Here is a 54,710-nt window from a genome sequence, read left to right on the forward strand (position 1 = left end):
CCGGTCGGCGACTACGAGGCGTGGCCCGGGGCGATCAAGCTCTTCATGGCCGAGGCCAGGGAGCGGGCCTGGGTGCCCGCGGTGATGGGCTGCAGCGAGCTGGGCGGCGAGATCTGGACCCGGGAGGCGGGCCTGGACGCGATCGAGCTCGGCGACGAGGCGATCGTCGACGCCACCACCTTCTCGCTCTCCGGCCGGGCGATGCGCAACGTCCGGCAGATGGTCAAGCGGATCGAGCGCAACGGCTACTCCTGCCAGGTCCGCCGGGTCGGGGACCTCAGCCAGGAGGAGAAGCACCGGATCGCCGACGCCGCCGCCCGCTGGCGCGGCACCGACACCGAGCGCGGCTTCTCGATGGCGCTCGGCCGGTTCGGCGACCCGGGCGACGACGACTGCGTGGTGGTCACCGCCCACAAGGCGCCCGAGGAGGGCGAGAGCGGCGACGACCTGAAGGCGGTGCTGCACTTCGTCCCGTGGGGTGCCGACGGCATCTCGCTGGAACTGATGCGGCGTGACCGGGCGGCCGATCCGGGGCTGAACGAGCTGCTGATCGTGGCGGCCCTGCAGGCCGTGCCGGCGCTCGGGGTGCGGCGGGTCTCGCTGAACTTCGCGATGTTCCGCTCGGCGCTCGCGCGCGGGGAGCGGATCGGGGCGGGGCCGGTGCTGCGGGCCTGGCGGGGGCTGCTGGTGTTCTCCTCGCGGTGGTTCCAGATCGAGTCGCTGTACAAGTTCAACGCGAAGTTCCAGCCGGAGTGGGAGCCGCGGTTCCTGGTGTATCCGCAGACCAGGGATCTGCCGCGGATCGGCTTCGCCGCGATGCAGGCGGAGGCGTTCATCACGCTGGGGATGCCGAGGTTCGGGCGCAAGCGGCAGCGGCTTGGGCTGATGCCGGAGGCTGCGGCGCTGCCGAAGGCGGCCTAGGGAGGGGGCTCGGGCGCTGCGCTGTAGGCGGGCGCTCGGGCATCTACGGTCCAGGGGCTCGGGGCTGCGCACTTTTGGCAGGCGCTCAGCGGTCGACTACCCAGGGGCTCGGGGAACTGCGAGGAGGTCTGGCGTTCGGGTCACTGCGAAAGTGCCTGACCACCCACGCGGCGATCACCTTGAACGAGGCCGGCGTCGCAGTTCCCCGAGCCCCTGACCGTAGAGCTGAAGCACCTGCCAAAAGGGTCGGCGGCGCCCGCGCGGCGGAGCCGCACATAATGGCCGGATGAGCAACCTGCCCGGGCTTCCGCGTCTTGATCGCTGCGCTGTGATGGGGGTGGTCAACGTGACCCCCGACTCGTTCTCGGACGGGGGGTTGTGGCTGGACCCGGCGGCAGCCGTGGCGCACGGGCTGGCGTTGACGGAGCGGGGTGCCGACCTGGTCGACGTGGGTGGGGAGTCGACCCGGCCGGGGGCGCGGCGGGTGACGGAGCAGGAGGAGCTGCGGCGGGTGATCCCGGTGGTCCGGGAGCTTGCGGCGGCGGGGGTGGTGGTGTCGGTGGACACCATGCGGGCGGCGGTGGCCGAGCAGGCGGTGGCGGTCGGGGCCCGGTTGGTGAACGACGTGTCGGGCGGGCTGGCCGATCCGGGGATGGCGGCGGTGGTGGCGGCCACCGGGGCGCCGTTCGTGGTGATGCACTGGCGCGGGCAGTCCGCGGACATGGACAGGCTGGCGGTCTATCAGGACGTGGTGACCGATGTGGTGGCCGAGCTGAAGGACCGGATGGCGGCGTTGACCGCGGCGGGGGTGAGGGAGGATCAGCTGGTGCTCGATCCGGGTCTGGGCTTCGCCAAGACCGAGGAGCACAACTGGGCCCTGCTCGGCCGGCTGGCCGAGCTGACCGCGCTCGGGCGGCCCGTCCTGGTGGCCGCTTCGCGCAAGCGGTTCCTGGGTACGCTGCTCGCCAACCCGGGAACCGGGGAGCCGCGCCCGGCCAGGGAGCGGGACGACGCCACCGCGGCCGTCTCGGTGCTGTCGGCCAGGGCGGGTGCGTGGGCGGTCCGGGTGCACGACGTGGCCGGCACCGCCGACGCCGTACGAGTGGTGGCGGCCTGGGAACGGGCGGCACGAAGGGGGCGGTGAGATGGGCCCCGGAGGGGATGCTGGCTTGGCACTGCGGAGGAAGCATGGCGGGTGACGGCAGGTCGACCGATGACCGGGCGACGGCGGCGGCGTTGGACCGCGATGCCGTCCTGGCAGCCAACCAGGCGCTCTACGAGGCGCTGGAGAACGGGGACCTGGAGGGCGTCGAGGCCGCCTGGCTGGGCCCCGGTGAGGCGGACGACAAGACCGGGGCGGTCTGCGTGCACCCCGGCTGGCCGGTGCTGCGCGGCCGGGCCCAGGTGACCCGTTCGTACATGTTGATCATGATGAACACGGAGTACATCCAGTTCTTCCTGACCGATGTGGAGTGCGAAGTGCAGGGCGATGTGGCCCTGGTCACCTGTACCGAGAACATTCTGTCCGGCGGGGAGGCCGAGGAGGACGGTGAGCTCGGCCCGCTGGTGGGTGGGAAGGTGGTCTCCACCAATCTGTTCCGCCGGACCCCGACCGGCTGGAAGCTCTGGTCGCACCACGGTTCACCCGTGCTGACCAGCGGTGACGACGAGGAAGAGGACTGACGCCCGACCAGGGCGGCGGGGAATCCGGCCGTGGCCGGAAGTGTTGTCGCGACGTGCACCGGATGTTCACGTCAATGGCCGTTCCGGCGCGCGTGGCGCCGCGCGGTGCCGGGTAGGACGGTCGGGGTTCGTCGTCGCCCGCAGGTAGATTCGAAGGTCGCGGGCGACGAGGCCCGGTGCCCCGCCCTGCGCGGGGCCTGTTCACAGGGGAGAAGTGAGTTGCTGGACCGCGTCACACTGCGGGGCCTCCGCGCCCGGGGTCACCACGGCGTCTTCGAGCGCGAGCGGATCGAGGGCCAGACCTTCGTGGTCGACCTGGTGCTGTACCTGGACACCCGCCCGGCGGCCTCCGGCGACGACCTGACCCGTACCGCGCACTACGGCGTGGTGGCCGAGGAGGTCACCGCGATCATCTCCGGCGAGCCGGTCGACCTGATCGAGACGCTGGCCCAGCGGATCGCCGACCAGTGCCTGAAGCACGCCGCCGTCGAGGAGGTCGAGGTCACCGTGCACAAGCCGGACGCCCCGATCACCGTCCCGTTCGACGACGTCACGATCACCATCCACCGGGGCCGCGCGTGACGTCCGTGCCCCGTCCCGCCCCCGAAGCCGCAGAGGGATCTTGATGAGCACCAGCGACCCGACCGCCTCGCCGACCACGTTCGACCTGGAACGCCGGGTGGACACCGCCGACTCGACCCTGCACAACCCGCGCAGCGCGGTAGTCGCCCTCGGCAGCAACCTGGGCAACCGCCTGGAGACCCTGCAGGGCGCGGTGGACGCGTTGGAGGACACCCCCGGGGTGCGGATCACCGCCGTCTCCGCGGTGTTCGAGACCGAGGCGCTGGGCGGCCCGGACGAGCAGCCCACCTACTTCAACGCCGTCGTGGTGCTGCGCACCACGCTGCCGCCGCACTCCCTGCTGGAGCGCGCCAACGCGGTCGAGGACGCCTTCGGCCGGGTCCGCACCGTCCGGTGGGGCCCGCGCACCCTGGACGTCGACATCCTGGCGTACGAGGGCGTCACCAGCGACGAGCCGGAGCTGCTGCTGCCGCACCCCCGGGCGCACGAGCGGGCCTTCGTGCTCGCCCCGTGGCAGGACGCCGACCCGGACGGCGAGCTGCCGGGCCTGGGTCGGGTGGCCGACCTGCTCAAGGAGATCGCCGACCTGCCCGGTCAGAGCGTCCGGCGCCGGGAGGACATCCAGCTCCGGCTGCCCGAGTGAGATCCGCCGATCGCCGGCGGGTCCAGGAACTTCCCGATCCGGTCGGCCGTCCGACCGGGTGAGCGCCGGTACGGTGGGCTGACCAGCCGTCAGGATCTCGCACCGCCCGTTCACCCGCCGGGAAGGACCTCCGTGAAGCCGCTCCGCCTCCGCCTGCTGCTCGCCATCGCCGCCGTGGCGACGGCGCTCGCCTGGGCCGGTGCCCGGCTGTGGGACTCGCTGGGCCACCTGCCCGGCGTGCCCGCGGCCGCCCCGATCGTGCTCGCGGCCGTCGCGGTCGTCCTGCTGGCCACCGCGATCTCGCTCCGGTCCCGGCTCAAGGCGGTCCGCGAGCGGCAGCCCGGGGCCAAGGGCGTGGACCCGCTGGGCGCCGCCCGGGCGGTGGTGCTGGCCCAGGCCAGTGCCCTGGTCTCGGCGCTGATGACCGGCGTGTACGCGGGCACCGGCATCCACCTGCTGAGCCAGCTGGACAACCCGGCCCGCTCCTCGCAGGCGATCACCGCCGGCTTCGCCGTGCTGGCCGGGGCCGCGGTGGTCGCCGCCGCGCTCTGGCTGCAGCACGTCTGCCGGCTCCCGGAGGACCACGAGGGGCCGACCGGCCCGGCCCCCTCGCCGCGCTGACGGGGCGTCGGGAAGCGGTCACCGGCGGTGGCCGTGACGGACTGTCAAGAGCGGAAAACGAACCCAGGCTGACAGCGCCCCAATTCGCACGCTAGTTTCTTTGGCATGTCTCGCGGACGCCACCGGCACTCCTCCCTCCTCGGCCGCTCTGTGCCGCCGATCGCCATCGGCGTACTCGTCGTCGCCGCCCTCGGTGCACTCGCGGCCAGTCCGGACACCCTCGTGGTGCGTTCGGTCGGGATCGCGGCGGTGCTCGCCGCGGTCGGGGTCGGCGTGGTGCTGCGCCAGCGCGACCGCACCGCCCGGGTGGCCGCCGAGCTGGCCGCCACCCGCCGGAAGCGGTCCGAGGAGCGCTTCGAGGAGCAGCTCGCCGAGGCCGAGTACGCCGCCGAGGTGGCCGAGGAGCGGGCCACCCGGTTCGGCCGCCGGCTGACGGCGGAGAAGTCCCGGTTGGCCAAGGCCGAGACCGAGATCGCCCGGCTGCTCCGGGAGCGGGCCGTGAGCGTGGCCGAGCAGGCCCTCAAGGAGGCCGAGGCGCACCAGCGGGCGCTGGCCGCCGCCCGGCCCAAGTACCCCGCCTCCCCGGCCGCCTACGTCCGCGCGGCGTCCGTCCTGCGGCAGCTGGAGCAGGAGGCCGACCGGGCCGAGGCCCGGCGGGAGAGCGACCAGCGGGCCGCCGTGGTGCTCCGCCCGGCCGCGCTGCCGGAGACCGTCCCGACGGTCCGTCAGCTCGGTGCCGCGCCGGAGCGTCCGGTGCTGTCCGCGCCGGGGGCCTCGGCCGAGTCCGTGGTCGCGGTCCGGCAGCGGGCCAGGCCCGCCTCCCGGGTGCCGAACTTCAGCTTCTTCGGCCGCAGCGGTGCGGCCGGTGCCGCCGCCGTCCGGGCGGCCGCCCCGGCGCCCGCCGTGGGCAGCGTGACCGAGCTGGGCGCCCAGGGCGACCTGGCCGACGTGCTCGGCGACGAGGCGCTCGCCGAGAGCGCCCGCTACGCCGCCCGGCAGCAGCCCGCCGAGCAGCCGGTGGCCGCTCCGGAGCCGGACGAGCAGCACGCCAGGCCCGAGGTGGTCGACCTGACCCCGCACGACGACACCGAGATCATCCAGGTCGCCCAGCTCCGGGCCGAGCTGGGCTGACCCGGGCACGACCGAGGGGCGCGGGGAGTGATCCCCGCGCCCCTCGGTCGTGCCGGATCGTCAGATGCTGACGCCGAAGTCCTGGGCGATCCCCGCCAGGCCGGAGGCGTAGCCCTGGCCGATGGCGCGGAACTTCCACTCGGCGCCGTTGCGGTACAGCTCGCCGAAGATCATGGCGGTCTCGGTGGCCGCGTCCTCGGAGAGGTCGTAGCGGGCGATCTCCGCCTCGCCGGCCTGGTTCAGCACCCGGATGTAGGCGTTCCGGACCTGGCCGAAGCTCTGGCCGCGGGTGGTGGCGTCGTAGATCGACACCGGGAAGGTGATCCGGGCCGCCTCGGCCGGCAGGCCGGCCAGGTTGACCTTGATGACCTCGTCGTCGCCGGCACCCTCACCGGACCGGTTGTCGCCGGTGTGCACCACGGTGCCGCCGGGAGCGCTGGTGTTGTTGAAGAAGACGAAGTGCTCGTTGGTCAGCACCTTGCCCTCCGCGTTCAGCACGATGGCGCTGGCGTCCAGGTCGAACTCGGCACCGGTGGTGGTGCGTACGTCCCACCCGAGGCCCACGTTGACCGCGGTGAGGCCGGGGGCCTCCTTGGTGAGCGAGACGTTGCCGCCCTTGGAGAGGCTCACTGGCATGGTGTGGTGTCCCTTCGTCGCTTTTGTCGGAAGAACGCGAGCGGCGGGGCCGGTGGTTCCTGCCGCGGCCGCCAATTTCTCATGCCGGGACCCCGGAGGGGGCTCAGACCCGGGGAAACCTCCCCTGGACCGTCCAGATGTTCGGGTTGTCGGCCAGTCCTTCGTGCAGGTCGAACAGGTCGGCCAGGACGTCCTGGAGGAAGTCCCGGGCCTCCCGCCGCAGATCGGCGTGCCGGACCACCGCGATCGGCTCGTCCGGCAGCCAGGTCGCGCTGATCTCGACCAGACCGAACCGGCGGGCGAACCGGAGCAGCTCGGTGTTCTGGGTGAAGTCCAGGTCGTACGTCTGCACCGTGGCGGAGCGGCTGCCGCGCCGGTCCTGGTCGAGGTGCTCGACGGTGTCGCAGAGCGCCCAGGCGAAGTCCAGCACCGGCACCCATCCCCAGCCTGTGGACAACTCCGCGCCGTCCGCATCCAGGTAGACGTCGCCGCAGAACAGGTCGTGCCGCAGGCTGCGGACCGGTGCGGTCCGGTAGTCCGTCTGCGGAGGGTCGGGGAAACGGTTGGAGAGGGCGTAGCCGAGCTCGATCACACCGCCCATCCTCCCAGGCGTAAACCTGGTGACCGCGCCGCAGCGGCGGGAGATGATGGACGCATGCCCGAGCCCATCCGCGTCCGGGGATCGGTGGTCGTCCCCGACGCCGAGCTCGTCTGGCGCTTCTCCCGTTCCTCCGGCCCCGGTGGCCAGCACGTCAACACCTCCGACACCCAGGTCGAGCTCCGCTACGACCTGGCGGCCTCGACCGCGCTGCCGCAGGTCTGGAAGGACCGTGCCCTCGAACGGCTCGCCACCCGCCTGGTGGACGGCCGGATCCTGGTGGTCCGGGCCTCCGAGCACCGGTCCCAGTGGCGCAACCGCGAGGTGGCCGCGGCCCGGCTCGCCGCCCTGCTCGGCGAGGCCACCGCCCCGCCGCCCAAGACCCGCCGCAAGACCAAGCCCACCCGCGGCATGATCGAACGCCGTCTCTCCAACAAGCGGCACCGCTCCGACCTCAAGCAGGGCCGCAGCCGGCCTGCCTCGGACTAGCTCGACTTTTGGCAGGTGCTCGGCCCGCTACGGAGTCAGGAGCTCGGGGCACCTGCTCGGCCAGGCACCGCCCAGGGGCTCGGGGAACTGCGACGCCGACCCTGCCAAGGTGATCCGTCCGTGCGGGGCAGGCACGTTCGCCGTGATGCCCGCCGGCCACGAACCGTCGCGGTTCCCCGAGCCCCTGACTTCCGAAGCGTGTGCCCGAGGATCAGGCGAGGTGGCGGTAGCCGCCGCGGTGGTAGAGCAGGGGAGCCGCGCCGGGGGCGGTGACGGTGGCGGCGAGGACGTGGCCGAGGAGCAGGACGTGGTCGCCGGCCGGGATGCGTTGGACGGTGCGGCACTCGACCGTGGCGAGCGCCCCGTCGATCAGCGGCGCCCCGGTGTGCGCGCCCCGGTGGTGCGCGGTGTCGGCGAACAGCAGCCGGTCGCTCAGCCGCCCCTTCATGGCGAACCGGGAGGCCACCGCCTGGTGGTTCTCGCCGAGCAGCGAGACGGCCCAGAGCTCGGACCGGGTCAGCACCTCGTCCATCCGGGAGTCCTCGCGGACCGAGACCAGCACCAGCGGCGGCTCCAGCGAGACCGAGAGGAACGAGGTCGCCGTCATGCCGGCGTCCTCCTCGTCCTCGGGGTCGTGGACGGTGACCAGCGCGACGCCGGAGGCGAGCTGGCCGAGGGCCGCGCGGAACTCCTCGGGAGTGGCGGCCGGGCTGGTGGTGGAGGACTGCGGGGACGTCTGCACGTACCGCACGGTAGTCGTCCGGCCGGGCGGGCGGCATCGGGCCGTGGTCGTAGGACTGCTGGGCCGGAAGGCTGAACCGGCGGCGACCCTGGCGGCCCGGGCCGTGGACGACCGGAACCGCCAATGGTCGTGATTGTCCGGAGATGTCATCTCCATGGCGGGTGAGCTGCGGTTTCGGTCATGTGCATTGTGTGATTTGGGTCACAAGTGGTGACCTATTGTTGACCGAGCGTGCCGAACGTTGTGCTCCCTGTGATTCAGTTCTTCTGGCAATCGGACGATAACCATCAAGAACTATCCGAAGCAGCCGGGGAGCCCCCGCATGGAAGCCGAGTCGGAGCCCTATGTCCGCCTCGCGACCCTCCGCACCTTGCACCGGGTCGTGGCGGACCTCAACGCTGCCCGCAGCCTGGCCGGGACCTTGCAGGCCGTGGTCGAGGGTGCCGTGCACGGGCTCGGCTTCGACGCCGCGGCGGTCAGCCTGGTGCGGCCGGACGGCGACCTGGTGGTGGCGGCGGTCTGGGAGCTCGAGGAGAGCGCCTTCGGCGGCCCCGCGGTGCTGCTCGGCCAGGTCGGCTCGCGGGAGTCCTGGGAGCGGATGCTGAGCGTCAGCGACCACTGGGGCACGCTGCGCTTCCTGCCGTACGACCGTGGCTGGGCGATCGGCACCGACATCCCGAGCTGGACCGGGGACGGCCCGCTGCCGGTGTACACCAACGACTGGCACCCGGCCGACGTGCTGCTGGCCCCGATGTACAGCGCCGGCGGAGACCTGCTCGGGGTGCTGTCGGTGGACCGCCCGCGCAGCGGCAAGCGGCCCGGCGCGTGGACCAGGGAGGCGCTGGAGATGTTCTCGCTCCAGGCGTCGATCGCCATCGGGAACGCCCGGCTACGCGCGGAGATGCAGCGGGCGCTGGCCCGGCTGGAGAAGGAGCAGCAGGCGCTCCGGGCCAGCGAGGAGAGTTTCCGGCAGGCGTTCGAGTACGCCCCCAGCGGGATGGCCATCACCGAGCTGCACGGGGCCGGCACCGGCCAGCTGACCCGGGTCAACGACGCCCTCTGCCGGCTGCTGGGCCGCCCGCGGGCCACCCTGCGGCAGCAGCGGTTCGCCGACCTGGTGCACCCCGACGACCTGGAGCTGCTGAACCGGACCAGCGCCGAGGGCGGCCGGGCCGAGCTGCGGCTGTCCCGCCGGGACGGCGGCTACCAGTGGGTCTGCCTGCGCAACTCGGTGGTGGCCGACGCGGCCGAGGGCCCGAGCTTCCTGCTCACCCACGTCGAGGACATCGAGGAACGCAAGCGGCACGAGTTCCAGCTTGCCCACCGGGCCAGCCACGACGCCCTCACCGGGCTGCCGAACAGCGCCGAGCTGCGCACCCGGCTCGGCCGCCGGCTGTGCGCCCAGGCGCCCGGCGCACCCGCCGTGCACCCGGAGCAGGAGCGGCACGACACAGAGCCCGCGTACGCCGGTCAGGCGGCCTCGTACGGGGCGCACGGCGCCTTCGACGGCCAGGGGGGCCAGATCGCGCTGCCGCACGGCTACGGGACCCCTGACGGCTTCGGCCGGTCGCCCTATCCCGACCGGGAGCAGTTCGGCCGCCCCCGGGAGTGCACCGAGGTGCCGGCCGACCACGTGCACGCGGTGATCCCGGCCGAGCTGCCGGGCGGGAGCGAGCTGTGGGGCGGTTCGATCAGGCCGGGCATGGCCGAGAAGGGGCTCGCGGTGATCTTCTGCGATCTGGACGGTTTCAAGTCGATCAACGACCGATTCGGCCACAAGGCCGGCGACGGGGTGCTGATCGAGGTGGCCAGACGGCTCCAGCAGGTGGTCCGCGAGGGTGACACGGTGGCCCGGCTCGGCGGTGACGAGTTCGTGGTGCTGGCCGACGGGATCGGCCGCGAGGAGGCCAAGGACCTGGCCGGACGGCTGCGCAACGCGATCATCCCGCCGATGCGGATCGACAACCGGACCACCCGGGTCGGGGTCAGTCTCGGCATCGGCTGGGCGGGCTGCGGGATGAGCATCGAGGAGGTGCTGCACGTGGCCGACGAGCGGATGTACGACGAGAAGCGGGCCCGCGGCGGCCCGGCCCGGGGCGCGCGGGGCGAGCGTTCGCACCGGCGCGCGGGGTGAACCTCTCCGTACGGCTTCTCCACCGGTCCTCCTGATTGCGTGGGCCGCGAACCGACTTTCCGCCCCGTCGCGCTCGGCAGGTAGGGTTCGCCTGGTACGAGCGTTCATCTGCCCGTACGGCGTTCGGCCGCCGTACGGAGTGCTGCGATGGGGAGTTGACCACCGTGACGACGGCCGGCAGTAACGGAGCGCCCGAGGACGCGGCGAAGGAAGACCCGTTCGCGTACCTCTACCGTCCGGCGGACGGCGAGGAAGTGGCCAGCAGGCCCCGCGACTCCTCCTACTCCCGCCCGGTCGAGGTCGGCCGCGCGCAGTACGGCCAGCAGCCCGCGCAGCCGCCGACCCTCCCGGGCCCAACGCGGCAGGTCACCGCCCAGATCCCGCAGCCGTCGGCGCCCCGGTACGCCGAGCACTCCCGCCCGCAGCCGGGCGAGCAGCAGCCGGCCGGGCGCAGCAAGGGCGTGGTGATCGGCGCCGTCGCGGTGGTCGCCGCGATCGCGATCGGCGCCGGGGTGGCCCTCTCGATGGGCGACGGCGGTAAGAAGGACGACAAGGCCGCCGGCGGCAGCAGCGCCCCGGTCAAGCCCTCGACCGCGTCCTCTGCGTCCGCCTCGCCCTCCGCGAGCGCCACCCCGGACGGCAGGCCGGTCGCGGACGCGAGCGCACTGAAGGGCCAGAACGCCCCCTCGGGCAACAGCGTGAAGGGCGCCAAGTCGGCGGACGGCAGCTACCTGACGCTGACCGCGGGCTCCTCGGTGACCTGGACGTTCACGGCCCCGAGCGCGGGCGCGTACAAGTTCTGGCTGCACTTCAACAACACCGGCCAGAACTTCAACGCGGCGGTCGCGGTCAACGGCAAGGACCGGGACGGCGGCATCACCGTGAAGAACTACTCCGGCGCCGGGGTGGACCCGGCCCAGGCCTGGTACAGCACCAACATATGGCCGGAGCTGCAGGCCGGGACGAACACCGTGACGGTGAGCATCCCGGCCGGGAGCAGCAACAGCATCCTGGTCGACCAGGTCGCCCTCACCCCGATGACCGTCAACGAGTACCCGAGTTGACCCCCGGCTCCGCCGACCTTTCGGCACGTGGGGTGCACCATCAGGGGCTCGGGGAACTGCGACGCCGGCCTCGTTCGAGGTGATCGCCGCGTGGGTGGTCAGGGACTTTCGCAGTGAGCCGAGCGCCAGATCTCCTCGCAGTTCCCCGAGCCCCTGACCGTAGCTGCCCGGGCGCCTGCCTAGAGTGCGGCGCGGTGGGCCCGGCCGACCACGTGGGAGAGGCGGGCGACCGTTTCGGCCATCGCGGACCGGGCCGGGGCGAGGTACGTGCGCGGGTCGGTGAGGCCCGGCTCCTCGGCGAGGCGTTGGCGGACCACCGGGGTGAACGCGGTGTTGAGCGCGGTGCCGATGTTGACCTTGACCAGCCCGGCCGCGATCCCGGCCGACAGTTCCTCGTCGGCCACCCCGGAGCTGCCGTGCAGCACCAGCGGGACGGGCACCGCCTCGGCCAGACGGCGGATCAGCTCGTGGTCGAGCAGGGCCGTCCGGGTGGTCATCGCGTGGGAGCTGCCGACCGCCACCGCGAGCGCGTCCACCCCGGTCTCCGCGACGTAGCGGGCCGCCTCGGCCGGGTCGGTCCGGGCGCCGGGGGCGTGCGGGGAGAGCGGCGGCTCGCCGTCCTTGCCGCCGACCCGGCCGAGCTCGGCCTCCAGGTGCAGGCCGTGCCGGTGCGCCCAGTCGGCGGCCTCGGCGGTGCGCTTGACGTTCTCGTCGTGCGGCAGCGCGGAGGCGTCGTACATCGCCGAGCTGAACCCGGCGGCGGCACTGGCCCGCAGCAGGTCGAAGTCCTCGACGTGGTCGAGGTGCAGCGAGACCGGCACCTTGGCGGCGGCCGCGAGTTCGGTGCAGGCCCGGGCCAGCGGGAGCAGCCGGCCGCCGTGGTAGGCGACGGCGTTCTGACTGACCTGCAGCACCACCGGGCTGCCGGTGAGTTCGGCCCCGGAGACGATCGCCTCGGCGTGCTCCAGGGTGATCACGTTGAAGGCGGGCAGGCCGCGGCCGGCCGCGACGGCGGAGGCGAGCAGGTCGGCGGTACGGGCAACGGGCATGGGTGTCCCCCAGGGAGAGGTGGGCAGCGGGACGCAGAACCGCTGCTCACCTCCCCGGTGGGACGGGGTGTCAGGCCGCGTGGGCCTTGGCGAGACGGTCCGCGCCGACGATCCACTCGCCGCGGCGCATCACCGCGACGAGATCGTGGGTCTCGGAGTCGAGCACGACGAGGTCGGCGTTCTTGCCGACCTCCAGGGAACCGATCGAGTCGGACAGGCCGAGCAGCCTGGCCGGCACGGTGGACAGCGAGGTGACGGCCTGGTTGAGCGAGAGGCCGTTGACGGTGACGGAGCGCTTGAAGGCGACGTCCAGGGTCAGGGTGGAGCCAGCGATGGAGCCGCCCTCGACCAGCCTGGCGATGCCGTTCTCGACCCGGACCTGGAGCGGGCCGAGCGGGTAGAGCCCGTCGCCCATCCCGGCCGCGCCCATCGCGTCGGTGATCAGCGCGACCCGCTCGGCACCCGCGGTGCCGTAGGCGAGGTCGAGCACCGACGGGTGCAGGTGCACGCCGTCGTTGATCAGCTCGACGGTGACCCGCTCGTCCTCCAGCAGGGCGACGATCGGGCCGGGCGCGCGGTGCTGGATGCCCGGCATCGCGTTGAACAGGTGGGTGGCCACGGTGGCCCCGGCCTCGACGGCCTCCAGGGTCTTCGCGTAGTCGGAGTCGGTGTGCCCGACGGCCGCGATCACCCCGAGCTCGGCGAGCATCCGGACCGACTCCAGACCACCCGTCAGCTCCGGTGCCAGGGTGAACATCTTGGCGGTGCCGCGAGCGGCGTCCACCAGCTTGCGCACCAGCGCCGGGTCCGGGTCGCGGAGCAGGTCCGGGCGGTGCGCGCCGCACCGGTTGTGCGAGATGAACGGGCCCTCGAAGTGGACGCCCGCCAGCACGCCGTCCTCGACCAGCTCGGAGAGGACGGCCGCCTGGTGGCAGAGCTCGTCGATCTCCCCGGTGACGGTGGAGGCGATCGTGGTGGTGGTGCCGTGCGCCAGGTGGGTCCGGGCGACGGTGAGGGCCTCCTCGGCGATGCCGGAGGCGTAGCTGCCGCCGCCACCACCGTGCACATGGAGGTCCACGAAGCCGGGGACGACGGTGTAACCGGTCAGGTCGACGTCACCAGGCTCCGTCTCGCCGCCGAGGCCCGCGATCCGCGAACCCTCGACGGCCAGCCGGCCGTTCTCGACGACACCACCCGGCAGGACCAGTCGGGCGCCGGCCAGTGCAGTTCGGTCCGCGGTCACGCGGTCACCTCCATGGAGAGCAGATCCCAGGCGAGCAGGCCCGCGCCCAGGGATGCGGCGGTGTCTCTGAGCATGGCGGGTACGACCTTCGGGGGCATCTGGAAGGTCAGCCGCTCGGACACCGCTGCGCGCAATGGTGTGAAGAGCGTGTCACCGGCTTCGGCCAGCCCACCGCCGATGATCACCGTCGACGGGTCGAGCAGGCTCTGGGCCAGCACGATCCCGTCGGCGAGTGCCTCGACGGCGTTCCGCCAGACGGCCAGGGCGCGTTCGTCCCCGGCGTCGACGGCGGTGGCGCAGGCCGCCGCGTCGGCGTCCGGGTCACCGCTCGCCTCGGCCCAGGCCCGGGAGACCGCGGAGGCCGAGGCCAGCGTCTCCAGGCAGCCGCGGGCACCGCAGCCGCACAGCGGGCCGCCGGGGCGGACCACCACGTGGCCGATCTCGCCGCCGTAGCCGTGCGCGCCCGCCTCGATCGACCCACCGATGCCGATGGCCCCGGCGATGCCGGTGCCGAGCGCGATGAAGAGGAAGCGGTCCACGCCCGCCCCGGCACCGATCCGCCCCTCGGCCAGCCCGCCGGAGCGGACGTCGTGGCCGAGGGCGACCGGCAGGCCGCCGAGGCGCTCGCCGAGCAGCTTGCGCATCGGGAGGTCCCGCCAGCCGAGGTTGGCGGAGAAGACCGCGATCCCGTTCTTCTCGTCGATCGTCCCCGGCACGGCGACGCCGGCGGCGAGGGGGCCGCTGCCGAAGCGGGCGAGCCCCTCGGCCGCCAGTTCGGCGGCGAAGTCGAGGATGGTGGCGACGACGGCATCGGTGCCGTGCTCCCGCCCGGTCGGTCGGCGTGCCTCGAACAGCACGGAGCCGTCCTGGGCGAGCAACGCGGCCTTCATGCCGGTTCCGCCTACATCGAGTGCGATGACGTGCTTCACGGGGGACAGTTTCCCTTGACCAAGTCGGAGAGGTCTAGTCCAGTTGCGCGATTGGTCTGGTCCAGCGAGGTGAGGTTTGTCGCCTTTAAGGATGGCTTAAGGGTGTTTGGGTGGCGATAGGCAATCTGCTTTACCTAATCCCGAACGGGAGACGGCGGTCAGGTGAGGATGATCGAACGGGTCAGTGCGCGCGGCCGGTCCGGGTCGAGACCGCGGGCCTCGGCGGTGGCGACGGCGAGTTTCTGGGCCCGGACCAGGTCGGCCAGCGGGTCGCCGCCGGGCTCGTGCACCAGCACCGCGCCGGTCGCCGCGACCTGCTCGGCCAGCCCCTCGGGAAGCTCGCCGAAGGCCCAGACCGCGCGGCCGGGCGCGGCGATCGCGATCGGGCCGTGCCGGTACTCCATCGCCGGGTAGGACTCGGTCCAGGCTCCGGCCGCCTCGCGCATCTTCAGCCCGGCCTCCTGGGCCAGCCCGTAGGTCCAGCCCCGGCCGAGGAAGGTGACCTGCTCGGCCGCGACCAGCTCGGCCGGGACCGCCCAGGCGACCGCCGCCTCGGCGTCCACGGCGGCCTCGGCGATCCGCCCGGTGCCGGGCGGCAGGGCGCCCTCCAGCTCCAGGTGGGCGCGCAGCAGGGCGAGTGCGGTGGTGGCGAACCGGGTCTGCACCACCGAGCGCTCGTCGGCGAAGTCCAGCAGCACGGTCTGTTCGGCGACCTCGAACACCGGGCTGCCCGGGGTGCCGGTGAGCACCGTGCTGGGCGTCTTGAGCCGCTCCAGCAGTTCGAGCACCTCGGTGGTGGTGCCCGAGCGGGTGATCGCCAGCACCCGGTCGTAGCGGCGGCCGGCCGGGAACTCGGAGGCGGCCAGCGCGTCCGTCTCGCCGTGCCCGCCGCCCTCGCGCAGCGCGGCGTAGGACTGGGCCATGAACCAGGAGGTGCCGCAGCCGACCACCGCGACCCGCTCGCCGCGCTGCGGCAGGACGGGCGCCGCGGCGGGCGCGAGGGCGGCGGCCTGCCGCCAGTTCGCGGGCTGGGTGGCGAGTTCCTCGGCGGTCAGTGAGGAGAAGGGCATACGGGCTCCTTCGGAAGGGCTCCGGAGTAGAATGCGTGAAGCTGTTTGATTTATAGAGGTTTCGAGCATCATTGCGCAAGAGCGGTTCGCTTGATGGAACTGTGGGAAGCTGACCCCGCCGTCGTACGGCGGCTCCGGGACTGGAAGGGACGGCATCTGCGTGTCCAGGTACGAGCGGTGGAACGCGCTGCTGGAACTGCTCAACGAGCACGGCAAGTTGGAGGTCGAGGAGGCCGCCGAGGCGCTGAACGTGTCGGCCGCGACCATCCGGCGCGACCTGGACCAACTGGCCCGCCAGCAGATGGTCACCAGGACCCGTGGCGGGGCGGTTGCTCACAATGTCTCGTACGATCTGCCGCTGCGCTACAAGACCGCCCGCAATGCCGACGCCAAACAGCGGATCGGCGCCGCGGTGGCCGAACTCGTCGCCCCCGGTGAGGTGGTGGGCCTGAACGGCGGCACCACCACCACCGAGGTGGCCCGCGCGCTGGCGGTCCGCCCGGAGCCCGAGGGGGCCGGCCCCGGCGTCACCATCGTCACCAACGCGGTCAACATCGCCAACGAGTTGACGGTCCGTCCGCAGGTGAAGATCGTGCTGACCGGCGGCGTGGCCCGGCCGCAGTCGTACGAGCTGATCGGGCCGCTGGCCTCCCTGGTGCTGAACGAACTCACGCTCGACATCACGGTGTTGGGCGTGGACGCGTTCGACGCCGAGCACGGTGCGACCGCGCACAACGAGGGCGAGGCGAGCGTCAACCGGCTGCTCGCCGACCGGGCCCGCCGGGTGGTGGTGGCGGCCGACTCCTCCAAGCTCGGGCACCGCGCCTTCGCCCGGATCTGCGGGCTCGACCAGGTCTCGGCGCTGGTCACCGACACCGGGATCGGCCCGGAGTTGACCGCCGCCTTCACGGAGGCCGGAGTCCGGGTGATCGCGGTCTGAACGGCGCCTGTCGTTGCAAGGAGCGCAACGGCGGCGGAGATTGGGTAACTACCCCGGCCAGAGGTCTGGACCAGTAGTACCCGGCGCTGAGAGGGTGGCCGACGCTCCTCCTCCCCCCGAAGGTGGTCCCCCGTTGTTCAGCGCTACCCGGAAGCCCGTCCTGCCCTTGACGGCGCTCGCCGCCTCCACCGCGCTGCTGCTCAGCGGCTGCGGTTCGAACGTGCTCGGCTCCGGCGGTGACGTCACCCTGCGCCTGGTGGTGGCCGACTACGGCGACAGCCCGGCGAACACCTCCAGCCTGTACTGGAACGACCTGGTCAAGCGGTTCGAGCAGGCCAACTCCGGCATCAAGGTCGACCTCGAAGTGGTGATCTGGGACGACATCGACAAGCGGGTCGGCGAACTGCTGAAGAGCGGCCGGATCCCGGACATGCTGCAGACCGGCGGCTACGCCGACCAGGTCGCGGCCGGCCGGCTGTACCCGGTGAGCGAGGTGCTCACCATCGACGCCCAGGTCAACACGATCGACGCGTTCGCCAAGGCCGGCCAGGTACTGGGCAGCCAGTACGGCATCCCGTTCATCGCCTCCTCGCGCGCCTTCTTCTACAACAAGGCGATCTTCGAGAAGGCCGGCATCAGCCAACCCCCCGCCAGCTGGGAGGAGTTGCGCAAGGACGCCAAGCTGATCAAGCAGAAGGTGCCAGGCGTGGTCCCGTACGGACTGCCGCTCGGCCCCGAGGAGGCGCAGGCCGAGTCGCTGATGTGGACGATGAGCGGCGGCGGCGGACTGGCCGACGACGCGGGCAACTACAGCATCGACAGCACGCAGAACCGGGCCACCTTCGAGTGGCTGCGCACCAACCTGGTCAAGGACGGCCTGACCTACGCCGACCCCGGCACGGTGAACCGCAAGACCGCCTTCGCGGACTTCGCGGCGGGCAAGGTCGCGATGCTCAACGGCCACCCCGCGCTGGTCCAGAAGGCGGTCACCGGGAAGATCGACTACGGCCTGGCGGCGATCCCGCGCAAGGACCCGCAGTCCAAGGCGGCCAGCTTCGCGGTGGCCGACTGGATGATGGCCTTCAAGGCCAACGGGCACCGCGCCGAGATCAAGAAGTTCCTCTCCTTCGCCTACCAGAAGGAGAACACCATGAAGTTCTACGAGACCTACAACATGCTGCCGGTCACCCAGGACGCCCGCGTCGACATGACCGCCGACGCCGCGCACGCCGACCTCAAGCCCTTCCTGGACGCCCTGCCGGACGCCCACTTCTACCCGTACGCCGAGCCGTCCTGGGGGAAGGTCAGCGAGCAGCTGAAGAAGGAGATCGGCGGCGCGGTAAAGGACGGCGGGGCCGAGACGCTCTCCAAGCTCCAGGGCTTCGCCGCCGAAGCCGCCGCCGAGGCGCGCAAGTAGGTCTAGCCGTCGGCGCCGAGGTCGATCGCGTACGCCTTGCGGAGGGTCTCGTGCACCGTCCAGGTGGTCCGGTCGCCCTCGGCCAGCACGGCCAGGTCGCCCGGGCCGACCTCCAGCACGCTGCCGTTCTCGAACGCGATGGTGGCCCGGCCGCTGATCACCACGAAGATCTCGTCGGCCTCGGTGTCGGTCACCACGCCCGGGGTGATCTGCCAGATGCCGCGGATCCGGCGGCCGTCCGGCGACTCCCAGACCACCTTGCCGGAGACCTCCGGGGAGCCGGAGACGATCTGCGCCGGGTCCAGCGGGTCTGGCTCGAGCTCGGCGTCGGGGATGTTCAGAGCGAAACTGTTGGTCATGGCACCCGACGCTAACGCCCCCGCCCCGACGGCGGGGGCGGCACACTGTGTCGGCCTGACCGGGCAGAATGACACCCCGTAAGTGGAGGTGACCCGCCCATGTCCGAGCTGACCGACCGCGAGCTCGCCGTGCTCGCCTTGGAGAGCCGCACCTGGCGCACCACCGGCGCCAAGGAACGCGCCGTCCGGGAGGAACTCGACCTCTCGGCCACCCGCTACTACCAGATCCTCAACCGCCTGCTGGATCGCCAGGAGGCCCTCGCCCACGCCCCGGTCCTGGTCAACCGCCTCCGCAGGGTCCGCGACGCAAAACGCGCGGAGCGCTGACGTGTGGCACGCCGGCCTTCTGGCAGGGCGCTCAGCCGCCTACGGCGCTGTTGTGCGGCTCCGCCGCGTGGGCGACGCCGACTTTTTGGCAGGTGCTCCGGATCTACGGTCAGGGGCTCGGGGAACTGCGACGCCGGCCTCGGAACAGGTGATCCGTTCAGGGGCGGCCAGGCACTTTCGTCTGTGACCCGAACGCCAGATCTCCTCGCAGTTCCCCGAGCCCCTGGACAGTGCAACCGAACGCCCTGCCAAAAGCGCAGCCCCGAGCCCCTGGGCCGTAAGTGGCTGAGCGCCTGCCAACAGCGCAGCGCCGTGGCCCCTGACCTAGATGCTCGGGCGCCTGCCGAATGTGCGGCTTCGAGCCCGTATGGTCGGGGCATGGGTATTCCTGAGCCGAGTACGTCCGCCGGCCGGGCCGGGCTGGCCGCGTTGTTGGCCGAGCCGAGGTCCGCCGTGGTGGCGCTGGACTTCGACGGCACGTTGGCCCCGATCGTGGCGGATCCGGACCAGGCCCGGGCCCACCCCGCCGCGGTGGCCGCACTGGAGGCGCTGGCCCCCCTGCTGGGCGCCGTGGTGGTGGTGACGGGCCGTCCGGCCGCGGTGGCCGTCGAGTACGGCGGCTTCGCGGGGCTGGAGCGGTTCACCGTGCTGGGCCAGTACGGCGCCGAGCGCTGGGAGGCGGGGGTGCTGACCGCGCCGCCGCCACCGCCGGGAGTGGCCGCCGTACGGGAGCAACTACCGGTGTTGCTGGCCGAGTCGGGGGCCCCGGACGGCACCTGGATCGAGGACAAGGGCCGCGCCCTGGCCGTGCACACCCGTCGGACCGCGGACCCACAGCGCGTCCTGGAGCAACTGCGAGCCCCGCTGGAGCAGTTGGCGGCGGCCCACGGACTGCTGGTGGAGCCGGGCAGGTACGTGCTGGAGCTCCGGCCGCCGGGGGTGGACAAGGGCGGGGCGCTGACCGCGTTCCTGGCCGAACGCCCGCCCGGCCCGGTGCTGTACGCCGGGGACGACCTCGGGGACCTGCCCGCGTACGCCGCGCTGGAGCAGCGCCGGGCCGAGGGGCACCCGGCCGTGCTGGTGTGCAGCTCGGCCACCACGGGCGAGCACCCGGTCACCGAACTGGCCGACCGGGCCGACCTGTTGGTGGCGGGCCCGGTCGGTGTGGCGGAGCTGTTGGCGGCGCTGGCGGTTGAGCTCTAGCGCCGGCGCCCGGCACTAGCTCGGCGCCGCCGCCGTGGTGGACCGGATCACCAGCTCGGGGTCGAACAGCAACTCGCCCACCGGGACGGGCCGGTTGGCCACCAGGGCGAGCACGCTCCGGCCGACCTCCAGGGCCAGCCGGTCGGCCGGCTGCCGGACGGTGGTCAGCGGCGGGTCGGTGAACTCGGTGATCATCGTGCCGTCGTAGCCGACCACCGAGACGTCCTCGGGGACCGCGCGGCCCTGCCGCCGGACCCCGCGGATGGCGCCGAGGGCCATGAAGTCGCTGGCCGCCACGATCGCGGTGGCGCCCTTCTGGACCAGGGCGGCGGCCGCCGCCTGCCCGCCCTCGACGGTGTAGGACTGCCGGATCACCCACTGCTCGGCGTCGGCCAGCCCGCGCCGGGTCATCGCGGTCATGAAGCCCGCCACCCGCCGGTCCGCCGGGTGGTTCCCGGCCGGGCCCGAGGCCATCCCGATCCGGCGGTGGCCGAGCCGGTAGAGGTGGTCCACGGCCAGCTCGGCGGCGAGCGCGTCGTCGGTGGAGAAGACCGGGGCCGGGTGGCCGTCCTCGAACTGGCCGTTCACGCCGACGTACGGGATGCGGCGGTCCCGCAGCAGCTCGTACGTCTCGGTGTCGGCGCCCTCCAGGGTGTTGCTGGCGGAGAGGAAGACCACCGCCGCGACGCCCCGGTCGACCAGCGCGGTGACGAAGTCGCGCTCCTGCACCCCGCCGGGGAAGGCGGGGCAGAGCACCATCTTGAGCCCGTGCGGGGCGAGCGCGGACTCGATCCGTTCGGCCACGTCCGCGAAGAACGGGTTGGAGATGTGCTCCGTCACCACGGCCACCAACTGGCCGGGGGTGGCGCGTTCGTAGCCGAGTTCGGCCATCGCCTGCTCGACCGCGTCCCGGGTCTTCTTGGCGACCCCCTGCCGTCGGTTGATCACCCGGCTGACGGTCGCCTCGCTGACACCCGCGCGAGCCGCTAGTTCGGTGATACCGACCTTCATGCCGTCCCTTCCAAGCTGCTGAGAGTGGCCAGGCCCGAGCGTGGCACCGGCAGGCTGTGCAGGCCGGGCGGCAGCGTGAGCCGACTCCGTTCGATGATACGGCCGGTGGGGCCGTGAACTGCGAGTTCGGCCGAACCGCCCGGCTCGGCCACCTCCAGGATCAGCCGGTCCGCCGCCGAACCGTTCACCAGGACGAGTTCCTGAGCGGGGGTCAGCACGACCGGTACCACCTGTTCGGAGTGCACGCTGACCAGCTGGAACCCGTCGCCGGTGGCCCGCACCACGGGGTACAGCTCGTCAGGGCGGCCCGGTTCGACCTCGCCGTCCAGCAGGGTGTCGCGCAGCCGGCGCCACTGCCCGAGCCAGAACGCCACGGTGGCCCGGTGCTCCTCCGACAGCCGGGTCAGCCGGACGGAGACCTGCGGTACCGAGTGCAGGGCGCCGATCAACTGCCGGGCCGCGCTGTGCGCCGGAGCCTCCGGCGGCCAGAGCAGCATGTCGGAGTGGACCGCGCCGCCGACCGCCAGGAAGGCGGTGTCGATGGTGCGGACCCGGTTGGCGGTGGAGTCGGCCGGGCAGTCGAAGGAGCGCAGCAGGTTCCCGTAGGGGGCCATGCCGGGCCCGACGTAGGGCTGCCGCAGTTCCAGCAGCAGTCCGGGCCGGATCGGTTCCAGCTCCGCCCGCAGTTCGGCGAGCAGCACCGTCATCGCCCGGCCGACGTCCGGGCCGCCGTCCCCGGCGTGCACCATCGCCTCGTCGAGGAAGTCCAGCTTCAGCCCGTCCACCCCGAACTCCCGCACCAGGGAGGCGCAGAGCTCGACCACGTGCCGGCGGACCTCGGGCAGGCGCGGGTCCAGCACGTACGCCCCCGGCACGGTGGCCGGGACGGTGGGGGCCCACCTGCGGTAGGCCGCGGAGTGCGGGCCGACCAGCAGTGGGGCGGTCCAGAGCAGGTAGTGCAGGCCGGCGTCGCGGACCCGGCCGACGTGCGCGGCCAGATCGGGGAACTTGGCCGGATCGGGGCGCCAGTCGCCGCAGCCGGCGTAGCCCCGGCCCTGGCCGCCGAGCTGCCAGCCGTCGTCCAGGATCAGTGCGCCGAAGCCGAGCCGGGCGGCCAGGACGGCCTCCTGCTCGACCGCTTCGGCGTCCACCTGCTGGTTGAAGGCGTACCAGGTCGAGTAGACCGGGGTACGGGCGCCCTCGGGCACCGGCATCGGGTCGATCCCGGCGGCGTACCAGCCGCGTAGTGCCCGCATGGCCTCGGCCACGCTGGTCGATCGGGGCACGAAGAGCAGGCGGTGCGGGTCGGTGGAGGGCGGCAGCCGGAGCTGCACCACGTAGCTGTCGGTCTCCTCCGAGACGCCGAACCGGAGCTCGGCCTCGGGCACCGGGTCGGCCGCCGCGAAGGTCAGCAGGGTGGCGCCCGCGTGGTCGAACAGGCAGCCGGTGGCGAGTGCGTCCACCAGCGAGACCTTGGCCCGGCCCTCCCAGTCGGCGGGCAGCGTGCGCCGCCAGCCGCCCTGCGGGTGCCAGTACCCGGCGGCGTCGCCGAGCGGGACGGTGAGCCGGACCTCGACCGGCCCGGCGGCCGCCTCGACGGCCACCAGCCGGATGCCGGAAGGGAGTTCGGTGCTGGACCAGTGGCCGTTCGGGGCCGCGATGGAGACCTGGTCGAGCAGCGGTTCGAAGGTGGCCGGAGCCAGCTCGGCGGTGGTGACCGCCTCCTGGTCGACGCTCATTCCTTCACCGCCCCGGCGAGCAGCCCCGACACGAAGTGCCGCTGGAGGGCGAGGAAGAGCGCGGCCATCGGCAGTGCGGCGATCGCCGTACCGGCCAGGATCGCGCCGTAGTCGGTGTCGTCGACGCCCTGGAGGGAGGCGAGCGCGACCGGGATGGTCAGCGAGGATTCGGAACGGAGCACGATCAACGGCCAGATGAACTCGTTCCACTGGAACAGGAAGAGGAAGATGGCGAGCGCGGCGAGCGCGGGCCGCATCGGCGGCAGCGCGACCCGGAGGAACAGCCGCAGTTCCCCGCAGCCGTCCACCCGGCCGGAGTCCAGCAGTTCGTCCGGCAGCGCGGCCATCGACTGCCGCATCAGGAAGATCCCGAACGGCAGGGCCAGGTTGGGCAGCAGCACGGCCTGGTAGGTGTCCAGCCATTGGAGCTCGGCCATCAGCTTGAACAGCGGGACCAGGGTGACCTGGGCCGGGATCACCAGCCCGAGCATCAGCAGTCCGAACAGCGGCTCCCGGCCCCGGAACCGGAACTTGGCGAAGCCGTAGCCGGCCAGGGTGCAGACCGTCCCGGCGAGCAGGGTGTAGACGGTCGCGATGCCGAGCGAGTTGAGCACCACCCGGCCGAAGTCGGCCTTCTCCTGAAGGTTGTTCAGGTTGTCCAGCAGGTGCCCGCCGGGGAGCAGCGGCGGCGGGGTCCGGAAGATCTCCTGGGTGCTGTGGGTGGCGGCGATCACCAGCCAGTAGAACGGGACCAGGACGGCGGCCAGGGTGATGGCCAGCGACCAGGTCAGGGTGAGGCTGCGGAGCTTCACGACTTCCCTCCGAGCACCTTGAACTGGAGCAGGCCGAGCGCCCCGATCAGCAGGGCCAGCGCGTAGGCGATGGCCGAGGCGTAGCCGAAGTCGAAGTACTTGAACGCGTTCTGGTAGAGGTACATGCCGATCGTCAGGGTCGCGTTGTCGGGCCCACCGCCGGTCAGCACGTAGGGCTCGTCGAAGAGTTGCAGGGTGCCGATGGTGGAGAGCACGGTGGTCAGCAGCAGCGCGGGCCGCAGCCCGGGCAGCGTGACGTGCCGGAACGCGCCCCAGGCCCCGGCGCCGTCCACCGCCGCCGCGTCGTACAGCTCGGTCGGGACGGTCTGCAGCCGGGCCAGCAGGATCACCGCGTTGTAGCCGGTGTAGTGCCAGGTGAGCGCCAGACCGAGGGAGACCTTGGCCAGCAGCGGGTCGGTCAGCCACGGGATGTCGGTCCCGACCAGCCAGTTGACCAGCCCGTACTGCTGGTTGAGCAGCACCGAGAAGACGATCCCGTACGCCACCAGGCCGGTCACCATCGGCAGGAAGAAGCCCAGCCGGAACACCGAACGGGCCTTCAGTAGACTGGAGTTGAAGGCGACCGCGAGGCCGGTTGCCAGGGCCAGCATCAGCGGGACCTGGACCGCCAGGATCACCGCGCTGTTGCCGAGCGCGGTCCAGAACAGCGAGTCGTCCAGCAGCCGGGCGTAGTTGTCGAGACCGGCGAAGGTCTCCACCCCGCCCGACTGCTTGAAGAGACTGAGCCGGAACGAGGCGAGGATCGGGTAGAGCTTGAAAGCGGCGAACAGCACCACCGCCGGGAGCACGAACAGGTAGGGCATGGTGCGACGGGTCATCGCACGACCTTGCGCCCGGTCTGCTGGGCCAGCTGGTCGGCGGCCTGCTTCAGCACCTCGGCCGGGTCGGCGCCCTTGAGCAGCACCTTGGTCTGGGCGTCGGTGACCACCTTGAGCGCGCGGGCGTAGTCGGCGGAGTAGTTGAAGGCCGGGGAGGGGGCCTTCAGGGCGTCGAGGAAGATCTCGCCCTTCTTCTGGCCGCTGAAGAACGCCGAGGGCTCGTGGAAGACCGAGTCGTCGTACGCGGCCATCAGGGCCGGCGCGATGCCCTTGCCCCGGTAGATCGAGACCTGCGAGGACGGCTTGGTGAGCACGTACTCGATGAAGGTCCAGGCGGCGGCCTGCTGCTTGCTGGAGCCGGCGATCGCCAGGTGGGTGGAGTTGACGGTGGCGGCGGTGGAGCCGCCGCGGCGGACGGCCGGGGGGAGCCGGACCTTCCACTTGCCGGCCTCCTGCGGGACCAGGCCCTCGATGATGCCGCCGAACCAGGTCGGCCAGGGCAGCACCGCGGCGGTGCCCTGCTTGATCGAGTTCTCCAGCGCGCTCCAGCCGCCGGACAGGTCGCTGACCAGGCCCGCGTCGTTCATCTTCTTGATCAGGGTGAGCGCGGTGACGGCCTCGGGGGAGTCCAGCGTGATCGCGCCGTCCATGGTGAAGTAGAACTTGCCCTGGAGCTGGAGCAGCAGCTGGAAGAAGTTGGCCGCGTCGGGCTGCGAGGCGGGCTTGTCGATGCCGAGCAGGAACGCGCCGGTGGCGGCCTTGAGCTTCTTGCCCGCCTCGATCACCTCGTCCCAGGTGCCCAGCGACTCGACGTCCACGCCGGCCTTCTCGAAGAGGTCGGCCCGGTAGTAGAAGCCACCCGAATTGGCCTCCCACGGCAGGGCGTTGACCCGGCTCTGCGGGGCGACGGTCTGCCACAGGCCCTGGGCGAAGGCGTCCTTGTACTTGGTGGCGCCGAGCGGGCCGAGGTCGGCCAGGCCGGCCGGGAACTTCTCCACGTAGCCGGGCAGGTAGTCCACCCCGATGTGCAGCACGTCGGCCAGGCCGCTGCCGCCGGCCGCCAGCCCGGTGGTGATCTTGTCCCAGATCGCCGGGTTGCCGATGTCCTGGACGGTGACCTTGATGTCCGGGTACGTCTTGTTGAACTCCGGGAGCAGCGCCTTGAGCTGGGCCGCCGGGCCCTGCCAGCTCCAGACGGTGATCTCGCCCTTGCGGGCGTCCCCGGCGCCGCCGCCGTCGGTGCCGGTGCCGGTGCCGGAGCACGCGGCGAGCCCGGCGCCGACCGTGAGGGCGCCGCCGAGTCTGAGCAGTCCGCGTCGGTCCAGGGTGGCCATGGTGGTGCCTTTCGAGGGTGGGGGTCTGACGGGCTGGACGTTAGCAACGAGTGGAGTCGGCTTGCAATGGATGGGTGAAAACTTTCTTCGGGATCGTGCAGGGTGGCGAGAATTCTTGCCCCGGTGCATTGAAAGCCCGCCCGGCTCGCTGTTAGCGTCGGCGCTCCCTCAACGGAGAGACCTGGAGACCCTGATGCGACGCACCAGACTGCCGCTGCTCACCGCTCTCGCACTGCTGATACCGCTCGTCCCGCAGACCCTGGCGGTGGCCAGTGCCGCCCCTGCCGCCGCCAAGGTGCCGACGGTCCTCAACCCCGGGTTCGAGCTGGGCACCAGGGGCTGGGAGTTCACCCCCTCGGGCGCGGGTGTCGCCACCAACTACCCGCACGGTGGAGCCAAGTTGGCGTACCTGGACGGCGGCCGCGGCTTCCGGGTCGGGCAGACCCTGACCGCCCCGACGGCCGGCCGGTACGACATCTCGGCCTGGATCGCGACCGGCGGCCCGAACGGGCGCTTCGTGGTGCGGGTGAACGGCGTCGAGGCGGGCGCGGTCACCGTGCCGGAGCGGTACGAGTACTCCCGGCACACCGTCAGCCGGGTCTCGGTGGCCAAGGGCGACAAGCTGGAGATCGCCTTCGAGTCCGGCGACGGCTGGCTCAACGTGGACGACGTGATGATCTCCCCGGCGGCCCCGGCCGACCCCCGGATCAGCTCCTCCGACCCGAAGGTCGTCGAGATGTTCGACTGGGCCAAGCGGAAGGCCAACAGCTGGGTGATGCTGCCCGGTTCGACCGGCCCGGTGAACGTCGACGAGAACAACCGCTTCGGCACCGGCACCGCCACCTACGGCGCGTCCTACTGGGCCGGGTACGCCAACCGCAGCGGCTACTACTCCCGGGACATGGCGCACCAGGTGGTCGGCGCCCAGGTGCTCGGCCTGACCGCCGAGAACCGGAACATGCTGCACTCCTTCGCTGCCTCCGCGACCGAGGTGCACAAGTACTACCCGGTCTGGGCCCAGAACTTCGACACCGGCACCTACCTGGGCATCGACTACCGCAACCCCAACTCCTTCGTCCGGGAGGTGCCCGCCCCGTTCGAGCTGGTGGAGAAGGCGGCCCAGGCGTACCGCTGGAGCGGCGACCCGGCGTACGTCGACGACCAGGTGTTCTGGGACTTCTACCAGCACACCACCAAGGAGTTCGTCGACCTGCACAACGCGGCCAAGGGCAACGGCCCGGTGCAGGTCGCCGAGGGCACCGGCAAGGGCATCTTCTCCGGCACCGCCAGCTACAACGAGCAGGGCAACGAGAAGCTCGCCGAGGCCGGCGACGGCATCGCGGCCCAGTACCAGGCGTACCTGGCGGTGGCCGCCCTGGCCAAGGCGAAGGGCGACACCGCCCTGGCCGCCCGGGCGGAGCAGCAGGCGGCGGCGCTCAAGCAGTACTTCAACGCGGAGTGGAGCGGCACCGGTTCGGGCGCCGGCATGGTCCGGGCCTACTCGCTCGACGGCACCGCGTTCAAGGGCTGGGGCCTGGAGAACAGCTGGTTCATGCCGATGAAGAAGATCATCGACGCCGGTCCGCGGAACGACGCCTACCTGGACTACATCGACGCCCAGGCCGCCGGGCCGGACGGCCCGTCCAACATCGAGGCGTTCACCTACCTGCCGGACACCTTCTTCAACAACAACCGCAACGACGCGGCCTGGAAGTGGATGCGGTACGTCTACGACCAGCGCGACGTCCAGCACGTGAACGCCTCGCAGGGCCCGAACGGCGACTACCCCGAGGTCTCCTTCACGCTGGTCGGCCAGACCGTCTCCGGCCTGCTCGGGCTCGACCCGGACGCCGCCAACCGCAAGCTGACCACCCAGTCCCGGCTGCCCGCCGGGATGGACTGGGTCCAGGTCGACGACATCCCGGTCGGCAAGGACACCGTCAGCCTGCGGCACGACGGCGCCACCAGCTCCACCCTGACCAACCGCTCGGCGTCCCGGACCTACACCTGGGAGGCCAGGTTCGTCGGCAGCCACCCGACGCTGACCGTGAACGGCGCCGCGAAGGCCGCGCTGACCAAGGTCGAGCACGGCGTCACCTACAGCTACCTCAACGTCAAGGTGACGCCGGGTCAGGCGGTCGTGGTCGGAGTGGCCGGCTGACCGTCGTTCCGGGGTGCGGAGGTCGTGGTGACGCCGCACCCCGGAACGCGAGGTCCGAATGCCGCCGGAAGGTCCCCGCTCCGACGGCAATGCTGTTACCCATGAAGCGACTTGAGGGACGTGTGGCCCTGGTGACCGGCGGCAGCAGGGGGATCGGCGCGGCCGTGGTGCACCGGCTGGCCGAGGAGGGCGCCGACGTGGCGCTGACGTACGAACGGAACGCGGAGCGGGCCGGGCAGGTGGTCGAGCAGGTCGAGAAGCTCGGCCGGCGGGCGCTGGCGATCCGGGCCGACAGCGCGGACCCGGCGGCGGTCCGGGCCGCCGTGGACCGGACCGCCGCGGCCTTCGGCCGGTTGGACATCCTGGTGAACAACGCGGCGGTGTTCCCGATGGGCCCGCTGGAGGAGCTCGAACTCGACCTGCTGGACCGCACCTTGGCGGTGAACGTGCGGGCGCCGCTGGTGGCCGCGCAGGCGGCGCTGCCGTACCTGGCCGAGGGCGGCCGGATCATCGGCATCGGCAGCAACGTGGCCGAGCGGGTGGTCTTCCCCGGCCTCGCCCTGTACGCGGCGAGCAAGACCGCCCAGATCGGCATGGTCAAGGGGCTGGCCCGGGAGCTCGGCCCCCGGGGCATCACCGTCAACCTGGTCCACCCCGGCCCGACCGACACCGAGGCCAACCCGGCCGAAGGGCCGTTCGCCGAGACGGTGAACGGCTTCACGGCACTGGGGCGTTACGCCGAGTCGGCGGAGATCGCGGCCACCGTGGCGTTCCTGGCCGGGCCGGACGGCCGGTACGTCACCGGGGCCGCGATCAGCGTGGACGGGGGGTTCGCCGCCTGACCCGACGGCAGTGGTTCCCGGGCTACTCGCGGAGCGCCGCGAGCTGGTCCAGGAACCACTGCTGCGGCGGCAGGGCGGTGGCGGCGGCGGCCAGCCGCTTGGTGCGCTCGGTCCGTTCGGCCGTCGGCATGGTGAGCGCCCGGTGCAGTGCGTCGGCGGTCTCGATCACGTCGTACGGGTTCACCGTGAGGGCGTCCTCGGCCAGCTCGGCGTAGGCGCCGGCCTCCCGGGACAGCACCAGGGCGCAGCCCTGGTCGGAGACCACCGGCACCTCCTTGGCGACCAGGTTCATCCCGTCCCGGATCGGGTTGACCAGCGCCACGTCGGCCAGCCGGTACGCGGCCAGCGAGCGCGGGAAGTCGTCGTTCACGTGCAGGATCAGCGGCTGCCAGGACGCGGTGCCGAACTCGTCGTTGATCTCCTGGGCGATCCGCTGCACCGCGGCGGTGTACTCCCGGTACTCCGGCAGGTCGTGCCGGGACGGGTAGGCGAACGCGATGTGCACCACTCGGTCCAGCCACTCGGGGCGGGAGCGCAGCAGGTGCCGGTAGGCCAGCAGGCCGCGGACGATGTTCTTGCTCAGCTCGGTCCGGTCCACCCGGACGATCGTGCTGCGCGGCCCGACGGCCTCCTTCAGGGTGGCCAGCCGGGCGTCCACGTCCGGCCGGCGGGACCGCTCGCGGAGGAAGTCGGCGTCCGCGCCGAGCGCGTGCACGCCCAGCCGGGTGGTCCGGCCGGCGTGCGTCACGGTCAGCGCGGACCGGTCCACGGTGGCGCCGAGCACCGCCTCGCAGCAGTCCGCGAAGGCCAGCGCCCAGCGGCGGGTCAGGAACGCGGCACGGTCCGCGCCGAGGATGCCGGTCAGCACGTCGGCGGCCACGTCGTCCGGCAGCATCCGGTAGTACTCGGGCGGGGCCCACGGGGTGTGCGAGAAGTGACCGATCTTCAAGTCCGGCCGCAGCTGCCGGAGTCGGTCCGGCGCGAGGGACAGGTGGTAGTCCTGGATCAGCACCGCGGCACCCGGCGCCGCCTCGGCGGCCAGCGCCTCGGCGAAGGCGGTGTTGTACGTCCGGTAGGAGTCCCACTCGCGGCGGAACCGGTCGTCGAAGACCGGCGCCACCGGGGTCTCGTACAGCAGGTGGTGGACGAACCAGAGGGTGGAGTTGGCCACGCCGTTGTAGGCCCGGGCGAAGGTGCCGGGATCGATGTCCAGCATCCGGACGGCCTGGCCGCCGACCTCGAACCCGCCGAGGTCCAGCCGGCCGTCGGGGGAGCGGCGGGCCGCCGTCCGGTCCGCCTCGGAGAGCGCGGCGCAGACCCAGACGGCGGACGGGTCGTCGATCGCGGACAGGCCCGAGACCAGGCCGCCACCGCCTCTGCGCAGGGTCAGCGAGCCGTCGTCCTCGGCGGTGAAGGACACCGGCCCTCGGTTGGAGGCCACCAGGATGGGGGCGGCCCCGGTCGGATTCGAACGTTCGGTCGCGTGATCGGCCATGTCTCAACTCTGCCTCGCCCCGGGTCACCCAAACCACCCGAGCCGGCCCCCTACCGCGCCTGTGCCTCCGGCAGGGCGCTCGGGTCTACGGTCCAGGGGGCTCGGGGCTGCGCTGTTGGCAGGCGCTCAGCGGTCGACTACCCAGGGGCTCGGGGAACTGCGAGGAGATCTGGCGTTCGGGTCACGGCGAAAGTCCCTGACCACTACGCGACGATCACCTTGCAAGGGCCGGCGTCGCAGTTCCCCGAGCCCCTGACTCTTCCGAAGCACCTGCCTAAAAGGTCGGCGTCGCCCGCGCGGCGGAGCCGCACATCGACAGAGCCCCGAGCCCCTGGACCGTTGATGCCCGATCGCCTGCCTAAGAGTCAGCAGCGTCCCGAGCCCCGGTCTGCCGGACGTACTCCGGGACGGTGAGCATCGGGGGGCGTTCGAGGGCGCCGACCGGGTGGGTGTGGGCGGTGAACTCGCGGGTGGCGGGGTCGCGGGTGAACTGGGTGAGCAGGGGGTGCACCAGGGCGGGGGTGGTCTTGAGGCGGTGGGTGCGGTCCAGGCGGTCCAGGGCGGTGCGGTAGATGGTGGCCGCCATCCGGCCGAGCGCCTGGCCGTCCTGGTGCCGGTGGTGCCGGACCCCGACGTCCACCTGGGCCAGCGCGTCGAGGCCGACCCGGTCGAGCGCGTCCACCAGCAGGCCGAGCTCGACGCCGTACCCGGTCGGGAACGGCAGCTGCTCCAGCAGCGACCGCCTGGCGGCGTACTCGCCCCCCAACGGCTGGACGAACCCGGCCAGTTGGGGCCAGTGCAGATTCAGCAGCGGCCGCGCCACCAGCTCGGTGACCCGCCCGCCCCCGGCCGGGACCACCGCGCCCGCGGTCTCCAGCGGCCGGTCGTACATCGCCTTCACCAGCTGGATCGCCGGATCGGTCAGCAGCGGCCCGACGATGCCGGAGACGAAGGCCGGGTCGAACTCCCGCAGGTCCGCGTCGATGAAGCAGACGATCTCGCCGGAGGTGACCAGCAACGAGCGCCAGAGCACCTCGCCCTTGCCCGGGGCGGCCGGCAGCCGGGGCAGTACGTCGTCCCGGTGCACCACCCGGGCACCCGCCGCGGCGGCGGTCTGCGCCGTCCGGTCGGCCGAGCCCGAGTCGACCACCACGATCTCGTCCACCAGCGGCAGCCGCTCCATCAGCTCGCGCCGGATCACCCGGACGATCTCCCCGACCGTGGACTCCTCGTCGAGGGCGGGCAGCACCACGCTGACCGTCCCGGCCGGGCCGGCCGCCCTTTTGGCGGTGAGCAGGTCGGCCGGCGGCCGGTCGGCCGTCGTCCAGGAGCGCCGGTGCAGCCAGTCGGCCACCTCCGGCAGCAGCTCCTCGGGCGGGTCGGCCGGGGTCGGCTGGTCGGGCACGTCTGTTCTCCTCGGGCTGAGTGGTCGGACTGGCGTTCTCGGGACGGGGCATCTCGCGACTCGGACGCGCGGTTCCCTGCCCGGCGCCTTCGGATACAGTCTTCGTACTGCGGTCAGACCTTCGCACGTCGGGGTCGGCCGGAGAGCAGGACCACAACTTCACAGAGCTCATCCAGAGGGACTGAGGGAACGGCCCGTCGAAGTCCCGGCAACCTTCTCGCACGGTCGGCCCAGCAGTGGTCATCCGGCGGGACAGGTGCCAATTCCGTCCTGTGGCGCGACCGCGTCACGGGGAAGATGAGGAGAGAGGCCTCCGCCATCATGGCTACCGCTGTTTCTGCCGCCCCGACCGTCGACCTCGGCCCCGCTGCCGCCCTGTCCTGTCGCGAGTGTGGCACCCGATTCCCGCTCGGCCCGAGCTTCGCCTGCGTCGAGTGCTTCGGCCCGCTGGAGATCGCGTACGACTTCGGCTCCGACTCCGCCGAGGAGCTGCGCAAGCGGATCGAGGCCGGTCCGGCCTCGATCTGGCGGTACGCCCCGCTGCTGCCCGTCCCGGCCGACGTGGCGGGCAAGCCGAACCTGAACCCGGGCTGGACCCCGCTGGTGAAGGCCGACAACCTGGGCCGCGAGCTCGGCTTCACCGCCCAGCTGCACGTCAAGGACGACTCGGGCAACCCGACCCACTCCTTCAAGGACCGGGTGGTCGCCTGCGCCATCGAGGCGGCGCGCGCGTTCAACTTCACCACCCTGTCGTGCTCCTCCACCGGCAACCTGGCCGGCGCCGTCGGCGCGGCCGCGGCCCGGGCCGGTTTCAAGTCCTGCGTCTTCATCCCGCACGACCTGGAGCAGGGCAAGGTCGTGATGGCCGGGGTCTACGGCGGCGAGTTGGTCGGCATCGAGGGCAACTACGACGACGTGAACCGGTTCTGCTCGGAGCTGATCGGCGACCCGGCCGGCGAGGGCTGGGGCTTCGTCAACGTCAACCTCCGGCCGTACTACGGCGAGGGCTCGAAGACCCTGGCGTACGAGATCTGCGAGCAGCTCGGCTGGCGGCTGCCGGAGCAGCTGGTGATCCCGATCGCCTCGGGCTCCCAGCTCACCAAGATCGACAAGGGACTGCAGGAGCTGATCAAGCTCGGCCTGGTCGAGGACCGCCCGTACCGGATCTTCGGCGCCCAGGCCGAGGGCTGCTCCCCGGTCTCCGCCGCCTTCAAGGCGGGCCACGACGTGATCCGCCCGGTCAAGCCGAACACCATCGCCAAGTCGCTGGCGATCGGCAACCCGGCCGACGGCCCGTACGTGCTGGACATCGCCCGCCGCACCGGGGGCGCGGTGGAGGACGTGACCGACGCCGAGGTGGTCGAGGCGATCAAGCTGCTGGCCAGGACCGAGGGCATCTTCGCCGAGACGGCCGGCGGGGTGACCATCGGGGTGCTGAAGAAGCTGGTCGAGACGGGTCAGCTGGACCCGTCCAAGGAGACCGTCGCGATCAACACCGGGGACGGTCTGAAGACCCTGGACGCCGTCGCCGACGCGGGCCTGACCACCACCATCCGCCCGACCCTGGACTCGTTCCGGGCCGCCGGTCTCGCCTCCGCCTGATCCCCTCCCACCTCCCCGCTAGGAGCCCGTGCATGAGCGCCACCGTCCGCATCCCGACCATCCTGCGCACCTACACCGGCGGCGTCGCCGAGGTCACCGCCGAGGGCGACACCCTGGGTGCCGTCATCGCCGACCTGGACGCCAACCACCCCGGCATCGCCGCCCGGGTGCTGGACGACGCGGGCAAGCTGCGCCGCTTCGTGAACGTGTACGTGAACGACGACGACGTGCGTTTCGCCGAGGGCCTGGCGACCGAGATCAAGGACGGCGCGGGCATCTCGATCATTCCCGCGGTGGCCGGCGGCTGCTGAGTTCCCGAACTTCACCGAATACGGCCGCGCCGCCGTCCGAACCGGAATCCCTATTTCCGCTTCCGACGGCGGCGCGGCTCTGTGCCGGGTGGAAAAGCGGGCACCCGGGAGGGAGTAGAGTGCGACGGAAGTCGGCGTATCCCCGCTCTTACCGCCGCGCTCCCCACGCACCGTCAGCCGATCGCGTACGCAAGGCCCGTCCGGCCATTGAGACATCCGCCGGACCGCGTGAGACAGAAGATGTCAGGCAAGCGTCAGAAATCTGGCCGCATTTTGCGGTGATGAGTCCGCTATGCCCGGAGTGAATTGCCACGCTCTGCCGCCTTCCTCCCGCGATATCCCATTCGACTGCCGATGAATTCGGCAAGGTTGGCCCTGTTGCAGAGGGCGTCTGTCCGGATACATTCAGCCGCGATCGACGCATTCACCCGTCGGCCGGGTCGCCTCGCGGTGCACCGGTGGGGCGCTTGCGGCGAGCGCGGCTGCGCCCAGGGGGGGTTCCCTCGGGCGTGCCTGTTCAGACCTGGGCCCGCATCCTGCGGGTCCGCGAAGGGCCAGCACAGCACAAGGGGAGTTCGGAATGGCTCAGGGCACCGTCAAGTGGTTCAACGCGGAGAAGGGGTACGGCTTCATCGCGGTCGACGGTGGTGCGGACGTGTTCGTCCACTACAGCGCGATCCAGATGGACGGCTACCGCACCCTCGAGGAGGGCCAGCGGGTCGAGTTCGAGATCTCCCAGGGACAGAAGGGCCCGCAGGCGGACATGGTCCGCGCGGCGGTCTGACCTTTTCGAACCCCTGGGGACCTCGGCTCGGCCGCGAGCTGGCGTCACCTGCTTGGTCGACGGGCCCGTACGACATCGTCGTACGGGCCCGTCGGCGTCCCCGCCGGGATCACGGATCTGCGTGTCACTACCACGATTGGGCTTGCACTCGATACCCGAGAGTGCTAATCATTGGCGTTAGCACTCGCAGCATGAGAGTGACAACGGACCGGGTCGGTGAGGCCCCCGGGAGCGGTAGGGGACAAGACCCCCGCACACCAGGGCCGTCCGTCGCGGGCGCCCCTCGGTCCGGTGCAGTCGACCGTGTCCTGGAGGACCACTTCCGATGGCCAAGATCATCGCGTTTGACGAGGAAGCTCGCCGCGGCCTTGAGCGTGGCATGAACCAGCTTGCCGACGCCGTCAAGGTGACGCTCGGCCCCAAGGGCCGCAACGTCGTCCTGGAGAAGAAGTGGGGCGCCCCCACGATCACGAACGACGGCGTCTCCATCGCCAAGGAGATCGAGCTCGAGGACCCGTACGAGAAGATCGGTGCCGAGCTCGTCAAGGAGGTCGCCAAGAAGACCGACGACGTCGCGGGCGACGGCACCACCACCGCCACCGTGCTGGCCCAGGCGCTCGTGCGCGAGGGTCTGCGCAACGTCGCGGCCGGCGCCAACCCGATGGCCCTGAAGCGCGGCATCGAGAAGGCCGTCAAGGCCGTCTCCGACCAGCTGCTGGCCCAGGCCAAGGATGTCGAGACCAAGGAGCAGATCGCTTCGACGGCCTCCATCTCGGCCGCCGACACCCAGATCGGCGAGCTCATCGCCGAGGCGATGGACAAGGTCGGCAAGGAAGGTGTCATCACCGTCGAGGAGAGCAACACCTTCGGTCTGGAGCTCGAGCTCACCGAGGGCATGCGCTTCGACAAGGGCTACATCTCCGCGTACTTCGCCACCGACCTGGAGCGGATGGAGGCGTCCTTCGAGGACCCGTACATCCTGATCGCCAACTCCAAGATCGGCTCGGTCAAGGACCTGCTCCCGCTGCTGGAGAAGGTCATGCAGAGCGGCAAGCCGCTCGTCATCATCGCCGAGGACGTCGAGGGCGAGGCCCTGTCGACCCTGGTCGTGAACAAGATCCGTGGCACCTTCAAGTCCGTCGCCGTCAAGGCCCCGGGCTTCGGTGACCGCCGCAAGGCCATGCTCGGCGACATCGCCATCCTCACCGGTGGCACCGTGATCTCCGAGGAGGTCGGCCTCAAGCTCGAGAACGCCGGCATCGACCTGCTGGGCACCGCCCGCAAGGTGGTCATCACCAAGGACGAGACCACCATCGTCGACGGTGGCGGCGACAGCGACCAGGTCGCCGGCCGGGTCAACCAGATCCGCGCCGAGATCGAGAACAGCGACTCGGACTACGACCGCGAGAAGCTCCAGGAGCGCCTGGCGAAGCTCGCGGGCGGCGTGGCCGTGATCAAGGCCGGCGCTGCGACCGAGGTCGAGCTCAAGGAGCGCAAGCACCGCATCGAGGACGCCGTTCGCAACGCGAAGGCCGCCGTCGAGGAGGGCATCGTCGCCGGTGGTGGCGTGGCGCTGCTGCAGGCTTCGGTCGCGTTCGACAAGCTGGAGCTCGAGGGCGACGAGGCCACCGGTGCCAACATCGTCCGCGTCGCGCTGGAGGCCCCGATCAAGCAGATCGCGGTCAACGCCGGCCTCGAGGGCGGCGTCGTCGTGGAGAAGGTCCGCAACCTGCAGCCCGGTTGGGGCCTGAACGCCGCGACCAACGAGTACGTCGACCTCATCGCCGCGGGCATCATCGACCCGGCCAAGGTCACCCGCTCGGCGCTGCAGAACGCCGCCTCCATCGCGGCGCTCTTCCTCACCACCGAGGCCGTCATCGCCGACAAGCCCGAGAAGGCCGGTGCCCCCGCGGGCGGCGGCATGCCGGGTGGCGACATGGACTTCTGATCCTCCCGAGGATCGGAACGTTCTGAACGTCCGTCAGGGCGGTCTCCCCTTCACCGGGGAGGCCGCCCTGCGGCGTTCCGCCGGCGTTTCCGGCTCCGTGGCGGGCTGCGGGACAATGGACGGATGAGTTCTGACATCGAAGCCGCGCTGCACAGTGCGCGGGCGCTGATCCTCGCCGACCTGACCGCCCGGGACGTGGCCGACCCGCAGGTGGTGTCGCTGGTGGAGGACGCGGTGACGCACCGGCGCTGGTGGCTGGAGCAGTGGCCGGACGGGACGGACTACGTGCTCGGCCTGGTCGCGCAGGACGTCCAGGACAAGCTGCTGGAGGCGTACGGGCGCTGGCCGCTGTGCGAGGTGTGCGCCGCCGAGGGGGACCCGCACGCGTTGAGCGTGGAGCCGGAGCTCGGGCCCGAGCCGCACTGGGTGTGCGGCAAGGAGGCGGCCGTGGTGGCGCCGGTGGGTGCGCTGTCGTGATCCTGATCGACCCGCCGTCCTGGCCTGGGCACGGGAAGCACTGGTCGCACCTGGTGAGCGACGTCTCGTACGAGGAACTGCACGCCTTCGCCGAACGGCTGGGCGCGCCCGCGCGCGGCTTCGAGCGCGACCACTACGACATCCCGGCCGCCTGGTACGACCAGGCGGTGGGGCTCGGCGCGCAGCCGGTCGGCAGCAAGGAGCTGGTGGCCCGGTTGACGGCGGCCGGGCTGCGGCGGCGGAAGGCCGGCCGGCCGGTCAGCGCTCCAGGAGCATGAGCTCGGCGGCCAGATTGCGGCGGGCGGGGGCGTCGAACCGCTCCCGGGCGTGGTCCGTCCGGTAGAGCGCGGGCAGCGCGAGCAGCTGTCGCAGGATCTCGGCCCGTCCGGTCCGGAAGGCGTCCTCGGGGACGAAGCCGTACTCGGTGCGGACGGCGGCCGCGTAGTCGGCGTACTGCTCGGGGGTGCCGCCGAGTACGGCCAGGTCGGCGTCGCAGAGCACCTCGCCGTTCCGGTCGCCGGGGGCGGGGTGGTGGCCGACGGTGAGCCGGACCAGCCGGGCGACCTCCTCCACCAGCGCCTCGGCCAGCCCGGCCTCGCGCAGGGCGCGGATCGCGAGCTGGGCGCTGCGCTCCTCGTTCTCGGAACGGTCGGGCTTGTAGACGGCGTCGTGGAACCAGGCGGCCAGCCGGACGGCGTCCGGGTCCTCGGCGTGTCCGGCCAGGGCGTCGATCTGGTCCAGGACGGCCGTCAGGTGCGCGGTGCGGTGGTAGTGCCGCTGCGGTTCGGCCCACCGGGCGAGCAGGTCGCGCCCGTACGGCGCGGGGTCGACGGTGGCTCCGGTGCGGAGCAGCAGGGCGGTCCAGCGGTCCAGCAGCGCGGTGGTCATGGCGGTCATTCTTCCCGACGCCGGTCCGGCGGCCACACCCGCGCGGGATGCGGCCCCGCCGGGCGGTGGCCATGCTGGGAAGCGCGGGCCCCTCCTCGGCGGGGCCGGACTGTTTCCCGTGCAGAGGGCTCGCCGACGGGCCTCCGGATATGGCAGGGTAAGCGATATGTCTAGACCAATGTTCGAAGTGATCGCGCTGACGGCGGAGGACGCCCGGGCTGCCCAGACGGGCGGTGCCGACCGCCTCGAACTGGTCGCCGACATCGCCGCCGACGGTCTCACCCCCGCCCTCGCGGACTTCGTGGCCATCCGGGACGCGGTCCGCATCCCGCTCCGGGTGATGCTCCGGCTCCGGGACGGCTTCACCCCCGGCAGCCTGGACGAGCTGCAGGCGCGGGCCGCCGCGCTGCGGGCCGAGGGTGCCGAGGAGTTCGTCTTCGGGTTCCTGGATGCCGAGGGTGCGGTGGACCTGGCCGCGACCCGGGCCGTCGCGGAGGCGGTGGCCGGCTGCCGCTGGACCTTCCACCGGGCGATCGACCACAGCGCGGACCGGGCCGCCGTCCGGGCCGCCGTGGGCGACCTGCCCGGGCTGGACACCTTCCTCACCTCCGGCTCCGCGGCCGGCGTGAGCGACGGCCGGGAGGTGCTGGCCGGCGAACTCGCCAAGGCGGGCGACCCCGGCTACCGCCAGCAGATCCTGATCGGCGGCGGCCTCCGCGCCGAACACATCCCCGACCTCCGCGCCGCCGGCTTCGACGGCTTCCACGTCGGCGGCCCGGTCCGCGCCAACGGCTGGGACACCCCGGTCGACGCCGCGAAGGTCGCCCACTGGCGCAGCCTGATCGACGCATAGCTCTTTTGCAGGGCGCTCGGTCTTACGGGTCCAGGGGCTCGGGGGCTGCGCCGTAGGCAGGCGCTCAGCCGTCGACTACCCAGGGGCTCGGGGCTGCGTTCTGGGCAGGCGCTCAGCGGTCGACTACCCAGGGGCTCGGGGCTGCGCCGTAGGCAGGTGCTCAGCGGTCGACTACCCAGGGGCTCGGGGAACTGCGAGGAGATCTGGCGTTCGGGTCACTGCGAAAGTGCCTGACCACCCACGCAGCGATCACCTTTCCCGAGGCCGGCGTCGCAGTTCCCCGAGCCCCTGACTCTCCCGAAGCGTCTGCCTAAAGGTCACCGTCGCCCGCGCGGCGGAGCCGCACATCAGCAGAGCCCCGAGCTTCCTCGCTCAGCGCAGCTGTTCGGGGAGGGGCTGGGCGTGCAGGACGGCCAGGCCCGAGACGGCTCGGGTCAGGGCGACGTAGAGGCGGCGCAGGCCGGTCCGTGGGTCGGGTTCGCCGGCGACCACTGCGGCGGGTTCGTCGAGGACCACGTAGTCGTACTCGAGGCCCTTGGCGAGGGAGGCGGGGACCAGGGTGAGGCGGGCGTCGGCGCTGGTCTCGGTGCCGGGTTCGAGGTGGGCCAGCCCGGCTGCCGTGAGGGCGGCGGAGAGGGCGGGGATCCGGGCGTCCGCCGCGATCAGCCCGGTCGAGCCCTCGCGTCGCAGGGCGCTGCGGCAGGCCGTCACCAGCGCCGAGTCGAGTTCCTCTGGCTCGACCTGACGGAGGGTCAGCGAGCCGGGGGCGTCGCGGACCGAGGTGGCCGGCGCCAGACCGGGGGCGATCGCGGGCAGCAGTCGGGAGGCGTACGCGATCACCTCCTCGGGGACCCGGAAGCCCTTGGTGAGCTCCTCGATGTGGGCGGTCGGCTTGCCGAGGTGGTGCAGGGCCTCGGCCCAACTGCCGGTCGCCCAGGGGGTGGTGCCCTGGGCGAGGTCGCCGAGCACGGTGGCCGAGCCGGTGCTGCACCGGCGGCCGACGGCCCGGTACTGCATCGGCGAGAGGTCCTGCGCCTCGTCCAGTACGACGTGGCCGAGCGAGGCGGTGCGCTGCACCAGGTCGGCGGTCTCGTCGACCAGGACGGCGTCGGCGGCGGTCCACGGTGCGGTCTTCACCGAACGGCCGGGCTTGGCCCAGCGGAGGGTGGCCTGCTCGTCCTCGGTCAGGATGCCGTCCGCGCAACTCGCCAGGAACTCGGCGTCGGTGAGCAGCCGGTGCACCAGCTTGGCCGGGTCCACCGGCGGCCAGCACTGCTTGACCAGGGCCTTGACCTGCGGGTTGCGGGCCACCGCGTCCTGCACCCGGTCGTCGGGGGCCTCGCCGCCCTGCTCCATCTTCAACAGGACCGCGTGCGCCAGCCGCTGCGGCAGTGCCGCGCCGGCCGCGCCGTAGCGGATCTCCCGGCCGCGCAACTCCTCGATGATCTCGGTGAGTTCGTACACCGGCAGGCGCCAGCGGCGGGAGCCGCGGACCACCACCAGCGGCTCGGTCGGCAGGCGGATGCCGGACCGGACGGCCCGGCGCAGCACCTCGGCCATCCGGGCGTCGCCCTTCAGCCGGGCGGCCTCGGACGGGTCCTCGGCGCGGATCTCGACGTGCTTGACCAGTTCCTGCACGGTCGCCTGGGCGACGTCCAACTCACCCAGGGCGGGCAGGACTTGCTCGATGTAGTGCAGGAAGGACCGGTTCGGCCCGACCACCAGGGTGCCGGACTTGGCGAGCCGGTCGCGGTGCGCGTACAGCAGGTACGCGACCCGGTGCAGGCCGACCGCGGTCTTGCCGGTGCCGGGGGCGCCCTGGACGCAGACGGTGCCGCCGATCTCGGCCCGGACGATCTCGTCCTGCTCGGGCTGGATGGTGGCGACGATGTCCCGCATCGGGCCGACGCGGGGCTTCTCGATCTCGGCGGCGAGCAGGGCGGAGGCGCCGTCCGTCTCGGCCGGGTCGCTCAGGTGCTCGTCCTCGTACGCGGTCAACTCGCCGCCGGTGTAACCGAACCGGCGCCGACGGTCGACGTCCAGCGGATCGGTCCGGCTGGCCCGGTAGAACGGCTGGGAGACCGGGGCCCGCCAGTCGATCACCATCGGGTCGCCGGTGGCGTCGTGCACGTGCCGCCGCCCGATGTAGAACCGCTCGCCCACACCGCCCTCGGCCTGCTCCTCGCTGATCGCGTGCAGGTAGTCCAGCCGTCCGAAGAACAGCGGGGTGTGCGCCAGGTCGGCGAGGGCGGCGATCCGGTTGGTGATCTGGTTCTGCAGCACGGCGGCGGAGACCCAGGTGCCGGTCACGTCGCGCAGGTCGAGTGACTCGACGTCGGCGCGCATCGCGCGCAGCGCCTCCCGGGAGGCGGCGAGGTGGTCGCGCTCGCGCTGGAGCAGAGGGTCAACAGGGGCGGGGGAGTGCACAGCGAACCTTCCCGGCCGCCCGGCGTGGGGCGGCGGTCTCGTCGTTAGCTCACGGTGAAGAAACCGCCCGGTTGCCGACCGGACGGGCTCCCACGGCTGCCTGGACGGCACCACGCTTCGGGAGGGGGCAAGACCGGAAATCCTAGACCTGCCCCCACCCGTGGCGCGAATCATTTGTCCGCGCGCCCTCGGTGCGCCCCTGACGCGCCGTCAGGAAACTACAGGACGTCGTCCGCGTCGATGATCCGGTACGCGTAGCCCTGCTCGGCCAGGAAGCGCTGCCGGTGGGCGGCGAAGTCCTGGTCCACGGTGTCCCGGGCCACCACCGAGTAGAAGTGTGCGGAGTGCCCGTCCGCCTTCGGGCGGAGCACCCGGCCCAGCCGCTGGGCCTCCTCCTGCCGGGAGCCGAAGGTGCCGGAGACCTGGATGGCCACCGTCGCCTCGGGCAGGTCGATGGAGAAGTTGGCCACCTTGGAGACCACCAGCACGCTGATCTCCTTGGTCCGGAACGCCTCGAACAGCTTCTCCCGCTGGGCGTTGCTGGTCTCGCCCTTGATCACCGGCGCGTTCAGCACCTCGCCCAGCTCGTCCAGCTGGTCGATGTACTGGCCGATGATCAGGGTCTGGTCCTTCTCGTGCTTCTTGACCAGCGCCTCCACCACCCGCCGCTTGGTCGCGGTGGTGGCGCAGTAGCGGTAGCGCTCCTCCGGCTCGGCGGTGGCGTAGGTCAGCCGCTCGGAGTCGGTCAGGGTGACCCGGACCTCGCAGCAGTCGGCGGGCGCGATGTAGCCCTGCGCCTCGATCTCCTTCCACGGCGCGTCGAAACGCTTGGGCCCGATCAGCGAGAAGACGTCGCCCTCCCGGCCGTCCTCGCGGACCAGCGTGGCGGTCAGCCCGAGCCGCCGCCTGGCCTGCAGGTCGGCGGTGAACTTGAACACCGGCGCGGGCAGCAGGTGCACCTCGTCGTAGACCACCAGGCCCCAGTTCCGCGCGTCGAACAGCTCCAGGTGCGCGTAGCTGCCCTTCCGCTTGGTCGTCATCACCTGGTAGGTGGCGATGGTGACCGGGCGGATCTCCTTCCGGGTGCCGCTGTACTCGCCGATCTCGTCCTCGGTCAGCGAGGTCCGCTTCACCAGCTCGTGCTTCCACTGCCGGGCCGAGACGGTGTTGGTGACCAGGATCAGCGTGGTCGACTTGGCCTCCGCCATCGCGGCCGCGCCGACCAGCGTCTTTCCTGCTCCACAGGGCAGCACCACGACGCCGCTGCCGCCGTGCCAGAAGCCCTCGACGGCCTGCTGCTGGTACGGGCGCAGCGTCCAGCCGTTCTGCTCCAGCTCGATCGGGTGCGCCTCGCCGTCCACGTACCCGGCGTAGTCCTCGGCCGGCCAGCCCAGCTTGAGCAGCACCTGCTTGATCTGGCCGCGCTCCGAGGGGTGCACGATCACGGTGTCCGGGTCGAGCCGGGCGCCCACCAGCGGGGCGATCTTCTTCGACTTCAGCACCTCCTCCAGCACCGGCCGGTCGGTGGTGCTCAGCACCAGCCCGTGCACCGGGTGCTTGGACAGCTGCAGCCGCCCGTACCGGCCCATGGTGTCGGCCACGTCGACCAGCAGGGCGTGCGGCACCGGGTAGCGCGAGTACTTCACCAGGGCGTCCACCACCTGCTCGGCGTCGTGCCCGGCCGCCCGGGCGTTCCACAGCCCGAGCGGGGTGACCCGGTAGGTGTGGACGTGCTCGGGCGCCCGCTCCAGCTCCGCGAACGGCGCGATCGCACGGCGGCAGTCGGCTGCCTTGGGGTGGTCGATCTCCAGCAGCAGGGTCTTGTCGCTCTGGACGATCAGCGGTCCGTCGTTCACGCGGGGAGTCCTCCGGTTGTCAGGTCGCAGACTTTCCAGTGTCCCGCACTCGGGTGGTTATGGGTGACCTGGTCGGGAAGTGCTCGTTGAGCAGGGCATGAAGATGCCCAATCGCGTACTCGCCGCCGTCGCCCTCTCCGGTGCCGCGCTGGCCGCCGCCGCCGCGCCGGCCTACGCGGCCAAGCCGGCCGGCATGCCCGACATCAAGAACGCGGGTGGCCTGTTCGGCACGGTGGCCTTCACCGCCACCGAGCTGATCAGCGGGGTCGACCCGACGCCGCCGGACCCGGAGGTGCTGATGGAGCAGGCCAAGCAGCAGCAGGCCGAGCAGGCCGCCAAGCAGCAGCAGGCGAAGTAGCTCAGTCCAGCCAGACGTAGGCGGCGAACCGGCCGGTGACCTGCTCACGGCGGTGCGAGAAGAAGTCCTCGTCCTCCATGGTGCAGCGGTCGTCGTGCCGGATCCCGCCGACCCCGGCGCTGGTCAGCTGGGCGGTGATGCCGGCCCGGACGTCCAGGGCCGGGGTGCCCTGCCGGGTGGTGGCCCAGAGCTCGGGGAGCCGTTCGCAGGCTTCGGCCCGCATCTGCTCCGGCACCTCGTAGCAGCGGCCGCAGGCCAGCGGGCCGACCAGGGCGACCAGGTCGGCCGGATCGCTGCCGCGTGCGGTCAGTGCCGCCACCAGGGCGGTGGCCACCCCGGCGACCGTACCGGCCCGGCCGGAGTGCGCCGCGCCGACCAGCCGCCGGACCGGGTCGCCGATCAGCACGGGGGCGCAGTCGGCCGCCAGCGCGACCAGGCCGAGGCCCGGGCGGTCGGTGACGATGCCGTCCAGTGGCGGGGCGGTGCGCGGGTCGAACGGCTCGGTGACGTACGCGACCTCGGTGCCGTGCACCTGACGCATCATCACCACCCGGGCCGGGTCCAGGCCGAGCTCCAGCGCGGTGAGTTCGCGGTTGCGGCGGACGTCGGCCGGGTCGTCGTCGGTCCGCCCGCCGAGGTTGCGCGAGTCGAACGGGGCCTTGCTGACCCCGCCGTGGCGGTCCGTGACGGCGTACCTGATACCGGGTGCGAGCTCCATGCGACCGACCCTACTGCGCGCTGTCGGCCAGTTCGGCGACTCCGGTGATCCGGTGCAGCGCGAAGGTCCTGACCTCGTCGCTGAGGTGGTCGTACGCCGTGACGTAGCCGCCCTCGACCTTCACCGGGTCGATCACCCGCTGCGAGGAGAGGCCCTCGGCGTTCACGTAGCCGATCCACATCCGCTCGCCGAGCAGCACCGCCGTCTGCAGCGCGGCCAGCGTGTCCGCGGCCGCGGTGCGCGGGAGCTGGCGCAGGTCGCTGCGGGCCGGGCCGCTCTGCGGGCGGTGGGCGGCCGGCCCCGCGACGGTCTCCCGGCGGACGGCGGTGGCGGCCCGGTCGCCGGCCCGGACGGCCTTCACGGCGGCGGTCAGCAGCACCTGGTCCGGCTCCGGCGGCCCGTCCGGGACGGGGGTGGGGGCGGTGCGCGGCGGGGTGCGGCGGCTGTCGGGGTGGGTCAGCAGCACGTCGCCGTCGGCGGATTCGGCGGCCGGGGCGTACCCCATCGACCTGAGCACCGAGAGCAGCGTCTCCGGCCCGGCCTGGGCGGCCAGCACGGTCGGGGCGAGCAGCCGCAGCCGCAGCTCGGCCGACCGCCGGTCGGCCAGCACCTCGGCCAGCAGCCCGGGGTCGTCGCAGCGCAGGTACGAGGAGGCCGCGCCGACCCGGAGCACGCCGTGCCGCCTGGCCACGTCGTCGATCAGGTAGCTGAGCGGCTGCGGGACGGGGGTGCGGGAGTGCTGGGCCAGGAAGGTGTGCAGGTCGCTCGCGGACCGCCCGGCGTCCAGCGCCCGGCGGATCGAGCCGGTGGTGAACCGGTAGACCGTCGCGCCGCCCTTGGACTCGATGTCCGCGCAGAGCCCGAGCGCCTGGGCGAGCGGGGTGAGCAGCGGACCGGGGGCGATCGCGGTCAGGTCCGGCTGGAGGATCACGTGGTCCAGCGGCTGCGGGAGCAGCGGGCCCAGTGCGGCGGCCGGGTCGGTGCGGCCGAGCAGTGCCCGGGCCGGTGCGCCGAGCGCGCCCCGCCCGGTGATGCCGAGCAGCTCGGCCTCGTGCAGGGTCCAGTCGACCAGGTGGTCGCGGAAGTCCCGGCCGTCCGGGCCCACCGGGCCGCCCCGGAGCGGACGCTGCCAGCGGAGCAGCGGCAGCAGCCCCGCGGCGTCCGCGACCCCGCCGGCCGGCAGCCCGGCCAGCGCTTCGAGGGTCGCTCGGCGCACGGACGGTGCGAGGGTGCGGTCCAGCTCGGGGCCGAGCGGGGCGCGGGTCTTCCCCTTGCCGTCCGGGGTGCCGGTCAGCCCGGACACCCGGGTGGCGGTCAGCCAGCTGCGGGCCAGCAGCGACCAGCGGTCGGCGGTCGGCTGCTGCAGCCAGAGGTCGTACGCGGGGGTCGGCGCCCAGCGCTCGTCGGTCTCCCCGTCCGGAGCCAACAGGCCGGAGGTGTAAGCGAGTTCGAGCCAGAATGCGGCCGTCGTCTCGGTGCACTCCAGGATCAGCGCGGCCCGCTTGAGGTCCCGTACGCCCAGGCCGCCGGCCCGCAGGGTGGGCGGTGCCTGGAGGCCCCAGGCGTCCAGCAGTTCCTCGACGGTGCGGACGGCGGTGTACGCCTGCCCGGCCGCCGCGTTGTCCACAGCCTGTGGATCGCGCTCGACGGTCGGCGTCACTGCGGGCGGGGTGGGCTCGACCGTCCGGTGGCTCCGCTCACCACGCAGGTGCAGCGCCAACTCCCTGGGAATCACCACCGATCCGGCGCTGGACGGGAGCAGCAGCCCGCGTGCGAGCAGCCACTCGACCGGGCTGCGGGCCTCGTCCGCGGTGACCGGCCGGCCCGCGTCCGGGACGGTGCCGGTCGGCGGCCCCCAGACCAGCTTCTCCAGCAGGGCGAGGGCCGGGGCCGGCGCCTCGGCCAGCAGCGCGGCGCAGCGCTTGCGGTCCTGCAGCAGCCCGCCGAGCGCGGCGACGGCGGTCACCGGGTCGGCGGTGGGCGGCAGTCCGGCCCCGGCGATCAGCTGCTGGAGCCGGGCCGGCGACATGCCGAGGGTCGCCTCCGCCAGGGTCGGGCCGAGGCCGGTCCGGCCGGGGTTGGCGGCGGTCGGGGCGAGCGCCTCGCGGACCGCGATCACCAGCCGGAGCGCCGAGTCGGGGCCCCAGAGCAGCACCTGGGAGCGGAGGGTGGCGATCGCGGCGGGCAGCGCGGCGGCGACGGCGGCGCGGTCGGCGGGGGTCGCGGCGGGATGCGGCTTCACCCGGGCGGGGCCGGCCAGCAGGTTGCGCACCACGGTGTCGGTGCAGCCCTCGGGGGCGGCAGCGAGCGCCTCGGCGGTCTGCAGGGTGAAGCGGTCCAGCCGCTCCAGCGCCCGGAGGGTGGACGCCCGGCTGGAGAGCCGGGCGGCCAACTGGGTGAGGTCGCTCGGCACCGGGTTGAGCAGATCGGGGCGGGCGTGCAGCAGGGCGGCCAGCGAGTGGTCGTCGCGGGCGCGGAGCTCTTCGGCGAGCGTCCGGGGTGCAGCGGCCCTCGCCGGGCGGGGCTCGCTCTGCTGGCTGGTCATCCGATCCAGATTACGGCACCCGGGCAAACAAGCCAGAGCCACTTCGGAAGCCGCACGCCTGCGACTGGACCTTTTGCAGGTGCTCGGGCAGCTACGGTCCAGGGGCTCGGGGCTGCGCTTTCGGCAGGCGCTCGGGGAACTGCGAGGAGATCTGGCGCCGGGGTCACTGCGAAAGTGCCTGACCACCCCTACGGATCACCTTGCACGAGGCCGGCGTCGCAGTTCCCTGAGCCCCTGAGCCGTGGATGCCGGGCCATCTGCAAAATGGCTGGCGTCGCCCGCGCGGCGGAGCCGCACATCAGCAGAGCCCTGAGCCCCTGAGCCGTGGATGCCGGGCCATCTGCAAAATGGCTGGCGTCGCCCGCGCGGCGGAGCCGCACATCAGCAGAGCCCCGAGCCCCTGAGCCGTGGATGCCGGGCCATCTGCAAAGTGGCTGGCGTCGCCCGCGCGGCGGAGCCGCACATCAGCAGAGCCCCGAGCCCCTGGTGGTGCACCTCGTGCCCCGGTAAGGGCGTGCGGTGGGGGCGTGGGGGCGTGAAGGGGGTCGTGGTGGGGGGTGGAAGTGGGTAGCGTCGGTGGTGAGGTGAGGGGTGGTCATGGCGGACGGCGAGTGGTGGCGGGTGGACGGGCCGTGGCGGGTGCTGGGGCGGAAGTCCGGTGAGGTGTCGGCCGAGGTGGCGGAGTCGGTGTACGCGCCCGAGGTGCCGGCCGAGCGGGCTCCCGAGGTGCCGTCCGAGGGGGCGTGGCTGATCACCCGGGCGGTGCCGAGCCGGCCGTTGACCGCCGAGGACTTCCCGGGGTGGGACAGCATCACCTTCGACTTCCCGGTGCCCGAGCCTGAGCCCGCCGTCGGGCTGCTCCCGGAGCAGCGGGCGGAGGAGCAGGCGGCGGAGCCCCCGGCGGGGGAGGAGCCGGCCCGGTCGTTCCTGACGGGTCGTCGCCCCTCGCCGCTGGTGCTGCTCGCGGTGGTGGTGCTGCTGGCGGGTGCGGGCACCGGCCAGCTGCTCGCGCTGCTGGCGGGCTGGGCGCTGGCGTACGTGTCCCGGCTGGGTGACCTGAGCAAGAAGTTCGCGGTGCTGGTGCTGCCGCTGGGCACGCTGACCGCGACGGCGGTCTGGCAGTGGGGCCGGGCCCAGGGCCGGTGGGGTGCGCCGGCCGGGCCCGCCGATCAGTTGGGGCGGCAGGTCTGGGACGGTGCGCCGGGTGCGCTGCGGCTGGCGGCCGTGCTGTCCGCGCTGTTCCTGCTGGTGGTGACGCTGCGTCGGCGCAAGGCGGTGGCCGAGGAGTGAGGCGGCGTCAGGCGCCGAGGAACTGCTGCAGCTCGGCCAGGATCAGGTTGGCCCCGGTGTAGCCGATGCCCTGGAACCAGAGCTGGTCGTCCACCGGGAAGGCCCGGTGCGCCTTGACGGCGCCGAGCGCCTGCCAGCCGGCACCGGCCAGCACCGCGTCGGTCCCGGCCCTGGCCGGATCGCCGTAGGTCGAGTAGAAGAGCACGTCGCCGTCGGCCTGGCCGATCTGCGCGGGCGGCACCTCGACGGCGAACTGGTCGACGTTCTGCGGGTCGGGCCGCCCGAGCTGGAGGTCGGCGAGCAGCGTCCCGAGGAAGTTCTGCTTCCCGTACAGCCGGACGGTCGACGAGCCCTCGACGAACCGGACGATGCTGATCCGCCGGCCGCCCGAACCGGCGTCGCCGATCGCCCGGGCGGTCCGGCCCACGTGCCGGCCGTACTCGGCGGTGACGACGGCGGCCTGGGCCTGCCGGCTCAGGGCCCGGGCGTGCAGCTGGAAGTTGTCCTTCCAGGGGAATCCGGTGGTCTGGCTCAGCACGGTGGGGGCGATCGCCCGGAGGGCGTCGTAGCGCGCGTCGTCCCGGGTCCGGTTGCCGAGGATCAGCTCCGGGGCGAGCCCGGTGACCAGGGCGGCGTCCGGGCTGCCGACGGTGCCGACCGGGGCGATCCGGGCCAGCCAGGCGGCCGGCCAGTAGTCGGGCAGCTCCCGGTCCGCGGCGGCCCGGGCGGCCCCGACCGGGGGGATGCCCAGGGTGAAGGCGGAGTCCAGTTCGGCGGTGTCCAGCACCACCACCCGGTTCGGTGCGCCGGGCACCTGGACCTCGCCGGTGGCGGCGGTCACCGTGACGCTCGGCACCGGTGCGGGGCTGGGCGTCCTGGTGCCGGACGGCAGGTCGGGGAAGTCCGGCAGGGCCGGGCCGGTGCAGCCGGTCAGCAGGGTCGCCCCCAGTCCGGCCAGCGCGGTCCGTCGGGAGAGTTGACGTGGCATCGGCACCTCGGACGGCTCGACAGTACGAGTGATGTCGATTATGTCCGAGTTGTCGGATGACGTACGGTCAGCCCGTCCAGGGCGCGCCCGGGATCACCAGCGGGGTCCCGGTGACCGGATCCGGCACGATCACCGCGTCCAGCCCGAACACCTCCCGGACCAGTCCGGCCGTCACCACCTCGGCCGGCGGCCCCTGCGCGACGATCCGGCCGTCCCGCATCGCCACCAGGTGGTCGGCGTACCTGGCGGCCTGGTTGAGGTCGTGCAGCACGGCCACCACCGTCCGGCCGCGCTCCTTGTTGAGGCGCCGGACCAGGTCCAGCACCTCGACCTGGTGGGCGATGTCCAGGAAGGTGGTCGGCTCGTCCAGCAGCAGGATGTCGGTGTCCTGGGCGAGCGCCATCGCGATCCAGGCCCGCTGCCGCTGACCCCCCGACAGCTCGTCCACGCTGCGCTCGGCCAGTTCGGTGCTGGAGGTGCGCGCCAGCGCCTCGGTGACCGCCTGCTCGTCCGCCGCCGACCACTGCCGCCACCAGCTCTGGTGCGGCTGGCGGCCCCGGGCCACCAGGTCGCCGACCGAGATGCCCTCCGGCGCGACCGGCGACTGCGGCAGCAGGCCGATCCGCCGGGCGATCGTCCGGGTCGGGGTGCGGGCCAGCTCGGCGCCGTCCAGCAGCACCGCCCCGCGGGCCGGTTTCAGCAGCCGGCCGAGCGCCCGCAGCAGGGTGGACTTGCCGCAGGCGTTCGGGCCGACGATGACCGTCACGGCACCGTCCGGCACGGTCAGGTCGAGCTCCTCGACCACCGTCCTGGACTCGTACGCGAGAGTCAGCCCGCGGGCTTCCAGGCGGTGCATCAGGAACCTCCACGACGGGAACGGATCAACAGCCACATCAGGTACGGCGCACCCACCAGCGCCGTCACCACCCCCACCGGCAGCTCGACCGGCGCCAGCAGCCGCCGGGCCAGCAGGTCGGCCAGCACCACCACCACGGCACCGGTCAGCGCCGAGCAGAACAGCGGCAGCTGCGCGCCCCGGACCAGCCGGACCGCGATCTGCGGCGCCATCAGCGCGACGAAGTCCACCGGCCCGGCCGCACCGGTCGCGCAGGAGGCCAGCACGATGCCGAGCAGCGCCATGCCGAGCCTGATCCGGTTCAGCCGCAGGCCGAGGCCGACCGCGGTGGCGTCGTCGAAGGAGATGCCGCGCTGCGCCCTGGCCGCCCAGAGCACCGCAGGGACGGCCGCCAGCAGCACCCAGGCCAGCCGGCCGGCCTGGTCGAGGCCCGCGCCGTTCAGACTGCCCGTCATCCAGACCTTGGCCTGCTGCGCCTGCAGACCGTCGCCCTTGGTCAGGAACAGCGAGGTGAGCGAGGAGAGCGCGATCGAGATGCCGATCCCGATCAGTACGAACCGCTGCGCGTGCATGCCGCGCCGCCAGGCCAGCAGGTAGACCAGCAGCCCGGCCGCCAGGCCGCCGGCCACTGCCGCCCACGGCACCTGACGGGCCGTCTGCACGTACCCGAAGGCCATCAGCCCGACCACCACCGCGCTCGCGCCGTGGCTCACCCCGATCACGTCCGGGCTGGCCAGCGGGTTGCGCGCGACGGTCTGCACCAGCGCCCCGGCCAGGCCGAGCGCCAGGCCGACCAGCAGACCCACCGTCACCCGGGGCAGCCGCAGCTCGCCGACCACCAGCTGGTCCGGGCTCGGCCGTCCGAGCAGCACGTCCAGCACCGAGGCGGGCGAGACGGTGGACTGGCCCAGGCAGAGCGAGGCCACCACCACCCCGGACAGCAGCACCAGCAGCGCCGCCGCGACCGGCACCGACCGCCGGTGCACCAGGAACGAGGCCGGGCCGAACCGGGCCACCGAGTAACCGCTCAGCGGGAGGCTCATGCCGCCACCACCTTCTTCCGGCGCACCAGCGCGACCAGCACCGGGACGCCGACCAGCGCGGTCATCACCCCGGCCGGCACCTCGGACGGCGGGAACAGCACCCGGCCCAGGGTGTCGGCGAGCAGCAGCAGGGCGGGCCCGAGCAGCGCCGACAGGGTGAGCACCCAGCGGTGGTCGGTGCCCACCAGCGCCCGGGCGGCGTGCGGCACCGCCAGGCCGACGAACGCGATCGGCCCGGCCGCCGCCACCGCCGAACCGGTCAGCAGGGTCGCCCCGAGCGCCCCGACGGCCCGGGTGGTGCCGGTCCGCGCACCGAGGCCCTTGGCGGTGTCGTCGCCCAGCGCCAGCGCGTCCAGGCCCCGGGCCACCGCGAACACCAGGGCGGTGCCGACCAGCAGGAAGGGCAGCAGCTGCCAGGCCACGTCGGCGGTCCGGCCGGACAGCGAGCCGACGTGCCAGAACCGGAACTGGTCCAACGTCGCGGCGTCGGTGGTCAGCACCGCGGTGATCAGCGAAGCGATGAAGGCGGTCGTCGCGGAGCCCGCGAGGGCCAGTTTGACCGGCGTCGCCCCGCCCCGGCCGGTGCCCGCCAACGCGTACACCAGCACGGCCGCGACCGCGGCCCCGGCGAAGCCGAACCAGACGTACCCGGCCGGCGAGCCGACCCCCGCCACCGAGATGGCGAACACCACGCCGGCCGCCGCACCCTGGCTGACGCCGAGGATGCCCGGTTCGGCGATCGGGTTGCGGGTGATCCCCTGCATCACGGCCCCGGCCGGTCCGAGCGCGGCGCCGACGGCCAGGCCGACCACGGTGCGCGGCAGGCGCAGCTCGCGGACCACCACGGCGTTGGCGGTGTCGCCGCCGTGCAGCAGCGCCGAGACTGCCTCGCCGAACGGGATGGTACGGCTGCCGACCGTCAGGCTCAGCAGGACCGCGGCCAGCAGGACGGCCGCGGCGGCGGTGAGCCAGAGTATTCGCCGGCGCAGCAGCGCCCGGCGGCCCGGCTCGGTGATGTCAGCCATATGTCCCATTTCGCAGTCAGCTCAGGCAAACCTAAGTTGACCGCCACGAACGGGGCAAGTTCCGCCTTCTAGGGTGGGGACATGTCTCTCACCGTGGGCTTCGACCTCGACATGACCCTGCTCGACACCCGGCCCGGCATCCAGGCCACCTATGACGCACTGTCAGCCGCCACCGGCGTCCCGATCGACAGCGCGCTGGCCGTCACCCGGCTCGGGCCGCCGCTGGTGCAGGAGATCGGGCACTGGTTCCCGGCCGACGCGGTGGCGGAGATGGCTGACCTGTACCGGACGCTCTACCGCGAGCACGCGCTGGCCGGCACGCTGCTGCTCCCGGGCGTCGTCGAGTCGCTGGCCGCCGTCCGGGCCCACGGCGGCCGGATCGCGGTGATCACCGGCAAGTACGAGCCCAACGCCCGGCTCCAGCTCGACCACGTCGGCCTGACCCCCGACATCCTGGTCGGCGACACCTGGGCCGAGTCCAAGGGCGACGCCCTACGGCTGCACGACGCCACCGTCTACGTCGGCGACCACCTCGGCGACATCATCGGCGCCCGCGCGGCCGACGCCGTGGCAGTGGGCGTGGCCACGGGGCCGTACAGCGCCGCCGAACTCCACGCGGCCGGCGCGGACGTGGTCCTCCGGGACCTCACGGAGTTCCCCGCCTGGCTCGCCGGACATCTGAGCTGAGGTTGCACCACCACGGGCTCGGGGCTCTGCTGTTGTGCGGCTCCGCCGCGTGGGCGCATGTGGTGCACCACCAGGGGCTCGGGGCTCTGCTGTTGTGCGGCTCCGCCGCGTGGGCGCATGTGGTGCACCGCCAGGGGCTCGGGGAACTGCGACGCCGGCCTCGGAACAGGTGATCCGTTCAGGGGCGGTCAGGCACTTTCGCAGTGACCCGGCGCCAGATCTCCTCGCAGTTCCCCGAGCCCCTGCCCGTAGATGCCCGGGCGCCTGCCGACATCAGACCTGGTTGGTGCGGCGGGCCGAGAGGAAGAGGCCGGTCAGGGCGATCAGGAAGCCGAGGGGCATGACCATCGAGACCCAGTAGGCGATCGACGGGAGCCGGGGCAGGTCGAAGAAGAGCGGGACGAAGGTCACCATCGTGGCCACCGCGCCGATCAGGAAGACGATCGAACCGGCACGGACCAGCCCGTCGCCACGGTCGGTGGTGCTGCTGCTCACGGTGACTCCTCGACGACGTGGCCCGGGACGGGTCAAGTGTGGCAGCCCGCCGCCCCCGTCGATCGGCGGGGGCGGGATCGACCCAGACGCTCAGGTCTCCCAGCCGGCACTCAGGCAGTCTGGAGGGAGTCGGATGGAGCCAGCGGGCAGAGCAGGGGCGAACGAACACATGGGTCTGACGAGTCACAAGGTGCTCGCGTTGTCGACGCTGGTGTCGGTGCTGATGGTGGCCGCGACCGTCTGGCTCTGGCCCCGGCTGGCGAAGCGGAGCTGGGCGACGGTGTTCGGCCGGCTCGGCACCATCCTGGCCACCCAGCTCGCCGTGATGTGCACCGTCGGTCTGGTGGCCAACAACTACTTCGCCTTCTACAGCAGCTGGGCCGACCTGCTCGGCACCAACGAGGACGGCCCGGTGGTGATCCAGAGCCAGCTCGCGGACGGCCGCAAGGGCGCCGTGGTCCAGACGATCTCGAACGAGAACGTCCGGGGCTCCAACACGGTCGGCCGGGAGCCCGCCGCGGTCGGCAAGCTGGAGAAGATCCGGATCCCCGGCGCGGCCACCGGACTGACCACGGAGGGGTACGTCTACCTGCCGCCGCAGTACTTCCAGCCGGAGTTCAAGGACAAGAGGTTCCCGGCCGCGATCGCCATCACCGGCTTCCCCGGTGACGCGAAGAACCTGATCACCAAGCTGAACTACCCCTCCACCGAGCTGTCGCTGATCAACGAGGGCAAGACCAAGCCCTACGTCCTGGTGCTGATGCGCCCGTCGCCGGCCATGCCCCGGGACACCGAGTGCGAGGACATCCCGGGCGGCCCGCAGTCCGAGACGTACTTCGCCCAGGACGTGCCGCAGACCGTCCGGGACTCCTACCGGGTCGCCTCGGGCCCGGGCAGCTGGGGCGTGATCGGGAACTCCACCGGTGGCTACTGCGCGCTCAAGCTCGCCATGAAGCACCCGGACGTGTTCGCCGCCGGGGTCTCGCTGTCCGGCTACTACAAGGCGGCCGAGGACCCGACCACCGGAGACCTGTTCGGCGGCAGCCAGGCCCGCCGCGACCAGGCCGACCTGGACTGGCGGCTGGCCAACCTGCCGAAGCCCGGGGTCTCGCTGCTGGTCGGCGGCAGCAAGGAGGGCGACGGTGACTACTACCCGGCCACCCAGAGGTTCGCGGCGGCCGCCAAGGGCAGCCCCACCAAGGTGTCCTCGATCACGCTGGACACCGGCGGGCACAACTTCAACACCTGGAGCCGGATGCTCCCGGCCTCGCTCGGCTGGCTCGGCGACAAGCTGAACGCCCCCGCCTGAGCCGCGCTCGCCCGACCCGCGCCCGACCTGCGCCGATCCCGGGGGCGGTCACAGCGCGCAGTTCCTCGGGGACAGAAAGTTTCGGGCCGCCGGTGGGCAGGGTATGCAGCCTTCGCACGGGGCCGTTCGGGTGCCCCGCAGTCTGATCGGGGGTGTCGCCGGTGCCGAGCGCTCAGCCGTTCGCCGGTCGTGCCAGGCCCCGGTCGGGCCGTGCCTGGCACGTCAGAGCGCCGTACGAGAAACCGGCTGCGTGCCGGTGAGGCACTGACGGATCATTAGGCTGCTGACCCCGAGCCCGACCTGACGCCCCAGCGCGGTCGGCTCGTCATCCACCCCCCGGTGATCCCCGGCCCACGGCCGGGGTCCCCCCGTACCTACACGAGGACTTTTCGAGATGCCCACCGGCCAGGTCAAGTGGTTCAACGAGACGAAGGGCTTCGGCTTCCTGTCGCGCGACGACGGCGGCGACGTCTTCGTGCACACCAAGGCGCTGCCCGCCGGGGTGACCGCGCTCCGGCCGGGGCAGCGGGTCGAGTTCGGCGTGGTGGCCGGGCACCGGGGCGACCAGGCGATGTCGGTCACGCTGCTGGAGGCGCTGCCCTCGGTGGCCGCCGCCCAGCGCAAGAGCGCGGACGACATGGCACCGATCGTGCAGGACCTGATCACCACCCTGGACGCGGTGCTCCCCGGCCTCCAGCACGGCCGCTACCCGGCCAAGGCGACCGGCGAGAAGCTGGCCGGCCTGCTCCGCGCGGTGGCCGACCAGTTCGACGTCTGAGCGGCGCTCAGAACTCCAGCGCACCCGGGCCGATGGCGGGCACCAGCCCCTCG

General features: G+C 72.4%; 54 protein-coding genes and 1 riboswitch (2 of these 55 running past the window's edge). Of the genes, 28 read left to right on the top strand and 26 right to left on the bottom strand.

Features of this window, described 5'->3' with window-relative positions; genetic code table 11:
• The 7 genes from ACIRPK_RS12955 to ACIRPK_RS12985 form a co-directional block, all read left to right on the top strand.
• On the top strand, window positions 1-921 hold the 3' portion of the coding sequence (locus ACIRPK_RS12955; protein WP_403037024.1) for a phosphatidylglycerol lysyltransferase domain-containing protein. 918 nt of this gene lie to the left of the window's left edge; only the last 921 of its 1,839 coding nucleotides appear in the window; its start codon lies beyond the left edge, outside the window; its stop codon occupies window positions 919-921.
• 286 nt (window positions 922-1,207) lie between these two features.
• Complete coding sequence (gene folP, locus ACIRPK_RS12960) at window positions 1,208-2,065, top strand: dihydropteroate synthase (protein WP_403037027.1); 858 nt, start codon at window positions 1,208-1,210, stop codon at window positions 2,063-2,065.
• Between the two features lie 44 nt (window positions 2,066-2,109).
• Window positions 2,110-2,604 (top strand): nuclear transport factor 2 family protein, encoded by a 495-nt coding sequence (locus tag ACIRPK_RS12965; protein WP_403037029.1) that lies wholly within the window; start codon window positions 2,110-2,112, stop codon window positions 2,602-2,604.
• Window positions 2,605-2,826: 222 nt separating this feature from the next.
• Entirely contained in the window at window positions 2,827-3,186 is a 360-nt protein-coding gene (gene folB / locus ACIRPK_RS12970; protein ID WP_403037416.1) for a dihydroneopterin aldolase, read from the top strand.
• 43 nt (window positions 3,187-3,229) lie between these two features.
• Window positions 3,230-3,829, top strand: a complete 600-nt coding sequence (gene folK, locus ACIRPK_RS12975) for a 2-amino-4-hydroxy-6-hydroxymethyldihydropteridine diphosphokinase (RefSeq protein ID WP_403037032.1) — start codon at window positions 3,230-3,232, stop codon at window positions 3,827-3,829.
• 132 nt (window positions 3,830-3,961) lie between these two features.
• Window positions 3,962-4,450, top strand: a complete 489-nt coding sequence (locus ACIRPK_RS12980) for a DUF3180 domain-containing protein (RefSeq protein WP_403037035.1) — start codon at window positions 3,962-3,964, stop codon at window positions 4,448-4,450.
• A gap of 105 nt (window positions 4,451-4,555) precedes the next feature.
• Window positions 4,556-5,581 (top strand): hypothetical protein, encoded by a 1,026-nt coding sequence (locus ACIRPK_RS12985; RefSeq protein WP_403037038.1) that lies wholly within the window; start codon window positions 4,556-4,558, stop codon window positions 5,579-5,581.
• Window positions 5,582-5,641: 60 nt separating this feature from the next.
• Here ACIRPK_RS12985 and ACIRPK_RS12990 read toward each other — a convergent pair whose 3' ends face one another.
• Complete coding sequence (locus ACIRPK_RS12990) at window positions 5,642-6,217, bottom strand: TerD family protein (protein WP_403037040.1); 576 nt, start codon at window positions 6,215-6,217, stop codon at window positions 5,642-5,644.
• A gap of 103 nt (window positions 6,218-6,320) precedes the next feature.
• Window positions 6,321-6,809 (bottom strand): hypothetical protein, encoded by a 489-nt coding sequence (locus ACIRPK_RS12995; RefSeq protein ID WP_403037042.1) that lies wholly within the window; start codon window positions 6,807-6,809, stop codon window positions 6,321-6,323.
• A 63-nt stretch (window positions 6,810-6,872) separates the two neighbouring features.
• Here ACIRPK_RS12995 and arfB point away from each other — a divergent pair, with 63 nt between their 5' ends.
• Window positions 6,873-7,304, top strand: a complete 432-nt coding sequence (gene arfB / locus ACIRPK_RS13000; protein ID WP_403037044.1) for an alternative ribosome rescue aminoacyl-tRNA hydrolase ArfB — start codon at window positions 6,873-6,875, stop codon at window positions 7,302-7,304.
• Between the two features lie 211 nt (window positions 7,305-7,515).
• Here arfB and ACIRPK_RS13005 read toward each other — a convergent pair whose 3' ends face one another.
• The gene (locus ACIRPK_RS13005) at window positions 7,516-8,046 is read right to left on the bottom strand and encodes a flavin reductase family protein (protein WP_403037045.1); all 531 of its coding nucleotides are present in this window, start codon (window positions 8,044-8,046) and stop codon (window positions 7,516-7,518) included.
• Between the two features lie 322 nt (window positions 8,047-8,368).
• Here ACIRPK_RS13005 and ACIRPK_RS13010 point away from each other — a divergent pair, with 322 nt between their 5' ends.
• Both ACIRPK_RS13010 and ACIRPK_RS13015 read left to right on the top strand, forming a co-directional pair.
• Window positions 8,369-10,180, top strand: a complete 1,812-nt coding sequence (locus ACIRPK_RS13010) for a diguanylate cyclase domain-containing protein (protein ID WP_403037048.1) — start codon at window positions 8,369-8,371, stop codon at window positions 10,178-10,180.
• Window positions 10,181-10,335: 155 nt separating this feature from the next.
• The gene (locus tag ACIRPK_RS13015; protein WP_403037051.1) at window positions 10,336-11,244 is read left to right on the top strand and encodes a hypothetical protein; all 909 of its coding nucleotides are present in this window, start codon (window positions 10,336-10,338) and stop codon (window positions 11,242-11,244) included.
• Between the two features lie 179 nt (window positions 11,245-11,423).
• Here the strand turns inward: ACIRPK_RS13015 and ACIRPK_RS13020 are convergent, their stop codons facing one another.
• From ACIRPK_RS13020 to ACIRPK_RS13035, 4 genes are all read right to left on the bottom strand, one after another.
• Window positions 11,424-12,293, bottom strand: a complete 870-nt coding sequence (locus ACIRPK_RS13020; RefSeq protein WP_403037054.1) for a ketose-bisphosphate aldolase — start codon at window positions 12,291-12,293, stop codon at window positions 11,424-11,426.
• Between the two features lie 70 nt (window positions 12,294-12,363).
• Entirely contained in the window at window positions 12,364-13,536 is a 1,173-nt protein-coding gene (gene nagA / locus ACIRPK_RS13025) for an N-acetylglucosamine-6-phosphate deacetylase (RefSeq protein ID WP_403037057.1), read from the bottom strand.
• Entirely contained in the window at window positions 13,533-14,465 is a 933-nt protein-coding gene (locus tag ACIRPK_RS13030) for an ROK family protein (RefSeq protein WP_403037059.1), read from the bottom strand. Before ACIRPK_RS13030 ends, nagA begins: the two co-directional genes overlap by 4 nt.
• A 158-nt stretch (window positions 14,466-14,623) precedes the next feature.
• On the bottom strand, window positions 14,624-15,535 hold the full coding sequence (locus tag ACIRPK_RS13035; RefSeq protein WP_403037062.1) for an SIS domain-containing protein: 912 nt from the start codon (window positions 15,533-15,535) through the stop codon (window positions 14,624-14,626).
• Window positions 15,536-15,695: 160 nt separating this feature from the next.
• Here ACIRPK_RS13035 and ACIRPK_RS13040 point away from each other — a divergent pair, with 160 nt between their 5' ends.
• The gene (locus tag ACIRPK_RS13040; protein WP_403037064.1) at window positions 15,696-16,475 is read left to right on the top strand and encodes a DeoR/GlpR family DNA-binding transcription regulator; all 780 of its coding nucleotides are present in this window, start codon (window positions 15,696-15,698) and stop codon (window positions 16,473-16,475) included.
• Between the two features lie 133 nt (window positions 16,476-16,608).
• Complete coding sequence (locus ACIRPK_RS13045; protein WP_403037067.1) at window positions 16,609-17,892, top strand: extracellular solute-binding protein; 1,284 nt, start codon at window positions 16,609-16,611, stop codon at window positions 17,890-17,892.
• A gap of 2 nt (window positions 17,893-17,894) precedes the next feature.
• On the opposite strand, the gene ACIRPK_RS13050 is transcribed toward ACIRPK_RS13045, so the two are convergent.
• Window positions 17,895-18,251 (bottom strand): cupin domain-containing protein, encoded by a 357-nt coding sequence (locus ACIRPK_RS13050; RefSeq protein WP_403037070.1) that lies wholly within the window; start codon window positions 18,249-18,251, stop codon window positions 17,895-17,897.
• Between the two features lie 99 nt (window positions 18,252-18,350).
• Here ACIRPK_RS13050 and ACIRPK_RS13055 point away from each other — a divergent pair, with 99 nt between their 5' ends.
• The gene (locus ACIRPK_RS13055; protein ID WP_403037073.1) at window positions 18,351-18,578 is read left to right on the top strand and encodes a DUF3263 domain-containing protein; all 228 of its coding nucleotides are present in this window, start codon (window positions 18,351-18,353) and stop codon (window positions 18,576-18,578) included.
• 378 nt (window positions 18,579-18,956) lie between these two features.
• Window positions 18,957-19,781: a trehalose-phosphatase gene (gene otsB, locus ACIRPK_RS13060; protein ID WP_403037076.1), complete on the top strand. Its 825-nt coding sequence runs from the start codon at window positions 18,957-18,959 to the stop codon at window positions 19,779-19,781.
• Between the two features lie 15 nt (window positions 19,782-19,796).
• On the opposite strand, the gene ACIRPK_RS13065 is transcribed toward otsB, so the two are convergent.
• The 5 genes from ACIRPK_RS13065 to ACIRPK_RS13085 are packed head-to-tail and all read right to left on the bottom strand — an operon-like array spanning window position 19,797 to window position 25,516.
• The gene (locus ACIRPK_RS13065) at window positions 19,797-20,792 is read right to left on the bottom strand and encodes a LacI family DNA-binding transcriptional regulator (protein ID WP_403037079.1); all 996 of its coding nucleotides are present in this window, start codon (window positions 20,790-20,792) and stop codon (window positions 19,797-19,799) included.
• Entirely contained in the window at window positions 20,789-22,531 is a 1,743-nt protein-coding gene (locus ACIRPK_RS13070; RefSeq protein WP_403037082.1) for a glycoside hydrolase family 36 protein, read from the bottom strand. The genes ACIRPK_RS13065 and ACIRPK_RS13070 overlap by 4 nt, the downstream gene beginning before the upstream one ends.
• Entirely contained in the window at window positions 22,528-23,343 is an 816-nt protein-coding gene (locus tag ACIRPK_RS13075) for a carbohydrate ABC transporter permease (RefSeq protein WP_403037085.1), read from the bottom strand. Before ACIRPK_RS13075 ends, ACIRPK_RS13070 begins: the two co-directional genes overlap by 4 nt.
• Window positions 23,340-24,182: a carbohydrate ABC transporter permease gene (locus ACIRPK_RS13080; RefSeq protein WP_403037088.1), complete on the bottom strand. Its 843-nt coding sequence runs from the start codon at window positions 24,180-24,182 to the stop codon at window positions 23,340-23,342. Before ACIRPK_RS13080 ends, ACIRPK_RS13075 begins: the two co-directional genes overlap by 4 nt.
• A complete protein-coding gene (locus ACIRPK_RS13085) occupies window positions 24,179-25,516 on the bottom strand; it encodes an ABC transporter substrate-binding protein (RefSeq protein WP_403037091.1) in 1,338 nt (445 codons plus the stop codon). Before ACIRPK_RS13085 ends, ACIRPK_RS13080 begins: the two co-directional genes overlap by 4 nt.
• Before the next feature lie 193 nt (window positions 25,517-25,709).
• On the opposite strand from ACIRPK_RS13085, the gene ACIRPK_RS13090 reads away from it, so the two are divergent.
• Together ACIRPK_RS13090 and ACIRPK_RS13095 are read left to right on the top strand one after the other, a co-directional pair.
• Window positions 25,710-27,677 (top strand): hypothetical protein, encoded by a 1,968-nt coding sequence (locus tag ACIRPK_RS13090; protein WP_403037094.1) that lies wholly within the window; start codon window positions 25,710-25,712, stop codon window positions 27,675-27,677.
• A 101-nt stretch (window positions 27,678-27,778) separates the two neighbouring features.
• Window positions 27,779-28,519 (top strand): SDR family NAD(P)-dependent oxidoreductase, encoded by a 741-nt coding sequence (locus tag ACIRPK_RS13095; protein WP_403037097.1) that lies wholly within the window; start codon window positions 27,779-27,781, stop codon window positions 28,517-28,519.
• A gap of 22 nt (window positions 28,520-28,541) precedes the next feature.
• Here the strand turns inward: ACIRPK_RS13095 and ACIRPK_RS13100 are convergent, their stop codons facing one another.
• Window positions 28,542-30,014: a trehalose-6-phosphate synthase gene (locus tag ACIRPK_RS13100; RefSeq protein WP_403037100.1), complete on the bottom strand. Its 1,473-nt coding sequence runs from the start codon at window positions 30,012-30,014 to the stop codon at window positions 28,542-28,544.
• Between the two features lie 358 nt (window positions 30,015-30,372).
• The gene (locus ACIRPK_RS13105) at window positions 30,373-31,380 is read right to left on the bottom strand and encodes a glucosyl-3-phosphoglycerate synthase (protein WP_403037418.1); all 1,008 of its coding nucleotides are present in this window, start codon (window positions 31,378-31,380) and stop codon (window positions 30,373-30,375) included.
• 204 nt (window positions 31,381-31,584) lie between these two features.
• Window positions 31,585-31,723, top strand: a riboswitch (SAM riboswitch).
• A 17-nt stretch (window positions 31,724-31,740) separates the two neighbouring features.
• Here ACIRPK_RS13105 and thrC point away from each other — a divergent pair.
• The 6 genes from thrC (at window position 31,741) to ACIRPK_RS13135 (ending at window position 36,819) form a co-directional block, all read left to right on the top strand.
• The gene (thrC, locus tag ACIRPK_RS13110; RefSeq protein WP_403037102.1) at window positions 31,741-33,021 is read left to right on the top strand and encodes a threonine synthase; all 1,281 of its coding nucleotides are present in this window, start codon (window positions 31,741-31,743) and stop codon (window positions 33,019-33,021) included.
• 32 nt (window positions 33,022-33,053) lie between these two features.
• A complete protein-coding gene (locus tag ACIRPK_RS13115) occupies window positions 33,054-33,332 on the top strand; it encodes a ubiquitin-like small modifier protein 1 (protein WP_403037104.1) in 279 nt (92 codons plus the stop codon).
• Between the two features lie 580 nt (window positions 33,333-33,912).
• A complete protein-coding gene (locus ACIRPK_RS13120) occupies window positions 33,913-34,116 on the top strand; it encodes a cold-shock protein (RefSeq protein ID WP_030289665.1) in 204 nt (67 codons plus the stop codon).
• A 325-nt stretch (window positions 34,117-34,441) separates the two neighbouring features.
• On the top strand, window positions 34,442-36,064 hold the full coding sequence (gene groL / locus ACIRPK_RS13125) for a chaperonin GroEL (protein WP_403037106.1): 1,623 nt from the start codon (window positions 34,442-34,444) through the stop codon (window positions 36,062-36,064).
• 123 nt (window positions 36,065-36,187) lie between these two features.
• The gene (locus ACIRPK_RS13130; protein ID WP_403037109.1) at window positions 36,188-36,541 is read left to right on the top strand and encodes a hypothetical protein; all 354 of its coding nucleotides are present in this window, start codon (window positions 36,188-36,190) and stop codon (window positions 36,539-36,541) included.
• Window positions 36,538-36,819, top strand: a complete 282-nt coding sequence (locus ACIRPK_RS13135; protein WP_403037112.1) for a DUF4031 domain-containing protein — start codon at window positions 36,538-36,540, stop codon at window positions 36,817-36,819. Before ACIRPK_RS13130 ends, ACIRPK_RS13135 begins: the two co-directional genes overlap by 4 nt.
• Here ACIRPK_RS13135 and ACIRPK_RS13140 read toward each other — a convergent pair.
• Window positions 36,800-37,429 (bottom strand): hypothetical protein, encoded by a 630-nt coding sequence (locus ACIRPK_RS13140; RefSeq protein ID WP_403037114.1) that lies wholly within the window; start codon window positions 37,427-37,429, stop codon window positions 36,800-36,802. The two genes, ACIRPK_RS13135 and ACIRPK_RS13140, sit on opposite strands and share 20 nt — an antisense overlap.
• Before the next feature lie 178 nt (window positions 37,430-37,607).
• Between ACIRPK_RS13140 and ACIRPK_RS13145 the strand changes: the two genes are divergently transcribed.
• The gene (locus ACIRPK_RS13145) at window positions 37,608-38,282 is read left to right on the top strand and encodes a copper homeostasis protein CutC (RefSeq protein WP_403037117.1); all 675 of its coding nucleotides are present in this window, start codon (window positions 37,608-37,610) and stop codon (window positions 38,280-38,282) included.
• 372 nt (window positions 38,283-38,654) lie between these two features.
• Here ACIRPK_RS13145 and ACIRPK_RS13150 read toward each other — a convergent pair whose 3' ends face one another.
• Both ACIRPK_RS13150 and ACIRPK_RS13155 read right to left on the bottom strand, forming a co-directional pair.
• Complete coding sequence (locus tag ACIRPK_RS13150; protein WP_403037120.1) at window positions 38,655-40,709, bottom strand: HelD family protein; 2,055 nt, start codon at window positions 40,707-40,709, stop codon at window positions 38,655-38,657.
• A gap of 218 nt (window positions 40,710-40,927) precedes the next feature.
• Entirely contained in the window at window positions 40,928-42,565 is a 1,638-nt protein-coding gene (locus tag ACIRPK_RS13155; RefSeq protein ID WP_403037123.1) for a DNA repair helicase XPB, read from the bottom strand.
• A 97-nt stretch (window positions 42,566-42,662) separates the two neighbouring features.
• On the opposite strand from ACIRPK_RS13155, the gene ACIRPK_RS13160 reads away from it, so the two are divergent.
• On the top strand, window positions 42,663-42,923 hold the full coding sequence (locus tag ACIRPK_RS13160; RefSeq protein ID WP_403037126.1) for a hypothetical protein: 261 nt from the start codon (window positions 42,663-42,665) through the stop codon (window positions 42,921-42,923).
• Between the two features lies 1 nt (window position 42,924).
• On the opposite strand, the gene pgeF is transcribed toward ACIRPK_RS13160, so the two are convergent.
• Window positions 42,925-43,641, bottom strand: a complete 717-nt coding sequence (gene pgeF, locus ACIRPK_RS13165; protein WP_403037129.1) for a peptidoglycan editing factor PgeF — start codon at window positions 43,639-43,641, stop codon at window positions 42,925-42,927.
• A gap of 10 nt (window positions 43,642-43,651) precedes the next feature.
• Window positions 43,652-46,186: a helicase C-terminal domain-containing protein gene (locus ACIRPK_RS13170; protein ID WP_403037132.1), complete on the bottom strand. Its 2,535-nt coding sequence runs from the start codon at window positions 46,184-46,186 to the stop codon at window positions 43,652-43,654.
• A gap of 597 nt (window positions 46,187-46,783) precedes the next feature.
• On the opposite strand from ACIRPK_RS13170, the gene ACIRPK_RS13175 reads away from it, so the two are divergent.
• The gene (locus ACIRPK_RS13175) at window positions 46,784-47,476 is read left to right on the top strand and encodes a hypothetical protein (RefSeq protein WP_403037135.1); all 693 of its coding nucleotides are present in this window, start codon (window positions 46,784-46,786) and stop codon (window positions 47,474-47,476) included.
• 7 nt (window positions 47,477-47,483) lie between these two features.
• On the opposite strand, the gene ACIRPK_RS13180 is transcribed toward ACIRPK_RS13175, so the two are convergent.
• The 4 genes from ACIRPK_RS13180 to ACIRPK_RS13195 form a co-directional block, all read right to left on the bottom strand.
• Window positions 47,484-48,464, bottom strand: coding sequence for an ABC transporter substrate-binding protein (locus tag ACIRPK_RS13180; protein WP_403037137.1), 981 nt, complete (start codon window positions 48,462-48,464; stop codon window positions 47,484-47,486).
• A gap of 67 nt (window positions 48,465-48,531) precedes the next feature.
• Window positions 48,532-49,320, bottom strand: coding sequence for an ABC transporter ATP-binding protein (locus ACIRPK_RS13185; protein WP_403037140.1), 789 nt, complete (start codon window positions 49,318-49,320; stop codon window positions 48,532-48,534).
• Window positions 49,320-50,363 (bottom strand): FecCD family ABC transporter permease, encoded by a 1,044-nt coding sequence (locus ACIRPK_RS13190; RefSeq protein WP_403037143.1) that lies wholly within the window; start codon window positions 50,361-50,363, stop codon window positions 49,320-49,322. The genes ACIRPK_RS13185 and ACIRPK_RS13190 overlap by 1 nt, the downstream gene beginning before the upstream one ends.
• Complete coding sequence (locus ACIRPK_RS13195) at window positions 50,360-51,388, bottom strand: FecCD family ABC transporter permease (RefSeq protein ID WP_403037146.1); 1,029 nt, start codon at window positions 51,386-51,388, stop codon at window positions 50,360-50,362. Before ACIRPK_RS13195 ends, ACIRPK_RS13190 begins: the two co-directional genes overlap by 4 nt.
• Before the next feature lie 81 nt (window positions 51,389-51,469).
• Here ACIRPK_RS13195 and ACIRPK_RS13200 point away from each other — a divergent pair, with 81 nt between their 5' ends.
• Complete coding sequence (locus tag ACIRPK_RS13200; protein WP_403037149.1) at window positions 51,470-52,075, top strand: HAD family hydrolase; 606 nt, start codon at window positions 51,470-51,472, stop codon at window positions 52,073-52,075.
• Window positions 52,076-52,348: 273 nt separating this feature from the next.
• Here ACIRPK_RS13200 and ACIRPK_RS13205 read toward each other — a convergent pair whose 3' ends face one another.
• Window positions 52,349-52,570 carry a hypothetical protein gene (locus tag ACIRPK_RS13205; RefSeq protein ID WP_403037152.1) on the bottom strand — a complete coding sequence of 74 codons (222 nt, stop codon included), beginning with the start codon at window positions 52,568-52,570 and terminating at the stop codon, window positions 52,349-52,351.
• Between the two features lie 169 nt (window positions 52,571-52,739).
• On the opposite strand from ACIRPK_RS13205, the gene ACIRPK_RS13210 reads away from it, so the two are divergent.
• Window positions 52,740-53,879: an alpha/beta hydrolase gene (locus ACIRPK_RS13210; RefSeq protein WP_403037155.1), complete on the top strand. Its 1,140-nt coding sequence runs from the start codon at window positions 52,740-52,742 to the stop codon at window positions 53,877-53,879.
• Window positions 53,880-54,273: 394 nt separating this feature from the next.
• Window positions 54,274-54,657 (top strand): cold-shock protein, encoded by a 384-nt coding sequence (locus tag ACIRPK_RS13215; protein WP_403037158.1) that lies wholly within the window; start codon window positions 54,274-54,276, stop codon window positions 54,655-54,657.
• A 7-nt stretch (window positions 54,658-54,664) separates the two neighbouring features.
• Here ACIRPK_RS13215 and ACIRPK_RS13220 read toward each other — a convergent pair whose 3' ends face one another.
• A protein-coding gene (locus tag ACIRPK_RS13220; RefSeq protein ID WP_403037161.1) for a 1,4-dihydroxy-6-naphthoate synthase crosses the window boundary here: on the bottom strand, window positions 54,665-54,710 show its end. 797 nt of this gene lie beyond the right edge of the window; the window shows 46 of its 843 coding nt (coding positions 798-843); its start codon lies beyond the right edge, outside the window; it ends in the stop codon at window positions 54,665-54,667.

It is taken from the genome of Kitasatospora sp. NPDC101801 (genome assembly GCF_044766665.1).
Lineage (GTDB): Bacteria > Actinomycetota > Actinomycetes > Streptomycetales > Streptomycetaceae > Kitasatospora.

Excerpts from the sequence above, each read along its gene's own strand:
- folP (WP_403037027.1), top strand. The coding sequence starts at position 1,208 with ATGAGCAACCTGCCCGGGCTTCCGCGTCTTGATCGCTGCGCTGTGATG.
- ACIRPK_RS12965 (WP_403037029.1), top strand. The coding sequence starts at position 2,110 with ATGGCGGGTGACGGCAGGTCGACCGATGACCGGGCGACGGCGGCGGCG.
- folK (WP_403037032.1), top strand. The coding sequence starts at position 3,230 with ATGAGCACCAGCGACCCGACCGCCTCGCCGACCACGTTCGACCTGGAA.
- ACIRPK_RS12985 (WP_403037038.1), top strand. The coding sequence starts at position 4,556 with ATGTCTCGCGGACGCCACCGGCACTCCTCCCTCCTCGGCCGCTCTGTG.
- ACIRPK_RS12990 (WP_403037040.1), bottom strand. The coding sequence starts at position 6,217 with ATGCCAGTGAGCCTCTCCAAGGGCGGCAACGTCTCGCTCACCAAGGAG.
- arfB (WP_403037044.1), top strand. The coding sequence starts at position 6,873 with ATGCCCGAGCCCATCCGCGTCCGGGGATCGGTGGTCGTCCCCGACGCC.
- ACIRPK_RS13010 (WP_403037048.1), top strand. The coding sequence starts at position 8,369 with ATGGAAGCCGAGTCGGAGCCCTATGTCCGCCTCGCGACCCTCCGCACC.
- ACIRPK_RS13020 (WP_403037054.1), bottom strand. The coding sequence starts at position 12,293 with ATGCCCGTTGCCCGTACCGCCGACCTGCTCGCCTCCGCCGTCGCGGCC.
- ACIRPK_RS13035 (WP_403037062.1), bottom strand. The coding sequence starts at position 15,535 with ATGCCCTTCTCCTCACTGACCGCCGAGGAACTCGCCACCCAGCCCGCG.
- ACIRPK_RS13050 (WP_403037070.1), bottom strand. The coding sequence starts at position 18,251 with ATGACCAACAGTTTCGCTCTGAACATCCCCGACGCCGAGCTCGAGCCA.
- ACIRPK_RS13055 (WP_403037073.1), top strand. The coding sequence starts at position 18,351 with ATGTCCGAGCTGACCGACCGCGAGCTCGCCGTGCTCGCCTTGGAGAGC.
- otsB (WP_403037076.1), top strand. The coding sequence starts at position 18,957 with ATGGGTATTCCTGAGCCGAGTACGTCCGCCGGCCGGGCCGGGCTGGCC.
- ACIRPK_RS13065 (WP_403037079.1), bottom strand. The coding sequence starts at position 20,792 with ATGAAGGTCGGTATCACCGAACTAGCGGCTCGCGCGGGTGTCAGCGAG.
- ACIRPK_RS13070 (WP_403037082.1), bottom strand. The coding sequence starts at position 22,531 with ATGAGCGTCGACCAGGAGGCGGTCACCACCGCCGAGCTGGCTCCGGCC.
- ACIRPK_RS13080 (WP_403037088.1), bottom strand. The coding sequence starts at position 24,182 with ATGACCCGTCGCACCATGCCCTACCTGTTCGTGCTCCCGGCGGTGGTG.
- ACIRPK_RS13085 (WP_403037091.1), bottom strand. The coding sequence starts at position 25,516 with ATGGCCACCCTGGACCGACGCGGACTGCTCAGACTCGGCGGCGCCCTC.
- ACIRPK_RS13090 (WP_403037094.1), top strand. The coding sequence starts at position 25,710 with ATGCGACGCACCAGACTGCCGCTGCTCACCGCTCTCGCACTGCTGATA.
- ACIRPK_RS13095 (WP_403037097.1), top strand. The coding sequence starts at position 27,779 with ATGAAGCGACTTGAGGGACGTGTGGCCCTGGTGACCGGCGGCAGCAGG.
- ACIRPK_RS13100 (WP_403037100.1), bottom strand. The coding sequence starts at position 30,014 with ATGGCCGATCACGCGACCGAACGTTCGAATCCGACCGGGGCCGCCCCC.
- thrC (WP_403037102.1), top strand. The coding sequence starts at position 31,741 with ATGGCTACCGCTGTTTCTGCCGCCCCGACCGTCGACCTCGGCCCCGCT.
- ACIRPK_RS13115 (WP_403037104.1), top strand. The coding sequence starts at position 33,054 with ATGAGCGCCACCGTCCGCATCCCGACCATCCTGCGCACCTACACCGGC.
- ACIRPK_RS13120 (WP_030289665.1), top strand. The coding sequence starts at position 33,913 with ATGGCTCAGGGCACCGTCAAGTGGTTCAACGCGGAGAAGGGGTACGGC.
- groL (WP_403037106.1), top strand. The coding sequence starts at position 34,442 with ATGGCCAAGATCATCGCGTTTGACGAGGAAGCTCGCCGCGGCCTTGAG.
- ACIRPK_RS13130 (WP_403037109.1), top strand. The coding sequence starts at position 36,188 with ATGAGTTCTGACATCGAAGCCGCGCTGCACAGTGCGCGGGCGCTGATC.
- ACIRPK_RS13140 (WP_403037114.1), bottom strand. The coding sequence starts at position 37,429 with ATGACCACCGCGCTGCTGGACCGCTGGACCGCCCTGCTGCTCCGCACC.
- ACIRPK_RS13145 (WP_403037117.1), top strand. The coding sequence starts at position 37,608 with ATGTTCGAAGTGATCGCGCTGACGGCGGAGGACGCCCGGGCTGCCCAG.
- ACIRPK_RS13160 (WP_403037126.1), top strand. The coding sequence starts at position 42,663 with ATGAAGATGCCCAATCGCGTACTCGCCGCCGTCGCCCTCTCCGGTGCC.
- pgeF (WP_403037129.1), bottom strand. The coding sequence starts at position 43,641 with ATGGAGCTCGCACCCGGTATCAGGTACGCCGTCACGGACCGCCACGGC.
- ACIRPK_RS13170 (WP_403037132.1), bottom strand. The coding sequence starts at position 46,186 with ATGACCAGCCAGCAGAGCGAGCCCCGCCCGGCGAGGGCCGCTGCACCC.
- ACIRPK_RS13175 (WP_403037135.1), top strand. The coding sequence starts at position 46,784 with ATGGCGGACGGCGAGTGGTGGCGGGTGGACGGGCCGTGGCGGGTGCTG.
- ACIRPK_RS13180 (WP_403037137.1), bottom strand. The coding sequence starts at position 48,464 with ATGCCACGTCAACTCTCCCGACGGACCGCGCTGGCCGGACTGGGGGCG.
- ACIRPK_RS13185 (WP_403037140.1), bottom strand. The coding sequence starts at position 49,320 with ATGCACCGCCTGGAAGCCCGCGGGCTGACTCTCGCGTACGAGTCCAGG.
- ACIRPK_RS13190 (WP_403037143.1), bottom strand. The coding sequence starts at position 50,363 with ATGAGCCTCCCGCTGAGCGGTTACTCGGTGGCCCGGTTCGGCCCGGCC.
- ACIRPK_RS13195 (WP_403037146.1), bottom strand. The coding sequence starts at position 51,388 with ATGGCTGACATCACCGAGCCGGGCCGCCGGGCGCTGCTGCGCCGGCGA.
- ACIRPK_RS13200 (WP_403037149.1), top strand. The coding sequence starts at position 51,470 with ATGTCTCTCACCGTGGGCTTCGACCTCGACATGACCCTGCTCGACACC.
- ACIRPK_RS13210 (WP_403037155.1), top strand. The coding sequence starts at position 52,740 with ATGGGTCTGACGAGTCACAAGGTGCTCGCGTTGTCGACGCTGGTGTCG.
- ACIRPK_RS13215 (WP_403037158.1), top strand. The coding sequence starts at position 54,274 with ATGCCCACCGGCCAGGTCAAGTGGTTCAACGAGACGAAGGGCTTCGGC.